The 57,671-nt window shown below is 56.9% G+C and carries 49 protein-coding genes and 1 pseudogene (1 of these 50 running past the window's edge); 21 read left to right on the top strand and 29 right to left on the bottom strand.

The window, feature by feature from the left end; translation table 11 throughout:
- The 6 genes from OZ410_RS12905 to OZ410_RS12880 all read left to right on the top strand — a co-directional run.
- A protein-coding gene (locus tag OZ410_RS12905; protein WP_277708427.1) for an aspartate aminotransferase family protein crosses the window boundary here: on the top strand, positions 1-473 show its end. It extends 721 nt beyond the left edge of the window; 473 of the gene's 1,194 nt are visible here — the last part of the coding sequence; its start codon lies off the left edge, out of view; the stop codon is at positions 471-473.
- Positions 474-558: 85 nt separating this feature from the next.
- Positions 559-1,959, top strand: coding sequence for a tetratricopeptide repeat protein (locus tag OZ410_RS12900; protein ID WP_277708426.1), 1,401 nt, complete (start codon positions 559-561; stop codon positions 1,957-1,959).
- Between the two features lie 27 nt (positions 1,960-1,986).
- Entirely contained in the window at positions 1,987-2,916 is a 930-nt protein-coding gene (locus tag OZ410_RS12895) for a DUF368 domain-containing protein (RefSeq protein ID WP_277708425.1), read from the top strand.
- Entirely contained in the window at positions 2,916-3,935 is a 1,020-nt protein-coding gene (locus OZ410_RS12890; RefSeq protein ID WP_277708424.1) for a DUF368 domain-containing protein, read from the top strand. Before OZ410_RS12895 ends, OZ410_RS12890 begins: the two co-directional genes overlap by 1 nt.
- Entirely contained in the window at positions 3,928-4,659 is a 732-nt protein-coding gene (locus tag OZ410_RS12885; protein ID WP_277708423.1) for a shikimate dehydrogenase family protein, read from the top strand. The genes OZ410_RS12890 and OZ410_RS12885 overlap by 8 nt, the downstream gene beginning before the upstream one ends.
- 107 nt (positions 4,660-4,766) lie before the next feature.
- A complete protein-coding gene (locus tag OZ410_RS12880) occupies positions 4,767-6,818 on the top strand; it encodes a DUF349 domain-containing protein (RefSeq protein WP_277708422.1) in 2,052 nt (683 codons plus the stop codon).
- Here the strand turns inward: OZ410_RS12880 and rimO are convergent, their stop codons facing one another.
- The 12 genes from rimO to recR all read right to left on the bottom strand — a co-directional run bounded on the left by rimO (position 6,819) and on the right by recR (position 16,813).
- Complete coding sequence (rimO, locus tag OZ410_RS12875; RefSeq protein WP_277708421.1) at positions 6,819-8,120, bottom strand: 30S ribosomal protein S12 methylthiotransferase RimO; 1,302 nt, start codon at positions 8,118-8,120, stop codon at positions 6,819-6,821. It abuts the gene before it with no gap.
- A gap of 106 nt (positions 8,121-8,226) precedes the next feature.
- Positions 8,227-9,927 (bottom strand): amidase family protein, encoded by a 1,701-nt coding sequence (locus tag OZ410_RS12870; RefSeq protein ID WP_277708420.1) that lies wholly within the window; start codon positions 9,925-9,927, stop codon positions 8,227-8,229.
- A 57-nt stretch (positions 9,928-9,984) separates the two neighbouring features.
- A complete protein-coding gene (ftsY, locus tag OZ410_RS12865; RefSeq protein ID WP_277708419.1) occupies positions 9,985-10,947 on the bottom strand; it encodes a signal recognition particle-docking protein FtsY in 963 nt (320 codons plus the stop codon).
- 137 nt (positions 10,948-11,084) lie between these two features.
- Entirely contained in the window at positions 11,085-11,237 is a 153-nt protein-coding gene (locus tag OZ410_RS12860; protein ID WP_277708418.1) for a DUF4295 domain-containing protein, read from the bottom strand.
- A 9-nt stretch (positions 11,238-11,246) separates the two neighbouring features.
- A complete protein-coding gene (gene rpmG, locus OZ410_RS12855; protein WP_277708417.1) occupies positions 11,247-11,429 on the bottom strand; it encodes a 50S ribosomal protein L33 in 183 nt (60 codons plus the stop codon).
- Positions 11,430-11,456: 27 nt separating this feature from the next.
- On the bottom strand, positions 11,457-11,690 hold the full coding sequence (gene rpmB / locus OZ410_RS12850; protein ID WP_277708416.1) for a 50S ribosomal protein L28: 234 nt from the start codon (positions 11,688-11,690) through the stop codon (positions 11,457-11,459).
- Between the two features lie 71 nt (positions 11,691-11,761).
- The gene (locus tag OZ410_RS12845; RefSeq protein ID WP_277708415.1) at positions 11,762-13,009 is read right to left on the bottom strand and encodes a competence/damage-inducible protein A; all 1,248 of its coding nucleotides are present in this window, start codon (positions 13,007-13,009) and stop codon (positions 11,762-11,764) included.
- A complete protein-coding gene (locus tag OZ410_RS12840) occupies positions 13,009-13,347 on the bottom strand; it encodes an Hpt domain-containing protein (protein WP_277708414.1) in 339 nt (112 codons plus the stop codon). The genes OZ410_RS12845 and OZ410_RS12840 overlap by 1 nt, the downstream gene beginning before the upstream one ends.
- Positions 13,344-13,958, bottom strand: coding sequence for a fumarylacetoacetate hydrolase family protein (locus OZ410_RS12835; protein WP_277708413.1), 615 nt, complete (start codon positions 13,956-13,958; stop codon positions 13,344-13,346). Before OZ410_RS12835 ends, OZ410_RS12840 begins: the two co-directional genes overlap by 4 nt.
- 21 nt (positions 13,959-13,979) lie before the next feature.
- Positions 13,980-14,747 carry a 3'-5' exonuclease gene (locus OZ410_RS12830; protein WP_277708412.1) on the bottom strand — a complete coding sequence of 256 codons (768 nt, stop codon included), beginning with the start codon at positions 14,745-14,747 and terminating at the stop codon, positions 13,980-13,982.
- 9 nt (positions 14,748-14,756) lie between these two features.
- The gene (locus OZ410_RS12825) at positions 14,757-16,109 is read right to left on the bottom strand and encodes a dihydrolipoamide acetyltransferase family protein (RefSeq protein ID WP_277708411.1); all 1,353 of its coding nucleotides are present in this window, start codon (positions 16,107-16,109) and stop codon (positions 14,757-14,759) included.
- 77 nt (positions 16,110-16,186) lie between these two features.
- Positions 16,187-16,813 carry a recombination mediator RecR gene (gene recR, locus OZ410_RS12820; protein ID WP_277708410.1) on the bottom strand — a complete coding sequence of 209 codons (627 nt, stop codon included), beginning with the start codon at positions 16,811-16,813 and terminating at the stop codon, positions 16,187-16,189.
- A 249-nt stretch (positions 16,814-17,062) separates the two neighbouring features.
- Between recR and OZ410_RS12815 the strand changes: the two genes are divergently transcribed.
- Complete coding sequence (locus OZ410_RS12815) at positions 17,063-18,523, top strand: sodium:solute symporter (RefSeq protein WP_277708409.1); 1,461 nt, start codon at positions 17,063-17,065, stop codon at positions 18,521-18,523.
- A 2-nt stretch (positions 18,524-18,525) separates the two neighbouring features.
- Here OZ410_RS12815 and OZ410_RS12810 read toward each other — a convergent pair whose 3' ends face one another.
- On the bottom strand, positions 18,526-18,924 hold the full coding sequence (locus OZ410_RS12810) for a CoA-binding protein (RefSeq protein ID WP_277708408.1): 399 nt from the start codon (positions 18,922-18,924) through the stop codon (positions 18,526-18,528).
- A gap of 277 nt (positions 18,925-19,201) precedes the next feature.
- Here OZ410_RS12810 and OZ410_RS12805 point away from each other — a divergent pair, with 277 nt between their 5' ends.
- On the top strand, positions 19,202-21,658 hold the full coding sequence (locus tag OZ410_RS12805; protein ID WP_277708407.1) for a TonB-dependent receptor: 2,457 nt from the start codon (positions 19,202-19,204) through the stop codon (positions 21,656-21,658).
- A gap of 117 nt (positions 21,659-21,775) precedes the next feature.
- On the opposite strand, the gene OZ410_RS12800 is transcribed toward OZ410_RS12805, so the two are convergent.
- Complete coding sequence (locus OZ410_RS12800; protein WP_277708406.1) at positions 21,776-22,783, bottom strand: 3-oxoacyl-ACP synthase III family protein; 1,008 nt, start codon at positions 22,781-22,783, stop codon at positions 21,776-21,778.
- Between the two features lie 199 nt (positions 22,784-22,982).
- On the opposite strand from OZ410_RS12800, the gene OZ410_RS12795 reads away from it, so the two are divergent.
- A complete protein-coding gene (locus OZ410_RS12795; protein ID WP_277708405.1) occupies positions 22,983-25,430 on the top strand; it encodes a S9 family peptidase in 2,448 nt (815 codons plus the stop codon).
- Here OZ410_RS12795 and OZ410_RS12790 read toward each other — a convergent pair.
- The gene (locus OZ410_RS12790) at positions 25,409-26,728 is read right to left on the bottom strand and encodes an ABC1 kinase family protein (RefSeq protein WP_277708404.1); all 1,320 of its coding nucleotides are present in this window, start codon (positions 26,726-26,728) and stop codon (positions 25,409-25,411) included. The genes OZ410_RS12795 and OZ410_RS12790 overlap by 22 nt on opposite strands.
- Positions 26,725-27,405, bottom strand: coding sequence for a TetR/AcrR family transcriptional regulator (locus tag OZ410_RS12785; RefSeq protein WP_277708403.1), 681 nt, complete (start codon positions 27,403-27,405; stop codon positions 26,725-26,727). The genes OZ410_RS12790 and OZ410_RS12785 overlap by 4 nt, the downstream gene beginning before the upstream one ends.
- A gap of 351 nt (positions 27,406-27,756) precedes the next feature.
- Here OZ410_RS12785 and htpG point away from each other — a divergent pair, with 351 nt between their 5' ends.
- The gene (gene htpG, locus OZ410_RS12780; protein WP_277708402.1) at positions 27,757-29,643 is read left to right on the top strand and encodes a molecular chaperone HtpG; all 1,887 of its coding nucleotides are present in this window, start codon (positions 27,757-27,759) and stop codon (positions 29,641-29,643) included.
- Between the two features lie 48 nt (positions 29,644-29,691).
- Here the strand turns inward: htpG and OZ410_RS12775 are convergent, their stop codons facing one another.
- Positions 29,692-31,431, bottom strand: coding sequence for a glycoside hydrolase family 13 protein (locus OZ410_RS12775; protein WP_277708401.1), 1,740 nt, complete (start codon positions 31,429-31,431; stop codon positions 29,692-29,694).
- An 83-nt stretch (positions 31,432-31,514) separates the two neighbouring features.
- Here OZ410_RS12775 and OZ410_RS12770 point away from each other — a divergent pair, with 83 nt between their 5' ends.
- On the top strand, positions 31,515-31,868 hold the full coding sequence (locus OZ410_RS12770) for a DoxX family protein (protein ID WP_277708400.1): 354 nt from the start codon (positions 31,515-31,517) through the stop codon (positions 31,866-31,868).
- Here OZ410_RS12770 and OZ410_RS12765 read toward each other — a convergent pair.
- Positions 31,859-32,248, bottom strand: coding sequence for a hypothetical protein (locus tag OZ410_RS12765; RefSeq protein ID WP_277708399.1), 390 nt, complete (start codon positions 32,246-32,248; stop codon positions 31,859-31,861). The two genes, OZ410_RS12770 and OZ410_RS12765, sit on opposite strands and share 10 nt — an antisense overlap.
- Before the next feature lies 1 nt (position 32,249).
- Entirely contained in the window at positions 32,250-32,831 is a 582-nt protein-coding gene (locus OZ410_RS12760; RefSeq protein ID WP_277708398.1) for an RNA polymerase sigma factor, read from the bottom strand.
- Between the two features lie 126 nt (positions 32,832-32,957).
- Here OZ410_RS12760 and OZ410_RS12755 point away from each other — a divergent pair, with 126 nt between their 5' ends.
- The 3 genes and pseudogenes from OZ410_RS12755 (at position 32,958) to OZ410_RS12745 (ending at position 34,601) form a co-directional block, all read left to right on the top strand.
- The gene (locus tag OZ410_RS12755; protein ID WP_277708397.1) at positions 32,958-33,308 is read left to right on the top strand and encodes a DUF6249 domain-containing protein; all 351 of its coding nucleotides are present in this window, start codon (positions 32,958-32,960) and stop codon (positions 33,306-33,308) included.
- A 160-nt stretch (positions 33,309-33,468) separates the two neighbouring features.
- Positions 33,469-33,963: pseudogene (locus tag OZ410_RS12750) on the top strand (DUF3291 domain-containing protein).
- Positions 33,960-34,601, top strand: coding sequence for an MOSC domain-containing protein (locus OZ410_RS12745; protein WP_277708396.1), 642 nt, complete (start codon positions 33,960-33,962; stop codon positions 34,599-34,601). Before OZ410_RS12750 ends, OZ410_RS12745 begins: the two are co-directional and overlap by 4 nt.
- Before the next feature lie 54 nt (positions 34,602-34,655).
- Here OZ410_RS12745 and OZ410_RS12740 read toward each other — a convergent pair whose 3' ends face one another.
- Positions 34,656-35,021, bottom strand: a complete 366-nt coding sequence (locus tag OZ410_RS12740) for a hypothetical protein (RefSeq protein ID WP_277708395.1) — start codon at positions 35,019-35,021, stop codon at positions 34,656-34,658.
- Between the two features lie 205 nt (positions 35,022-35,226).
- Here OZ410_RS12740 and OZ410_RS12735 point away from each other — a divergent pair, with 205 nt between their 5' ends.
- From OZ410_RS12735 to OZ410_RS12725, 3 genes are read left to right on the top strand one after another with little or no spacing between them, the layout of a single operon-like run.
- Positions 35,227-36,099, top strand: coding sequence for an AraC family transcriptional regulator (locus OZ410_RS12735; protein WP_277708394.1), 873 nt, complete (start codon positions 35,227-35,229; stop codon positions 36,097-36,099).
- Positions 36,096-36,689: an alpha-ketoglutarate-dependent dioxygenase AlkB family protein gene (locus OZ410_RS12730; protein WP_277708393.1), complete on the top strand. Its 594-nt coding sequence runs from the start codon at positions 36,096-36,098 to the stop codon at positions 36,687-36,689. Before OZ410_RS12735 ends, OZ410_RS12730 begins: the two co-directional genes overlap by 4 nt.
- A gap of 24 nt (positions 36,690-36,713) precedes the next feature.
- Positions 36,714-37,001, top strand: a complete 288-nt coding sequence (locus OZ410_RS12725; protein ID WP_277708392.1) for a TIGR03643 family protein — start codon at positions 36,714-36,716, stop codon at positions 36,999-37,001.
- Positions 37,002-37,004: 3 nt separating this feature from the next.
- Here OZ410_RS12725 and OZ410_RS12720 read toward each other — a convergent pair whose 3' ends face one another.
- Positions 37,005-37,778 (bottom strand): S1/P1 nuclease, encoded by a 774-nt coding sequence (locus OZ410_RS12720; protein ID WP_277708391.1) that lies wholly within the window; start codon positions 37,776-37,778, stop codon positions 37,005-37,007.
- A 95-nt stretch (positions 37,779-37,873) separates the two neighbouring features.
- Between OZ410_RS12720 and OZ410_RS12715 the strand changes: the two genes are divergently transcribed.
- The 4 genes from OZ410_RS12715 (at position 37,874) to OZ410_RS12700 (ending at position 44,537) form a co-directional block, all read left to right on the top strand.
- Positions 37,874-40,129, top strand: coding sequence for a transglycosylase domain-containing protein (locus OZ410_RS12715; RefSeq protein WP_277708390.1), 2,256 nt, complete (start codon positions 37,874-37,876; stop codon positions 40,127-40,129).
- A 118-nt stretch (positions 40,130-40,247) separates the two neighbouring features.
- Complete coding sequence (locus tag OZ410_RS12710) at positions 40,248-42,452, top strand: DUF5916 domain-containing protein (RefSeq protein WP_277708389.1); 2,205 nt, start codon at positions 40,248-40,250, stop codon at positions 42,450-42,452.
- Between the two features lie 56 nt (positions 42,453-42,508).
- Entirely contained in the window at positions 42,509-43,789 is a 1,281-nt protein-coding gene (locus OZ410_RS12705) for a DUF819 family protein (protein ID WP_277708388.1), read from the top strand.
- 43 nt (positions 43,790-43,832) lie between these two features.
- On the top strand, positions 43,833-44,537 hold the full coding sequence (locus OZ410_RS12700; RefSeq protein ID WP_277708387.1) for a DUF4369 domain-containing protein: 705 nt from the start codon (positions 43,833-43,835) through the stop codon (positions 44,535-44,537).
- Here the strand turns inward: OZ410_RS12700 and OZ410_RS12695 are convergent.
- The 8 genes from OZ410_RS12695 to OZ410_RS12660 form a co-directional block, all read right to left on the bottom strand.
- On the bottom strand, positions 44,534-44,803 hold the full coding sequence (locus tag OZ410_RS12695; RefSeq protein WP_277708386.1) for a hypothetical protein: 270 nt from the start codon (positions 44,801-44,803) through the stop codon (positions 44,534-44,536). The genes OZ410_RS12700 and OZ410_RS12695 overlap by 4 nt on opposite strands.
- A 56-nt stretch (positions 44,804-44,859) precedes the next feature.
- Positions 44,860-45,828, bottom strand: a complete 969-nt coding sequence (locus tag OZ410_RS12690) for a type I phosphomannose isomerase catalytic subunit (RefSeq protein ID WP_277708385.1) — start codon at positions 45,826-45,828, stop codon at positions 44,860-44,862.
- Position 45,829: 1 nt separating this feature from the next.
- On the bottom strand, positions 45,830-46,285 hold the full coding sequence (locus OZ410_RS12685; protein WP_277708384.1) for a peroxiredoxin: 456 nt from the start codon (positions 46,283-46,285) through the stop codon (positions 45,830-45,832).
- A gap of 2 nt (positions 46,286-46,287) precedes the next feature.
- The gene (locus OZ410_RS12680) at positions 46,288-46,695 is read right to left on the bottom strand and encodes a 6-pyruvoyl trahydropterin synthase family protein (RefSeq protein WP_277708383.1); all 408 of its coding nucleotides are present in this window, start codon (positions 46,693-46,695) and stop codon (positions 46,288-46,290) included.
- Positions 46,685-47,224: an isopentenyl-diphosphate Delta-isomerase gene (idi, locus tag OZ410_RS12675; protein WP_277708382.1), complete on the bottom strand. Its 540-nt coding sequence runs from the start codon at positions 47,222-47,224 to the stop codon at positions 46,685-46,687. The genes OZ410_RS12680 and idi overlap by 11 nt, the downstream gene beginning before the upstream one ends.
- Positions 47,225-47,283: 59 nt before the next feature.
- Positions 47,284-48,198, bottom strand: coding sequence for a PorP/SprF family type IX secretion system membrane protein (locus OZ410_RS12670; RefSeq protein ID WP_277708728.1), 915 nt, complete (start codon positions 48,196-48,198; stop codon positions 47,284-47,286).
- A gap of 52 nt (positions 48,199-48,250) precedes the next feature.
- On the bottom strand, positions 48,251-50,203 hold the full coding sequence (locus OZ410_RS12665) for a T9SS type B sorting domain-containing protein (protein WP_277708727.1): 1,953 nt from the start codon (positions 50,201-50,203) through the stop codon (positions 48,251-48,253).
- An 82-nt stretch (positions 50,204-50,285) separates the two neighbouring features.
- Positions 50,286-57,671, bottom strand: a 7,386-nt coding sequence (locus tag OZ410_RS12660; protein ID WP_277708381.1) for a beta strand repeat-containing protein, incomplete at its 5' end; no start/stop codon positions are given.

Genomic DNA, 57,671 nt, shown 5'->3' with positions numbered 1-57,671 from the left:
TGGTGATGGGCAAGGGCATGGCCTCCGGCCTGCCCGTCGGGGCTTTTACTGCCTCCCGGGAACACATGAAAACCCTTTCCGAATCCCCCCAACTGGGGCATATTACCACCTTTGGCGGAAACCCGGTGGTGGCCGCCGCCGCCCTGGCCACCCTTCGGGAACTCCGGGCCGGCTGGCTTATGGAACAGGCCCTGGCCAAGGAACAAACCTTCCGGGCCATGCTGGCACACCCCCTGATTTCCGAGGTCCGGGGGCGCGGACTCATGCTGGCCCTGATCATGGAGGATGCCCAGGTGGCCAATTATCTGGTTACGGAAAGCCTGAAACGGGGACTGCTGCTCTTCTGGTTGCTTTTTGAACCCCGGGCGGTGCGCATTAGCCCGCCCCTGACCCTTTCCGAAGCCGAAATACAGGAGGGCTGCACCCTGATCCTGGAACTGCTGGAAGCCTACCCGGGCACGGGTGTTAACTAATTTGTTGATAAGATGACCCCATTATCCCCCTATTGGACGGTTCAAAAAAATATTTTTAAGTCCATACACAACCAAACCGGCATGTATGGCGATTGAACCGAACGAAACTCCCAATCCTTCCATCCTCAAGTTTGAATCCATGCTGAAGACCGACGCGGTCTACTTTTTTGACGCGGAGGACTTTGAGGAGATCATCCACCATTACCTGAACCAGGGCAAGATATCCCTGGCCAAGAAGGCGATCCGCATGGGCATGGGCCAGCACCCGGATGCCCTGCCCCTCCAACTGCTGCACGTGGAAGTACTGGTGTTTGAAAACGAGCTGGAGAAGGCGGAATACCTGCTGGACCAGCTGCAGGAGCTGGACGGGCAGAACGAGGAAATTTACATACAGCGCGCCAACATCCAGTCCAAAAAAGACAACCACCGGGAGGCCATCGCTTTGCTGGAGGCGGCCCTGGAACTGGTGGAGGACGACTTCGACATTTATTCCCTGATGGGGATGGAATACCTTTTCCTGGACGAGTACGAGCAGGCCCGGACCTGTTTCCTGCGCTGCCTGGAGTTCGATCCTGAAGATTACGCCTCCCTGTATAATGCCGTTTACTGCTACGAATTCCTGGAGGATTACGAGGGCGCTATTCGCTTTTTAAACCTCTACCTGGACCGCAACCCCTACTGCCAGGTGGCCTGGCACCAACTGGGCAAGCAATTCCAAACCCTGGAAATGTACCCGGAGGCTCTCTCGGCATTCGATTTTGCGATTATCGCTGACGAGAGTTTTATCGGGGCTTACTTTGAAAAAGGCAAAGTGCTGGAAGCCCTGGACCGCTTCCGGGAAGCCATAGAAAACTACCAGATTACCATTGGCCTGGACGACCCCACCTCCCATGCCTACCTGCGCATAGGGCATTGTTTTGAACGCCTGGGCGACGACCGGCAGGCCCGCCACTACTACTACCTGACCGTGCACGAAGATCCCCTGCTGGACAAGGGATGGCTGGCCATCACGGATTTCTACTTGCGAAAACGCCGGTACGAAAAGGCCCGGGAATATATTGACAAGGCCATCAACATAGACGGGGAGAACCCAGATTACTGGAAGCGCTGCGGGCTGATTCACCAGGCCCTGGGCGAGCTGGATGCCGCGGACTACGCCTACAAACGGGCTGTGGAACTGGGCAATGCAGAACTGGAGGTGTGGATGCAGTGGGCAGCTGTATTGCGGGACAACGGGGAATTCGGCGCCGCCGCAGAAGTGCTGCAGCAGGGTGCGGAACGCTACCCTGACGCTGTGGAAATCAGCTACCAGCTGGCCGGGATCTGCCGCAAGCTCGGGAAGGAATCCCAGGCCGTGGAACACCTGCGGTCTGCCCTGAAACGGGCCCCTTCCAAACTGAAGGTTTTCAAGAAGAATTACCCTGAATTTTACGGGGCTTCCTGGGTGCAGGGAATCCTCCGCGACCTGCGGAATGCTTCGGAATAAAAGCGCTATTTTTGCTTTTTATCCGGCATGAAACCAGGAAATCGCCTACAATTTATCTTCACAGTCCTTAAAGGGATGGCCATGGGTGCCGCAGACGTGGTTCCTGGCGTTTCGGGGGGGACCATCGCCTTTATTTCCGGGATTTACGAAGAACTGATCACCTCCATCAACAACATTCGCCCGGCCTTGCTGGGCATCTGGCGCCGCCAGGGCTTCAGGGCTTTCTGGCAGGCCCTGAACGGGAATTTCCTGCTGGCCCTGGTTCTGGGCATAGCCACCAGCGTGCTCTCCCTGGCTAAAGGCATCAGCTGGTTACTCACCGAAGAGCCGGTGCTGATCTGGTCCTTCTTTTTTGGCCTGGTGGTGGCCAGCATCCTGTATGTGGCCCGCGCTATCGGTCGCTGGACGCCCGGGGGCATCCTGGCCCTGCTGGTGGGGGCAGCCCTGGCCTACCTGGTGGTTTCCCTCCCGGTTTCCGAAGACACCGGCGGAATGGGTTACCTGTTCCTTTCCGGGGCCCTGGCCATTTGCGCAATGATCCTCCCGGGGATCTCGGGGGCCTTTATCCTGGTACTGCTCGGGTCTTATAAAACCGTACTGGATGCGGTACACGAGCGGGATTTGCAAATTATAGTGGTGGTAGGCCTGGGGGCCGTTTTCGGGCTCCTGAGTTTTGCCCGCCTGCTAAAATGGATGTTTGCGCGATACCGCGACCTGACCCTGGCGCTGCTTACCGGGTTTATTGCCGGTTCCCTGCGAAAAATCTGGCCCTGGAAAGAAGTCCTGGAAACCCAGGTATTCGATGGCAAGGTGGTCCCCGTACGCGAAGCCGGGGTCTGGCCCTGGGATTACCCGGGCGAACCCCGCCTGGGCCTGGCTATAGCCCTGGCCATTGCCGGGTTTGCGCTCATCTTCCTGCTGGAAGGCCTGGCCCGCCAAAAAAAGCCTGCACCGTGATGTTCCACAAGCGTTCGATAACGGATAAGGCCCTGCTCTTCATCAAGGGCCTGGCCATGGGGGCCGCCAACAAAGTACCCGGGGTTTCCGGGGGCATTGTAGCCTTTGTGGTGGGCTTTTACGAAGAATTTATCTATTCCCTGCAGAAGATTAACCTGAAGGCCTTTAAACTCCTGTTCAACGGCCGCTTCAGAAGCTTTTACCGGTACGTGAACGGGCCCTTCCTCTCCATTCTGGTGCTGGGGATGCTCTTCAGCTATTTCAGCGTTTCCCAGGTACTTGATTATTTTCTGGAACGAAAGGAACTCTATGTGTGGTCCGGGTTTTTTGGAATGATTATCGGTTCCATCTATTTTATTTCCAAGGACTTTCACCACTGGAACCGCACCACCATCCCGGCCGGGATCCTGGGCCTGATCCTGGGCGTATCCATCAGTTTTCTGTCTCCGGCGCGGGAAAACGACAACCTGCTGTTTATTTTCCTCTGCGGGATGATCAGCGTTTCCGGCATGACCCTGCCCGGGCTGTCGGGCTCCTTTATCCTGATCCTGCTTGGGAATTACGTGCTGCTGTTGGTAGACTCCGTAAACGGCCTGTACGATACGCTGGCAGAAGTATTCCAGGGCGATTTCAGCTTTGTGCGCAACAGTGCCCGCCTGGAAATCCTGAAGATCCTGGCGGTCTTTACCGCGGGGTCGGCCGCCGGGCTGGTTACCCTCTCCCACCTGCTGGGTTATGTGCTGAAACACTACCGTTACCTGACCACGGCCGTGATCATCGGTTTTATTACGGGTTCCCTGGGGGTGGTCTGGCCCTGGAAACGGACCCTGTTTGCCCAGGGCCCGGACGGGGGTTTACTCCTGGATTCCAACGGCGATCCCGTGATCCAGAACTATGAACGTTACCTCCCGGACCTCTCTTTTGCCGAAAACCAGTGGGCCCTCTTTTATATCGGGGTGGGCCTGGCCATCCTGATCGCCCTGGAATGGTACGGACAAAACCAGAAATCGGATGCGTAGGTTCGGGCTGGTCGGCAGGAATATCGGATACTCCTTTTCCCGGGGGTATTTTGCCCGGAAATTCGAGGCGATGGGCCTGACGGACTGCCAGTATGAAAACTTCGACCTGCAGGACCTCTCCGGGTTTGCAGCCCTGCTGGCCAACACCCCTGACCTGTGCGGGCTGAACGTGACCATTCCGTACAAGCAGGAGGTGATCCCCTTCCTGGACGCGCTTGACCCGGTGGCCGAAGCCATAGGTGCCGTAAACACCATCCGGTTCAAGGATGGGCAGGCCATTGGGCACAATACGGATGCTGCAGGATTCCGGGAGTCATTAAAGCCACTGCTAAGACCAGAGGACCGCAAAGCCCTGGTGCTGGGAACGGGCGGGGCTTCCCGGGCAGTCAGCTACGTCCTGGCAGAACTGGGCCTGGAAGCCACCCTGGTTTCCAGGAACCCGGAAACAGGGCAATTGGGCTACGCAGAACTGGATGCCCGGGCGCTGGAATCCTTTCAGGTCCTGGTCAATTGCACCCCCCTGGGCACCCACCCTGCAACGGACCGCTGCCCGCCCCTGCCCTACGATGCCCTGGGGCCTTCCCACCTGTTGTACGACCTGATCTACAACCCGCCCCTGACCACCTTCCTGCGCCACGGGCAGCAGGCCGGATGCCGTTTCAAGAACGGACTGGAAATGCTCGAAATACAGGCCGAACGGGCCTGGGACCTCTGGAACACCTGAGTCGGAATATACGCACACGCCTTAAAGGTTCGGCCTCCCGCCTTTGTTTACAGCACATTTGTTACTATCTTAGGTAGGTGATTGCCGATCACCGTAAACCCAGCGTGATGTCGGAAGAAGAAAACAAAGAACTACAGGAAGCTGTAGGGGGGGAAGCCAATAGCGAAGCAGCAAACGAACCCGCCGGTTCGGGCCAGGTGCCCGCCGGCCAGGAAGCCGAAGAAGCCACAACCGAACCTACAAGTTCTGCCCCCGAAGCCGGGGAACCCGAAGCCGCAGAGGCCTCTGAGGAGGAACCTGCCGGGGAGGCCGATATGGAAAATGAAATTGACGCCTCCAATGCAGAGGACGCCGAGGATTCGGAGAACGAACGCCGCCATCACATCCCGTTTCTGGATTACCACGCCCTTTCCATGGAAAACCTGGTGGGGGAATTGCAACGGCTGTTGCGCACCGAAAAAGTGCAGGCCATCCGCCGCCATGCAGAAGCCATTAAGACGGAATTCGACCTGAAGTTTCAGGACTTTCTGGAACATAAAAAAGAGGAATTCATAGACCGGGGGGGCAACGAGGCCGACTTCCGCTACAATTCCGTGACCAAGCGGCAATTCAACGAACTGTATGCGGAATACCGCGAAAAGCGGAACCAGTACTACCGCAGCCTGGACCAGCAGCTCAAGGAAAACCTGGAGAACCGCCTGGCCATTATCGAGCAGCTCAAGAGCCTGGTGAATGTGGAGGAAGACATGAACTCCACCTACAAGACCTTCAAGGACCTGCAGGAGGCCTGGCGCAACGCGGGTCCCATTCCCAGAACGCGCTACAACGACGTTTGGCGCACCTACCACCACCATGTGGAGATTTTCTACGACTTCCTCCACCTGAACCGCGAACTGCGGGACCTGGATTTTAAACACAACCTGGAGGAAAAGGAAAAGCTGGTCGCCCGGGCCGAAGCCCTGGCGAATGAACCGGATCTGAACAAGGCATTCCGGGAGTTGCAAACCCTGCACAAGGTTTGGAAGGAAGAACTCGGGCCGGTGGCCAAAGAAGAACGGCAGGCCATTTGGGACCGCTTCAGCGCAGCCACCAAGGCCATGCACCAGCGCCGGCAGGATTACCACAAGGTACAGGAAGAACGGTATGAGGCCAATCTGGCGGCCAAGCAGGAGATCATTTCGAAAATAGAAGCAGAAGCCGGCCAGGTAGCGGACAACCACCGTGGGATACAGGCCCAGATCAAGACTGTGGAAGCCCTTCGCGAGGCATTCTTCCAGGCCGGGAAGGTACCCCAAAAGGACAACGAGCCTACCTGGGCTGCCTTTAAGGAAGCGGTACGCCGGTTTAACCGGACCAAAAATGCGTTCTATAAGAATCTGAAGAAAGAGCAGCAGCTTCACCTGGACCAGAAACGGGCCCTGCTACAGCGCGCCCAGGAGTTAAAAGACAGCGAAGACTGGGATACCGCCACCCCGGAGATGAAGCGTATCCAGCAGGAATGGAAGCAGATCGGCCACGTGCCCCGCAAGTATTCGGACAAGATCTGGAAACAGTTCAAAGAGGCGTGCAACCACTACTTTGACCGCCTCCATGCCCGGCGCGATTCGGCCCATGCCGGAGAACGCGAGAACCTGAAGGCGAAAACCGACATTCTGGACCAGCTTAAGGCGTTTCAGTTAAGCGGCAAGAAGGAAGAAGACCTGGAGGCCGTGCGCGGGTTTCTGGCTGCCTGGAAAGGGCAGGGACGCATCCCCAACAACAAGAAACACCTGAACGCCAAGTTCTACAAAATTGTGGAAGCCCTTTTGCGGAAGATGGGCATAGACCGTGCGGAAGCCGAAATCATCAAATACGGCGACAAAATCAAGCAACTGGCCCAGGCGGACGACCTGGGTGCCGTGGAGGACGAACGGCAGTTTATCCGCAAAAAGATCGAGGAATACAAAAACGACATCCGCCAGCTGGAAAACAACCTGGAATTCTTTTCCGGGAGCACGGAGGGCAACCCTTTGGTGCAGGAAGTGGTCAACAACATCGCCCGGAAGAAGGAAGCCCTGCAATCCTGGAAAGCCAAGCTGAAAAAGCTCAACATCCTGCGCCACCACCTGGAGCGCGGGCCGGAAGAGGCGGAGTCCGCGGAGGAACCCGAAGAAGAATAATCAGGCAGGCTCCCCGAACAAATCGTAGTCCGAGGCTTCCGTGATCCGGATATCGGCAAAATCCCCCACCCGCAGGTAGGTCTCAACGGCTGGGATTCGCACCTCGTTGTCCACATCCGGAGAATCGAACTGGGTTCGCCCCACAAAATGGTCCCCGTCTTTCCGGTCAATAAGCACCTTTAACGTCTGCCCCACCTTCGCCTGGTTGAGTTCCCAGGAAATACGCGCCTGCACCTCCATTACCGCATTGGCCCGCTCCTGCTTCACGGCAGCGGGTACATCGTCTTCAAGGCCGTAGGCATGGGTATTCTCCTCGTGGCTGTAGGTAAAACAGCCCAGGCGGTCAAAGCGGGTGCGCTCCACCCATTCCAGCAAGGTCTGGAAATCGGCTTCAGTTTCCCCCGGGTACCCCACAATCAGGGTGGTGCGGATGGCCATTTCGGGCACTTCCCTGCGGAAGTCCTCCAGCAGGCGTTCGGTACGGGCCTGGGTGGTACCCCGGCGCATACTTTTCAGGATGGGATCGGAAATATGCTGCAAGGGGATGTCGATGTAGTTGCAGATCTTGGGCTCTTCCCGCATCACCTCCAACACATCCATGGGGAAGCCCGCGGGGAAGGCGTAATGCAGGCGGATCCATTCGATGCCTTCCACAGCTGCCAACTTTCGCAACAAGGGCGCCAGGGTGCGTTCCCGGTACAGGTCCAGGCCATAGTAAGTCAGGTCCTGGGCAATCAGGATCAGCTCCTTAACGCCTTGGGCAGCCAGGTTTTTCGCTTCCTGTACCAGCTCCTCCATGGGTTTGCTCCGGTGTTTGCCGCGCATCAGGGGGATGGCACAAAAGGAACAGGGGCGGTCACAGCCCTCGGCAATTTTCAGGTAGGCGTAATGGGAGGGCGTGGTGGTCAGCCGCTCGCCTACCAGCTCGTGTTTGTAATCGGCCCCCAGGGCTTTGAGCAGACGGGGCAGGTCCCGCGTCCCGAAATAGGCATCTACGTTGGGGATTTCCTTTTCGAGATCCGGCTTGTAGCGTTCGCTCAGGCAGCCGGTAACAAAAACCTGGTCTACCTCCCCGGCCTCCTTGCGCTGCACAAAGTCCAGGATGGTGTTTACGCTCTCTTCCTTGGCGTTGTCAATAAAGCCACAGGTATTGATCACCACAATATTGCCTTCTCCTTCGTGCACCACATCCTTCTTGCCTGCCCGGAGCTGCCCCATGAGCACTTCGGAATCGTACAGGTTTTTGGAGCACCCCAGGGTGACCACGTTAATCCGGTTCTTTTTCGTAGACTTGGTCCGCATAGCCTTGGCAATAAGGCCGCAAAGGTACGAAGTTCAGGCCAGAGTATGCACAGACACCACCCTTGCTTTCCACAGGGTACAGCAGGCCGGTATCCTGGCGCTATCCTTAATCCTGGTAGGCCTCCGGCATTTGCCGGGCCTGGCTAACGGCCTCAAAACCTGCCCCGAATTGCAGCAGCTCCGGTTCCTGGTAGCGCTTGGCAATAAAAGTGAGGTTGGCCGGCTCTCCGTTATCCCGATACCCCATGGGCACGCCCAGGGCCGGATAGAGGGCTACCGCGGCATAACCCGCATGGTAGTTGTTTACACTGAGAATGGCATCCAGGTTATGGGCCTGGAAAGCCTCGTCAAAATACTGCCGGCCGGCCTGCTGCATCCGGGCCTTGATCTGTTGCAGCCCTGCGGCATCTGTGGAATCGGCCAGAATACCCTCCAGGCGGCCCTGCCCGTAAGGCGCGCGTACCAGGGTGTCCTGCAGGTTAAAGGCTACTACGTCCGCCACCGAACGCACCTGCACGGCCTGGGTATCCACTACCCGGGTTTCCAGGTAGTGGGGCAAATCTACCCGCATATCACCGTTCAGCAATGGCAGGAACCCTTCCAGGTCCACTTCCGGGGGCTCAAAAGCAATGACCTCGGCCCCCGCGGCCTCCAGCTGGCCCACGGCCTGGCGGTAGAGGGAATCGGACTCCAGCAGGCCCTTGAAGGCCCCGAAACGGCGGCCTTTCAGGGAAACGGAATCCGGGAGGTACCACGTTCCTTCCCATTGAGCGTTCACGGATTTGGGATCCTCCTCGTCAAACCCCATCATCGCACTGAGCAGGATGCCGTTGTCTACCACGGAACGGGTCATTGGGCCAGGGGTATCCAGGGTGCTGGAAATGGGGACGATCCCGCTGCGGCTCAACACCCCAACAGTGGGTTTCAGGCCTACCACAGAATTCTGGCCCGAGGGGCTAAGGATGGAGCCGGAGGTTTCGGTGCCCACCGCTGCCACGGCATAGGCAGCGGCCATGGAAGTCCCGCTGCCGGAACTGGAACCGCCGGTTTCGAATTGCCGCGGGCCGTAGGGGTTCAGGGTTTGGCCCCCGATAGCACTGTAACCCACGGGGCAACCGGAACAGAAGTAATAGGCCCACTCGCTCAGGTTTACCTTCCCCAGGATGATGGCTCCTTTGGCCTTGAGTTGCTTTACGATAAAGGCATCCTGCGGGCGGTGGTCCTGCAGGGCCACAGCGCCGGCCGTAGTGGGCATGCCTTCGGTGTCTATGTTGTCTTTCAGCAGTACCGGCATCCCGAATATGGGGTGCCTTGGGGTATCCGGGCTGGCCTTCAGGAGGCTGTCTGCCCGGCGGGCGGCCTGCACCGCCTCTGTATTCAGGGCCAGAATCGTGTTCAGGTAGGTTTCCCGGTCCAGTTCGTACCGGTAAATCCGGTACAGGAAAAAGCGGGTCAGCTCTTCGTAGGTGAATTCCCCCTGGCCGATTCGGGCCTGCAATTCGGGAATACTGTGCCCCAGGATCAGGCCCCGTAGGGCCTCATACCGGCTTTCGCCCAGGGCCATAGCCGTCTCGGCCATGGGGGCAAAGATGTCGTTCTTATCCGTAACCTGAGACTGGATAAGTTTGTAGCGCATCCGGCGATTCTCGTGCTCCGCATTGGCCTGGAGTTCGGCCGTTTCGTCAAAAGGGGTCCAGAGGGGGGCCTTTTCTGCTTCTGCAACAGGGGTTTCCCTGCACCCGGTAGTCATCAGGGCCAGCAGGCCGGCTAAAAAGATTGTCGCTCTAAAAGTTTGTACCGTTTTCATCGCTGCAAATGGGTTTGTATGTCGTGGGTTGATGATCAGCGTAGTCCAGGGATCCGGTTAGGAACGGGCCTTAAAAAAGGAATCCACAAATTCGTATTTATTGAAGACCTGTAGGTCTTCTATCCCCTCCCCTACACCAATATATTTGACGGGGATGCGGAACTGGTCTGAAATGCCGATGACTACCCCGCCCTTGGCGGTGCCGTCCAGCTTGGTCACCGCAAGGGCCGTGACCTCGGTGGCCTGGGTAAACTGCCGGGCCTGTTCAAAGGCGTTCTGCCCGGTAGAACCGTCCAGCACCAGCAGCACCTCGTGGGGGGCATCCGGCAGGACCTTTTGCATCACCCGTTTTACCTTGGTGAGCTCGTTCATCAGGTTTACCTTGTTGTGCAGGCGCCCGGCCGTATCTACCAGCACCACGTCCGCCCCCTGGGAAACGGCAGACTGCAGGGTATCGTAGGCTACCGAAGCCGGGTCGCTGCCCATTTTCTGCTTTACGATGGGCACCCCCGTGCGCTGGGCCCAGATTTCCAGTTGTTCAATGGCGGCGGCACGAAAGGTATCCGCAGCCCCCAGGATCACCTTTTTTCCCTGCTGGCGGAATTGGTGCGCAAGTTTCCCGATGGTAGTGGTCTTGCCTACCCCGTTTACTCCCACCACCATGATCACATAGGGACCTTCCACCTCGGGCAGCTGCAGTTCGGAAGCTTCACCGGTATGCGTCTCGGAAAGCAGGCCGGCAATTTCCTCCCGCAGCAGGCGGTCCAGTTCTTCGGTCCCCACGTATTTATCGCGGGCCACGCGGGCCTCAATGCGCTCTATGATCTTCAGGGTGGTGTCCACCCCCACGTCGGAACGGACCAGGACTTCTTCCAGTTCGTCCAGCACCTCGTCGTCCACGCGGGATTTACCGACAACGGCTTTGCTGAGTTTGCTGAAAAACGAGGTACTGGTCTTCTCTAGCCCCTTATCCAGGGTTTCCTTTTTCTCGGACGAAAAGATTTTCTTGAATAGACTCATGGGGTTAACTGGCTGGTATGCAAAGATAGCATTTTAGCCCGCTTTGCCGGAAGGGGGGTAACGGGAAAGATCGCCCGGGTACGGGCATAAAAAAAGCCCTCCGGTTGGAAGGCTTGATCTATGTTTTCTTGCGGTCCTTAGTTCTGGGACAGCCAGTCGTTTACCATCTCCGGAGGCATTACCGCTTCCACAAAGGTATAGGCCCCGGATTTAGGGGATTTTACCATCTTGATGGCCTTGGTCAGTCGCTTGGAAGAGGACTGCAGCGTTGCAACGGTTTTCTTAGCCATGTTTCAGAATTATTTAATTTCTTTATGTACGGTCATTCGCTTGAGGATCGGGTTGAATTTCTTCAACTCCAAGCGATCGGGGGTGTTCTTCTTGTTCTTGGTGCTGATGTACCGGGAAGTTCCGGGCATGCCGGACTCCTTATGCTCGGTACACTCGAGGATTACCTGTACTCTGTTGCCTTTCTTTGCCATGGTCGGTACGCTTTATTGAAGGGTGTACTAGAGGATTCCTTTTTGCTTGGCTTCCTTCAGCACAGCGGAAATCCCTTTTTTGTTAATCGCTTTCAAAGCCTTGGCGGATACCCGCAGGGTAACCCAACGGTCCTCCTCGGGGATGTAGAACCGCTTCTTGGAGAGGTTTACGTCGAAACGCCTCTTGGTCTTGTTGATGGAAAAGGATACGTTGTTCCCGAATTGGGCCTTTTTCCCGGTAAGTTCGCAGACTTTGGACATAGCGCTACTTTTCTTGGTTCAAAACAGGCTGCAAATTTACGGCATTTTTACCGTACCCCCAAACTTCTTTTTCAGAATTTTAGAATTTCCTGAAGCAGCAGCTCAAAGCCCTTGTGTACGGACTTCTGCACGATCCGCTCCCGGTGGTTCCCCATGGTATAGGAGGCGCTGTAGACGCCTTTGGGGCCGGCAATGGCCAGGTATACCGTGCCTATTGGAGCATCGGAATCGCCTTTGGTAGGTCCGGCGTTACCCGTGGTGGCCAGGGCAAAATCCGTACCCAGCAACTGGCGCACCCCCTGGGCCATGGCTTCGGCCACCGGGCCGCTTACCACGGAATGCTCCCGGATCAGGGCCTCGGGCACACCCAGAACGGAGGCCTTTACCGAAGTGGCATAACTCACCACACTGCCCTTAAAATAGGCTGAGGCTCCGGGTACGGAGGTGAGCTGGGCTGCGAGTTTACCACCGGTAAAGCTTTCCGCCGTGGCCAGGGTGGCCCCCTTTTCGGTAAAGCGTTTTTGCAGGACGCTTTCCAGGAGCTCCCCATCCTCTTCAGACACCAGGATATCTGCGATCAGGGATCGGAGTTCGCCCAGGCGTTCCTCCATTTCGGTTTGCAGCCCCGCGAGATCGGTCCCTTTGGCCGAAAGGCGCAGCCGAACCTTCCCCAGGTTGGGGAGGTAAGCGAGTTTCATATGAGGGGGCAGGGCATCTTCCCAGGCCGCTATGCGTTCGGCTATGGCGCTCTCGCCCAGGCCGTAGGTAATCAGGGTACGGTGCAAGAGTACCGGGCGGGTAAAACTTCTCGCGATGCGGGGGAGCACTTCCCGCCCCAGGAGCTCCTTCATTTCAAAGGGCACCCCCGGCAGGGAGACCAGCACTGCCTTGCGCCCCTGCATCCAGAGGCCCGGGGCCGTGCCGTGGGCGTTGTGTAACACCTGCGCCCGGGAAGGGACCAGGGCCTGCTTCCGGTTCAGGTCCGAAATGGGGGTGCTAATGTAGGTCCGGAATAATTCCTCTACATGGGCCAGCACCCGGGCGTCCTGCACCAGGGTGTCTTCCAGGTATTCGCAAAGGGTATGCTTGGTGATGTCGTCTTTGGTAGGGCCCAGCCCGCCGGTAAGCAGCACCAGGTCCGCACGGGATTCCGCTTCCTCAAGGGCTTTGAGGATATGCTCCCGCTGGTCCTGTACCGAGGTGATCTGGTAAACAGACACTCCGATCTTGTGGAGTTCGGTGGCTATAAAGGCAGAATTGGTATCGACGATCTGACCAATGAGGATCTCGTCGCCAATGGTCACGATCTCGGCGTACATCAGAGGTCGAAATCGTTTTTCAGTTCTCCCACTACCTGCTGCACGTCGCGTTTCAGCATGGGAAACCGCTGCCGGATCTCCTCCAGGCTGCCTTCAGTCTTGCCCAGGGTTTCAATTTCCAGGGCCAGAGCACGGGTTTGCTCCATCCCCAGCAGGTCTACATTGGGCTTGATTTTATGGGCCATTTTATAGACCTGTTCGTAATGGGCCGCAGCCACGGCCTGCTCCAGGGCCTCCAGGTCTTCGGGTACCTCTTCCAGGAATACGGAAATTACGGACTCGACAAAGTCCTGGTCCCCGTCCGCCATTTCATTGATTTTATCCAAATTGTAAATCATCCGCTCACATTTAGGGTGAAGACCGTAGTCCCCTCCAGGCTGCCCACAAGGTAATCATTTGCCGCCACCCGGCCAACCCCCTCCGGGGTCCCGGTAAAGATGATATCTCCCTTTTTCAGGGTGAAAAAGGTGGACATATAGGCAATAAGTTCATGCAGTTCCCAGAGCATCAGGCCGGTGTCTCCCCGCTGCACCACTTCTCCGTTTTTTTCCAGGGTAAAGGTCAGGCGGTCCCGGCCTTCAAAGGCGCTTTTGGGGATCCATTCCCCGATTACGGCAGCCCCGTCGAAGCCCTTGGCCTTTTCCCAGGGCAGGCCTTTGGCCTTCAGGCGGGCCTGCAGGTCGCGGGCGGTAAAGTCGATGCCCACGGAAAAAGCGTCGTAATAGGTATGCGCAAAACGGGGCGCGATGTGCTTGCCCACCTTGCAGATGCGCACCAGCAATTCCGCCTCATAATGCACGTCCTGAGAAAACTCGGGAATATAAAAATCCTGTTCCCGGGGCAGGATGGCGGAATCCGGTTTGATAAAGAGCAAGGGCTCATCCGGACGCTCGTTCTGAAGTTCTTCGATATGCGCCGCATAATTGCGGCCAACACAGACCAGTTTCATAAGGTTGGGGGGTTCTGGCGCCTATCCGGAAAAGGTGCCCAATTTAATTTGGGTGAGAATTTTCTTGGTATACAGGGGAAAGTCCGCATTGAGGATCCATCCGAAATACCCGGGCTCTTCCTGCAATACTTCGGTGACCAGGCGCCCTTTGTGCTTTCCAAAAGAGAAAACAGGCACCCCATGTTCGTCCCGCTGAATAAACCCGGCAAAGTCTACCGTATCCTTGTGGGAGGAAAACTCGGAAAGGGCCTTGATGTCGTTTTCCAGCTCCGGGTAACGCTCCAGCTGCGACAGCAACACTTCGTACGTGGCCTCGGTGTCCGCCACGGCACTGTGGGCGTCCCGCAACTCCTTGCCGCAATAAAACTGGTAGGCCGCCTCCAGGGTGCGCTTTTCCATTTTGTGGAAGATGGTTTGCACGTCTACCGCCACGGCGTTCTTCATGTCGAAGTTCACCCCCGCCCGCAGCAGTTCTTCGGCCAGCAACGGAATATCGAAGCGGTTGGAATTAAACCCGGCCAGGTCGCAGCCCCGGATCATCTGGTGGATGTCGTTGGCCAGGGCCTTGAAAGTAGGCTCCCCGGCCACCTTTTCGTCCGTGATCCCATGGATGGCACTGGCCTCGGCCGGAATGGGCACCCCGGGATTGACCAGCCAGCTCCGGCTCTCCTTATTCCCGTTGGGATGTACCTTCAGGATGGCGATTTCCACAATGCGGTCCGTGGCAATATTGGTCCCGGTGGTTTCCAGGTCAAAAAAACAAATCGGTTTGGTCAGTTTGAGCTCCATAGCAGGGGGTTAAATTTCCCGGTCGGTATCCCAGGCCTCCAGGTAGTCTGCCACGGCCTTGACAAACATCCCGCCCAGGGCCCCGTTCACCACGCGGTGATCGTAACTGTGGGAGAGGAACATCTTGGAACGGATCCCGATAAAGTCGCCGGCAGGGGTCTCGATCACCGATGGCATTTTCCGGATAGCCCCAAGGGCCAGGATACCCACCTGGGGTTGGTTAATGATGGGGGTGCCAAAAACGCTGCCAAAGGTACCCACGTTGGTTACGGTATAGGTACCATCCTTAATCTCATCTGGTTTCAGGGCGTTGTTGCGCGCCCGTTGCGCCAGGTCGTTTACCGCCCGGGCCATCCCCACCAGGTTCAGCTGGTCTGCGTTTTTGATCACCGGAACAATCAGGTTGCCGTCCGGCAGGGCGGCGGCCATCCCCAGGTTGATGTGCTTGCGCTTGATCACGCGGTCCCCGTCCAGGGAGATGTTCATCATGGGGTATTTTTTCAGGGCCATGGCTATGGCCTCCATAAAAATGGGGGTAAAAGTGAGCTTCTCCCCTTCCCGTTTAAAGAAGGCGTCCTTCACCTTGTCCCGCCAGGCCACCACATTGGTAACATCCACTTCCACAAAGCTCTGGACATGGGCAGAGGTGGACACGCTTTCCACCATGTGTTTGGCAATGAGTTTCCCCATACGCGTCAGGGGGATGATCTCGTCTGCTTCCCCAACCTGCAGGGCGGGTTTGGGCGTTTCCGGGGCAGGACGGGATTCCGTCATAGGGGCCGGGGCTTCAGCTGCGGGAGCAGGGGTCGCCGCTGCAGGGGCCGCAGGCGCTTTCCCGCGGGTTTCAATATAGGACAGCATGTCCGCCTTTGTCACGCGGCCATCCTTTCCGCTACCCGGAATGCGATCGAGTTCGTCCGGCTGGATCCCCTCTTCCCGGGCCATGTTCCGCACCAGGGGGGAATAGAAACGGCCGGATTCGGACTGGGCAGCAACCGCCGGTACAGCCACTTCCTCACGGGCCTGGGCCACCTGCTGCTCTACAACCGCAGCGGTCTCGGGCTCGGGATCGGGCTCCGGTTCGGTCCGGGCTTCGGGTGACGGGGTCCCGGCTCCTTCCCCGCTCACCTCGATCACGGCCACCACCTGGCCCACCTGGATAACGTCGTCTACCGAAAAACACTTTTCGACCAGGACGCCTTCCACTTCGCTGGGCACTTCGGAATCTACCTTATCCGTGGCAATTTCAAAGACCGGTTCATCCGCCTCGATGGCATCCCCCACCTCTTTGAGCCAGGCGGTAAGGGTGGCTTCGGCCACGCTTTCGCCCATCTGCGGCAGTTTCAATTCAAACTTTGACATATCCTTAGTTTCAGACCCGTTGCAGGTTTATTTTTTGCAAAAATAACAAAAATACCCGCTTTTTATTGTAATATTTTTTACTGCCCCGATTGCTTCAGGGAGCCTTCAAAGGGGACGCGTTGCAGGATGGAGCGCCCCAGGGTAACCTCATCTGCATATTCCAGCTCATCGCCCACGGGTATACCGCGTGCAATGGTTGAAAGCCGTACCTGGTGCCCCTCCAGCTGCCGGAAAATGTAAAAATTGGTGGTATCGCCTTCCATGGTGGCACTCAGGGCAAAGATCACCTCCTTCACCTCCCCCTTGCGGACCTTTTCGATCAGGGAGCTGATGTGCAGGTCTTGGGGACCCACCCCTTCCATAGGCGAAATCTTCCCGCCCAGCACGTGGTAGAGCCCCCGAAACTGCCCCGTACTTTCAATGGCCATTACATCCCGGATGTCCTCCACCACACAGAGGGTTTCCCGGTCCCGCTTGGGGCTGCTGCAGATCTCGCAGATGTCCTGGTCCGAGATGTTGTGGCATTCGCTGCAGTGGCGGATCTGCTCCCGGAGTTCCTGCAGGGCTTCGGCCAGACGGCGGGTCTGCCCCTCGGGCTGGCGAAGCAGGTGCAACATGAGCCGCAAGGCGGTGCGCTTCCCGATTCCCGGCAGCAAGGCCACCTCTTCCACGGCGCGCTGAAGCAATTTGGAGGCAATTTCCATACCCGCAAAATTACAAAGCCGGGCGGAGTTTTCGGTACTCCGCCGGGAATTTAAAATTTTGGGCCTGCATCCCGGTCCTTTTGATCCGTAAACGTGGGTATGGACTCCCAAAAGGTTTACTTACAGGTATAAAACGCGATCGGCCGTTCCATCCCGCTAAATCCGTACGGGTTGGGGATATCTGTGGTAAGTTTTGTACTTTCGGCTACAAAATAAAGGGGGCCGGGCTGGCCCCTGTTTACCACTCCCATGACGGCATTCCACATACTCCTGCTCATTGGCGGATACTTTGCCCTGCTGCTTCTGATCTCCTATTTTACAGGGCGTAACGATTCCAACGAGGACTTTTTCCAGGCGGGCCGGAAATCGCCCTGGTACCTGGTGGCCTTCGGGATGATCGGGGCCTCCCTGTCCGGGGTCACCTTTATCTCGGTGCCGGGTTGGGTGGAAAGTTCGCAGTTCAGCTATATGCAGGTAGTCTTTGGCTATCTGGCCGGTTACCTGGTCATTGCCTGGGTACTGTTGCCCCTCTACTACCGGCTGGGGGTGACCTCCATCTACGAATACCTGGACCAGCGTTTTGGCAACACCAGTTACAAGGTGGGGGCCATTTCCTTTTTCGTTTCCCGGGTGCTGGGGGCGGCCTTCCGCCTCTTTTTGGTGGCCATTGTGCTGCAGCAGTTTGTCTTTGAGGCCTGGGGCGTCCCCTTCGAGGTTACGGTGGTGCTGTCCGTAGGCCTGATCTGGGTATACACCTACAAGGGCGGAATCAAGACCATTGTCTGGACCGACACATTGCAAACCCTTTTTATGCTGCTGGCCGTTGGGCTCTCCATCTATTTTATCAACCAAAGCCTGGGATGGAGTCTGGGGGAATTCCTGGCGTCCGAAGAACTCACCCGCTACAGCAAGGTTTGGTTTACCGAATCCTTTTCTGAAAAGAACCACCTGGTTAAATCCTTTCTGGGCGGCATGTTCATCACCATATGCATGACCGGCCTGGACCAGGATATGATGCAGAAAAACCTCACCTGCCGCAATCTCAGGGATGCCCAGAAAAACATGGTTTCCTTTAGCGTGGTGCTGGTTGGGGTCAAGTTTTTCTTCCTGCTGCTGGGAGCCCTGTTGTTTATCTATGCCGACCGTTTCGGGATTGCCACCCCCCTGATGGACGGGGCCCCGAAATCCGACCTTTTATTCCCCGAAATTGCCCTGAACAGCGGGCTGGAACCCATTGTGGGCATCACCTTTATGCTGGGGCTTATTGCGGCGGCTTACAGCAGCGCAGACAGTGCCCTGACCTCCCTGACTACCTCGTTCTGTGTGGACTTCCTCCACATCCGCAAGCGGCCCGAGGCCAGCCAGAAGGCCCTCCGTAAACGGGTACACCTGTGGATGAGCGCGCTTTTGGTTATAGTGGTCGTGCTTTTTAAATACGTACTGGACCGCAATGTAATCGATGGCCTGCTCACGGTGGCCACCTACACCTATGGCCCCTTGCTGGGCCTGTTTGCCTTTGGCATCCTGACCCGGTATACCCTGAAGGACCGTTGGGTGGGCGTGGTGGCCCTGATGGTGATCGGACTGGTCGTCTTGCTGGCCAACCTGCCGTCATCCATGCTGGGCGGGTATCAGTTTGGTTACGAATTGCTCCCCCTGAACGGGTTGCTGACCTTCCTGGCCCTGCTGCTGATCCGCGAGCGGAAATAAGGTTAATAGGTTCCTGTGGCAAGCATCACCAAGGTACAGGCCTCCAATACCTCAGCCCCGGCGCTTTCCCAGGCCGCGTAGCTTTCCTGAAATTCAGCCCCGGGGTTAAAAATCACCCGCCGGGGCTTAAGGGCCAGGAGCTGTGGCAGGAATTCCCGCTGGTGTTTGGCCCGCATATACATAGTAATGGTATCCACATCTTGCACAGCTTCGAGATTTGACGTAATTTGGATGGTGTGGGCCGTTCCCTCTACCCGCCCGAACCCGATAACCCCGAATCCCGCCTGAGAAAGGCGCTTCATGGCCATGTTGCTGTACCGGCCCGGTTTCAGGGACGCCCCGAATACCAGTGTCCTGCTAACTGGAAGATTTTGCCCTGTTTTGTGATTGTCCTGTAACACTATGGTTTATGCGTCGTCTGTTTCTATACCTTTGCAAAGATACAATCATTGGTAACGCTGTATTTTTTTTGTAGTTAATGGTTAGTGTTTAGTATAGCTTATCAATGAATGAGACCCCGCCCCTGGCGGGGTCTCGCCTTTCTAAAGAGCTGGCAGATGGCCACTTGGAACCCGGCCCGGCCTTTTCCCCTGTTAAATATCCGGCTCCCTGTAACATTTGCAGGCACAGGTCGTCTTGTAGACAACATCATCAATCAATCTATCAAAACGAACAGTCATGAAAACCTGCATCCGCGGGGTGGCCCTTGTATTGACCGCCCTGATCACCCTCTCCGCCTCACTTCCCGATCCCGAACCCGACCTTAAGGTAGGCAGCGTATCCGGTACCGTCCTGGACCCTGCAGACCAGCAACCCGTGGCCTACGCGGCCATCGTGATCCGCAGCGCCGCAGATTCCACCCTGGTTACCGGGGGGATCACGGAAGACAATGGCCATTTCAGCATCGAAAAACTACCGGAAGGCACCTTCGTGCTGGAAGTGCAGTTTATCGGTTACAAGACCTACCACAAGGAATTCACCATTACCCGCAGCCAGCGGAAAGTGGAAATCGGCACCATCACCCTGGAAGCCGAAGCCACCGCCCTGGAAGGGGTGGAAGTGGTTGCCGAACGCACCACTATTGAACAAAAGGTAGACCGCAAGGTCATCAATGTGGGGAAAGACCTCACCACCGCCGGGGCTACTGCCTCGGACATCATGAACAACATCCCCTCGGTGAACCTGGACCAGCAGAGCGGGGAAATCACCATGCGCGGCAATGCCAACGTCCGGGTCATGGTGGATGGAAAACTCTCCAACGTGCCGGTGGCGCAACTGCTGCGGCAGATCCCTTCCACCTCCATCAAGTCCATTGAACTGATCACCAACCCCTCGGCCAAGTACAACCCGGAGGGCATGAGCGGCATCATCAACATTGTGCTGCACAAAAATGCCAACATCGGCTTTAACGGCAACCTGAACCTGGGGCTTACCAAGGGGCTGGAAGCCAAATTCAACAATTCCCTGGACCTGAACTACCGCTACGGGAAGTTCAACCTCTACGGGAACGCGGGCACCAACATTGGCAATTATGTGAACGACGGCCGGCTGGACCGGACCGCAGAACAGTCCCGCCAGCTGATCGATGTGTTCAACAACAACAAATCCTACCTATACAAACTGGGCGTGGATTTCTACCTGAACGACAAAAACACCATCTCCTTCTTTACGAACCAGAATTACTTTGACGGGCAGTTTACGGTAGACACCCAAGTGGATTACCTGAACAACCCCCAGCAAAACCTGGCCCAGTTCCTCCTGAGCGACAGCGACAACCACTCCCAGCAATACAATTTCGATTACAAACTGCTCTTTGGACGCGAAGGCCAGAGCCTGGAACTGGAAGTAGACCACAACCTGTTTGAAAGCGAGGAAGCGGCCAACTTTGACCTGAGCGGGGCCTACCCCTACCCGGACTACCAGGATTTTGTAGACACGGAACGCACCCAGACCACCGTAAACCTGGATTATGTGGCGCCTATCGATTCCCTTTCCCGGGTGGAACTGGGCGTGCAGGCACGGCTTTTTGAGACGGATACGGATTACCGCTCCACCGGGCAGACCTACAACGCCCAGGGGCAACTGGCGGCAACCCCGTCTACCGCCTTCCTGTACGATATGGACATTTATTCTGCCTACGCCACGTATAGCCGAACTGCCGGGCCCTGGTCCTACCAGCTGGGGGTACGCGTAGAGCAGGTGGAGGTACAGGCGGACACCAACCAGACCCGCGCCTTTACCGACCGCTATACGGAAATATACCCTTCCGGGTTCCTCACTTACAGCCCCGGGGAAAAGAACCAGTTCCAACTGAGTGTGAGCCGGCGCGTAGACCGCCCGGGCCTTTCGCAGGTAAACCCGATCCGGGAATTTTCAACCCCCCTGATCTCCTCCTTCGGAAACCCCTCCCTGCTGCCGCAGTTTACCTACTCCTACGAGCTGAACTACACCCGCCGCTTTGGGTTGGGCAGCCTTACCGCCGGGGTCTTTTACCGGACCATCACGGACGAGATCAACCGGGCCCTGTTCCTGGACCGGCTTGACCTGAACCGCATTGTGCTCACCTTCGACAACTTTGACGATACCAGCGCCTACGGGGTGGAGCTGTCCTCTAACCTGAAACCGGCTGCCTGGTGGAACATTAATGCCAGCTTTGACCTGTACAACCAGACCCAGCGCGGCTTTAGCGAAAGCCTGCCCACGGACATACAGGACCCCGGGGTGGACGACATACAGACAGCTGCCATTTCCGTAGACAACACCGCCTGGAACCTGAGAATGAATAACAGTTTTAAGGCTACCAAAGCCCTAACCTTTCAACTCTTTGGCTTCTACCGCGGCCGCAACCGTTCCCTGCAGTTCGAGCAGGAGCCCATGTATTTCATCAACACCGGGGCCCGCTACAGCTTTGCACAGGGCAAAGGGACCCTGAGCCTGAACGTGAACGACGTGTTTAACTGGATGCAGGCGCAAATCACCGCCGGGCAGCCCATCCCCCAGCAGGGCCGTTTTACCTGGGAGAGCCGTACCCTGTATATGGGCCTGGCCTACCGCTTTGGCAGCGGCAAGAACCGCGCCCTCTCGCGCAAGCGCCGCGACAGCAACACCAAACAGGGCGGAGGCGGCCTCTTTTAAGATGCATTGCGGACGGGCCGGAAGGGAATGGGTTGGTTGACTTTTCCGCGCATCGTCCAAAAAGGAACCCCGGCATTTTTGCCGGGGTTCTTTATTTTGAAGCGTGACGCACCGGGGCTACCAGCGTATGATTACACTACCCCAGGTAAAGCCACTGCCGAAGGCGGCCAGCACTACCAGGTCTCCCTCCTTGATCTTGCCTTCCTCCCAGGCCTCGGTCAGGGCAATGGGAATGCTGGCCGCGGTGGTGTTCCCGTAGCGCATGATGTTGTTGTATACCTGGTCGTCCGAGAGGCCGAATTTCTTCTGGATAAACTGGGAAATCCGCAGGTTGGCCTGATGGGGGATCAGCATGTCGATGTCGTCCTTGCCCAGCCCGTTGGCCGCCAGCCCTTCCAGGATTACCTCGCTGAAACGCACCACGGCATTTTTAAATACAAACTGCCCGTTCATATAGGGATAATAGGACGTATCCTCCGGGTCATTGTCCGAAAGGATATCGGTTACCCAGCGCTTGCCCATCCCGGGAGCAATCAGGGATAGCTCCTCGGCGTGCTGCCCCTCGCTGTGCAGGTGGCTGGAAAGGATTCCTTTCTTCGGGTCTTCTTCCCGGCTCAGGACCACCGCCCCTGCCCCGTCGCCGAAAATAACGGAAACCCCGCGCCCGCGGGTGGTCATATCCAGGCCACGGGAATGCAGTTCGGACCCGATCACCAGCACGTGCTTATACATCCCGGTTTTGATGTACTGGTCCGCCAGGGAAATCCCGTAGACAAACCCGGAACACTGGTTGCGGATATCTACAGCCCCCACGGTGGGCAGGCCCAGATCCCGTTGTACCAGCACCCCCGGACCCGGGAAATAGTAATCCGGGCTCAGGGTAGCAAAGACGATAAATTCGATTTCGTCCTTGTCGATGCCCGCCCGTTCTATGGCCTGGCGGGCGGCTTTGACCCCCATACTGGTGGTGGTTTCCTGGTCGGTGTCCACATGGCGCCGCTCCTGTATGCCGGTGCGTTCCTGTATCCACTCATCATTGGTATCCATGACCTTGGAGAGGTCGTCGTTGGTCACGACTTTCTCGGGCACGAAGAACCCCATGCCGCTAATCCTAGAATTGTACATATGCTTGCCGTTTGGTTAAATGCTAAACCCCGCAAGGGTTTAACCCGTCTAAAATACCGATAAATGCCCTTACCACCTAGGAATGAAACCCAAAAATGACAGGGGATATCGCCCGGCCGGGCCGGCGAATCTGCCAAAAGTTTGGTATCTTGTATAGCCCTTTTACCAAGGGAAAACATCTCACCAAAAACTGGAATATATGAAACTACGGTTGTTGTTTTTACTGGCCCTGAGTACCGCCGCCGCCCTGGGGCAGAGCCAACTGGGCTATCAGACCCCGCCCCCCTCTATTATGGAACTTGCAGATGCCCCCCTGCCTCCTGCGGTGTGGACCACAGACCATGGGGACCTGATCCTGCGTTCCCGCAACGCCTACAAAAGCATTGCCGAGCTCTCCCAGCCCGAGTTGCGCCTGGCCGGGCTCCGTATTAATCCCAAAACCAACATCGGAAGCCGGACCACCTTCTACAACAACCTGCAGGTCAAGACCCGTGGGGAGCGGGAGGCCCGGCAGGTAGCCGGCCTGCCCGATACCCCCCTACTGGCCAACTTCAGCCTTTCCCCGGACCAGCGGTTGCTGGCCATGACCCACACAACGGGGCAATCCGTGGAATTATGGGTGGTCGATTTGGAGGCTGCCCAGGCCCGCCGGATTTCCGCAGGCCCCCTGAACGCCAATATGGGAATGCCCTATACCTGGTTTAAGGACGGGCAGGCCCTGCTGGTCAAAATGCTGCCCGAAGACCGGCTGCCGCTTATAGACCGGGCGGAAACCGTACCCGAGGGCCCTACCGTGTCTGCCAACGATGGGAAAAAAGCCCAGAACCGCACCTATCAGGACCTGATCAAAAACCCGGACGACGCCTTTAATTTTGAACAACTGGCCCGCAGTACCCTGTATCGGGTTTCCCTGGAGGGGACCAAAAGCCTGTGGAAAGCGGCTGCTATGTACCGCAGCCTGCGTTTTTCGCCGGACGGGCAGTACCTGCTGGCCGTAACCGTGGAAAAGCCCTTTTCCTACCTGGTACCCTATTATCGCTTTCCCTCCAAAACCGAGGTTTACACCCGCAGCGGCGACCTGGTGAACACTGTTTTGGAAGTCCCCCTAATTGAGGACCTGCCCCAGGGCTTTATGGCCGTGCGCCAAGGGATGCGGGACCTGGACTGGCGCAACGACCGCCCGGCCACCCTGGTCTATGCCGAAGCGCTGGACGGGGGCGACCCTGCCGCCGAAGTGGAATATCACGACGCCGTGTACCAGCTGGAATTGCCCTTTAAGGGCAAGGGCAGGCTGCTGCTTAAACTCAAAAACCGGTTCGACGGGATTGCCTGGGGTAACGACCAGATTGCTGTGGCTACCGACAGCTGGTTCAGCACCCGCAACACCCGCACCTACCTCTTTAATCCCTCGGACCCCGGAGCAGCGCCCCGCCTGCTGGACGACCGCAATTACCAGGACCGTTACAGCGACCCGGGCAACTGGGCCATGAAACGCAACGCCTTTGGGGAATATGTAATGGCCCTGGATCGCAGGGGCCATGCCTATCTGCTGGGCGACGGCTACACCCCTCAGGGGCAGTTTCCCTTTGTGGATCGCCTGGACCTGGGAAGCCTGGAAAAGCAGCGCATGTATACCTCCCGCCTACAGGGGCAGAAAGAAACACTGCTGGAATACGACCCGGGGGAAGACCGCCTGCTGGTGCGCATTGAATCCCCTTCCGAGTACCCAAACTATTATGAAAAAAGCGTGGTGCGCCGGCGTGGGCCCCAGCAGCTGACCTACTTTGACAACCCCTACAAGGCCCTGGCCGGGGTGCACAAGGAGGTTATCACCTATCCACGGGAAGACGGCCTGGAACTGAGCGGCACCCTTTACCTGCCCGAAGGGTATGACCGGGATTCCGGAGAAAAGCTTCCCATGATTTTATGGGCCTATCCCCGGGAGTATAAAGACAAGAGCAGTGCTTCCCAGAATACCAGCAACCCCAACGCCTTTACCTATCCCTCCTGGGCCTCTCCGGTCTTCTGGGTAACCCGGGGGTATGCCGTACTGGACGGGGCTGCTTTCCCCATTATCGGGGAAGGGGAAAATGAGCCCAACGACACCTTCCGCTCCCAGCTGGTGGCGAATGCCAAAGCCGCCATCGATGCTGTGGATGCCATGGGTGTAATTGACCGCAACCGCGTGGCCGTGGGCGGACACAGCTATGGGGCCTTTATGGTAGCCAACCTGCTGTCGCATTCGGACCTCTTTGCCGCGGGTATTGCCCGCAGCGGCGCCTACAATCGCACCCTCACGCCCTTTGGCTTCCAACGGGAAGAGCGCAGTTACTGGGAAGCCCCGGAAATCTATTACGGGATGTCGCCTTTTATGCATGCGGATAAGATGAAAACGCCCCTGTTGCTGATCCACGGGGAGGCTGACAACAACTCCGGCACCTACCCCATGCAAAGCGAGCGCTACTTCAATGCGCTCAAAGGCCTGGGCGCTACGGTTCGCCTGGTGATGCTCCCCAAGGAGAGCCATGGCTACCGCGCACGGGAAAGTATCCTCCACATGCTGTGGGAACAGGACCAATGGCTGGAAACCCACCTGAGGCCCTCTGTGCCCCAGGGGGAACTGACTCAGCCCCTGGAAGACAGGTAGTCCCGAAACGCATTTACCTTCACCCGGGCCTTCAGGTCGTGTAAAAGGTTGTACAGGCCAAAGAAGGTCCGGTTGATGTAGATAAAATGGCGGGAGCCCCGGCTGGCATCCATTTTCCGGATCTGCGTATCTGAAGCAAACCGCTGGCTCAGGGACGCGATCCGGCCCCAGAATTCCGGGTCCGAAAAATCGAATTCCTCGGTCTGGAAGGGTTCGGTAAACAGCTCGAGCATTTCGCGGAACAGGACGGTAAAGAAGCGTACTTCTTCCGGGCTGTCGCTCGGGTTCAGGATTTCCAGGGCGCGCAACTTTTCCTCCAGCACCTCCGGGTTGCCGATATTTTCGGCCTGTGCCAATTCGAAGTAAGGGATATAAAAGGATTCAGGCACCTCCTTGATGCAGCCAAAATCGATGGCGATGAGCTCTCCCTCCGGGCTTACCAGGAAATTGCCGGGGTGCGGGTCTGCATGCACCTGCCGTAAGCCGTGGATCTGGAACATATAGAAATCCCATAGGGTCTGCCCCAGTCGGTCGCCCGTTTCCCGGGAGAACTCCGTCTGGGTAAACTCCCCTAAATGCTGCCCTTCCATCCAGTCCATGGTGAGGATGCGCCGGGCGGACCATTCGGGATAGTATTCGGGGAAACGGATGCCTGGAAGATGGCTGCAGGCGGCCGTAAGAGCCTGGCTGCGTTCCAGTTCCAGCAGGTAATCCGTTTCTTCCATAAGTTTTTCTTCTACCTCCCGGAAATACTTGTCCGTGTCCTGCCCCTGCATATTGAACATGCGCAGGGCAACGGGCTTTACCAGGGCCAGGTCCGTACGTATACTGTCCGAAACTCCGGGATACTGAATTTTGACCGCCAGGGGCCGGTCGTCCTTCCAGGCGCGGTGCACCTGTCCGATGCTGGCTGCATTCACGGAATCCGGCTCAAAACGATCGAATAAGTCCTCGGGGTACTGCCCAAAATAAGAGCGAAAAGTTTTCCGGACCAGGGGGGCAGACAAAGGGGGAACGGAAAACTGGGCCAGGGAGAAACGCTCCACATAGGCCTGCGGTAGCAGGTTTTTCTCCATGCTGAGCATCTGGGCCACCTTCAGGGCACTGCCTTTCAGGCGTTTGAGCCCGTCGTAGACGTCCCGGGCATTTTTTTCATCCAGTTCGGAACGGTCCCGTTCAGGGTCCAGGAGTTTTTGTCCGTAATACTTCAGGTAATTCCCGCCTACCTTTACACCGGTTTGTACCAGTTTCCCGGCCCGTTCAAATTTGGTTACCGGGATGTTGTCCAGGGTTTTCATAGGCTGCCTGCGGGTTTGCCGAAATGTTCCCGCAACAGGAATTTGCCAAAGTCCAGCAATCGCTCAACCGGAGCGGTATCTACCAGGTCGAAGGCGGTCTGCACGGATTTCTCGATGGCCATATCCGTTTTCTGGAACCCGGGAGACTCATCCCGCATCCAAAAACGCAACAACATAAGGGTTTGAACCCAAATACCTTCAGACACCAATTGGATCCGGCGTTTGCGCAATTTCACCGGGCCGTCACCAGGGGCTTCGGCTTCCAGGGTTTCCAGAGCGTAGTCCCGCACCAGAGCCCGCAGGCCTGCCAGTTGCTCCAGTTGCTCCAGGGGTTTTCCGGAAGTACCTAAAGTAAAGGTTACATAGGAACGGTTGAGTGTCAGCAGTTCAAAAAAGGTGTAATAGAAACTCAGCCACTTTTCTCGGGCACTGTAGTCCTCAAAAGCCTTATCGGTTTCTATCCGCGTACGTGTCTGATCAAAAAAGGCCTGCCACACCCCTTTGCGCACCGCATCCAGGGAGCCGAAGTGCTGGTAGAATTCCGCTTCCTCGATCCCGAGGGACTTGGAAAATTTATAGACGGAGGCCGGGGCCTGACCCTCCTCCAGACATTGCGTCATGTAGGCAGATACGATCTCTGCTGCCGTGTTTTGCTTCTTTTTGGTCTGCGTTGCCATTGTGCAATTTTTGTTTATACAATATTACTATATATTAAACATTTAAGATGTTAACAATCTGAAAAATTCCCATAAAAAAACGTGCCCCCAAAGATGGGGGCACGCCTTTCAAACAACCTAACCAATTAATAAACAAACTGATTACAAATTTCAAAACGCTATCTCGCAGCCATCTTGAACTCGAATCATGACAAATATATATACGTTTAGCTTTACTTTCTAATTATTAAACGTTTTTTTGTGTTAAACATTTCCCAAAGTACATGAAACCCCCTAATGGTGTCAGTTTGTCACCTCATCAGGGCTTGGTATTTTTTTTGTTCTGGGGAAGGCAAATCAAACGAATTACATATGGCCACAGGTAAGATTAACGTATCGGTAGACAACATTTTTCCGCTGATCAAAAAGTTTCTGTACAGCGACCATGAGATCTTTCTTCGGGAACTCATCTCCAATGCCACAGATGCCACTTTAAAATTAAAACACCTCGTTTCCATCGGGGAAGCCCAGGTAGAGCTTGGTGAGCCCCGAATTGAGGTAAAGGTGGATACGGAAGGGAAGAAACTCCATATTGTGGACCAGGGGATCGGAATGACCGAAGAGGAGGTCCGCAAATACATTAACGAAGTGGCGTTCTCCGGGGCCGAGGAATTCCTGGACAAATACAAGGACGCCGGCAAGGATGCAGGCATCATTGGCCATTTTGGGCTGGGCTTCTACTCTGCCTTTATGGTAGCCCACAAGGTGGAAATCATTTCGAAGAGTTACCAGGATGCCCCGGCTGTGCATTGGGTGTGTGAGGGGAATCCGGAATTCACCACCTCAGAGGCAGACAAAGCCGACCGCGGAACGGAAATCATCCTGCACATTGCGGAGGACTCCGAAGAATTCCTTGAAGAAGGCCGCATCCGCGAACTGCTGATGAAATACAACAAGTTTATGCCGGTGCCCATCAAGTTTGGCACCCGGACCGAAACCCTGCCGAAACCCGAGGGCGCCAAAGAGGAAGACCCTGCACCCACCCGGGAGGTAGACGATATCATCAACAACCCCAGCCCGGCCTGGACGCGCAAGCCCACCGACCTGGAAGATGAAGATTACCGCACGTTCTACCGGGAGCTATACCCCATGCAATTCGAGGAGCCCCTGTTCCACATCCACCTGAATGTGGACTACCCCTTTAACCTGACCGGGATCCTGTATTTCCCCAAACTAACCGGAGACCTGAACCTGCAGAAGGACCGCATCCAGCTCTACCAGAACCAGGTCTTTGTAACGGATAATGTAGAGGGGATTGTCCCGGAGTTTCTGACTATGCTGCGCGGGGTGATCGACTCCCCGGATATCCCGCTGAACGTTTCCCGTTCCTACCTGCAGGCAGACGGGGCCGTAAAGAAGATTTCCAGCTACATCACCCGCAAGGTGGCAGACAAACTCACCTCCCTCTTCAAGGAAGACCGGGAAGGTTTTGAGCAAAAGTGGAACGATATCAAAATCGTGATTGAATACGGGATGCTCTCGGAGGAGAAATTCTTCGAAAAAGCCGAAACCTTTGCCCTCTACCCCACGGTGGACGGGGCGTATTACACCTTTGAGGAACTCCAGGAGAAAGTCAAGGCGCAGCAAACCGATAAAGACGACCGCCTGGTACTGCTCTACGCTTCGGATCAGGAAGCCCAGCACTCCTATATTGAAGCGGCACGCGCCAAGGGATACGAAGTCCTGCTGCTGGACAGCCCCATTGTGTCTCACCTGATGCAAAAACTGGAAACCAGCAAGGAAAAAATTGCCTTTGCCCGGGTCGATGCCGATCACCTGGATAAGCTCATCCCCAAGGACGAGCCCCAGGTATCCAAACTTTCCGAAAGTGAGCAGGAAACCTTGAAAACCCAGATGGAGCAAGTGTTGGGCGATAAAAGTGCCTACACCGTACAACTGGAAGCCATGGACAGCGAGGCAGCACCCTTTGTGATCACCGAACCCGAATTTATGCGGCGCATGAAGGAAATGCAGCAAACCGGGGGCGGGATGTTCGGTATCGGCAACATGCCGGAGGTCTACAACCTGGTGGTGAACACCAACCATCCGTTGGTGAGCGAGATCCTGAACACCAAAACAGATAAGAAGCGCAGCCGGCTGATTAACCAGTCGCTGGACCTGGCACGCCTTTCCAAGGGCTTGCTCAAAGGGGAAGATCTGACCCGCTTTATCCGCAGAAGCTACGAGATGGTGAAATAACCCACCACCCGAAACCTGAAAAGCCGTCCGCTAAGGGCGGCTTTTTTTTTACGGCAACCGGGCCACTACGGCCTGCCAGGGCAGCAGGGTGTCCGGGAGCATACCCACAGGTACCGGGCTTACATTGGTTATCAGTACTTCGCCCTGGTCCATACCGGACGGGAGCGTAAAATCAGCCACTTCAGCACTGAAATTCAGGAGGACCAAAATGCGCTCATCCCCCAGGGTACGCGTATAGGCGTAAATCTTAGGATGCCCGGCATCCAGCAAGGCGTAATCCCCATAAATCAGTGCAGGGTTTTCGCGCCGCAGGCGGGTGAGCCGCTTGAAATGGTTCAGGACGGATTCCGGATCGTTCTCCTGCATGGCCACATTGATCCGGTCTTTGTTAGCATTGACCGGCAGCCAGGGTTGCCCTTCGGTAAAGCCGGCCTGCGGCCCGGATGTCCACTGCATGGGGGTACGCCCGTTGTCGCGGGAACTGAAATTCAGCTGCTGCATAAAGGCTTCCATATCCGCCCCTTCGGACAACGCTTTCTGGTAGCCGTTCAGGGCGGCAATATCCTGGTAATCCGAAATGCTGTCAAAGTCGATGTTGGTCATGCCCAGTTCATCCCCATAATAACAATACGGGGTGCCGCGCATGGTCAGGATAAAGGTATTCAGGAGGCTGGCCGAGGCCCGTCGGAATTCCGGGCTGTCATTGCCCCAGCGGCTCACCATCCGGGCCTGGTCGTGGTTGGACAGGAAGATGGACAGCCATCCCTTCTCTGCAAACTGGGCATCCCAACGTCCAAAGACAGACTTCATGGTATCCAGTTCGTACCCCCCGTATTTTGGGATATCCACTCCGTCGAAGGCATAGGCCATATCGAGTTCCTCCCGGTCCGCATCGACCAACATATGGGCATCCTCAAAATTGCGGCCCGCCCCTTCGGAAACGCTCATGACCTGATAGGGGGCCAGCACTTCCCGGTTCATTTCCTTCAGGTATTCGTGCAGCCCGTCCTGCATGGCGTAGTATTGGATAAAGTCCTTTTCAAAGCCTTCCGGGAATTCGGGGTAGGTGGTATCCTTGGCGGCAAACTGGAAAGCGTCCAGGCGAAACCCGTCCACCCCCTTTTCGGCCCAAAAGCGCATGATGTCATATACCTCCTGACGCACCTTGGGGTTTTCCCATTTCAGGTCCGGTTGCTGGGACGAAAAATAATGGAGGTAATAGGCATCGGTCAGGGAATCGTATTTCCAGGCATCCCCGGCCGCATCGAAGAGGCTGTAGCGGTAGGGCGGCTTGCCCTTTTCCGCCGGCCACCAATGGTAATAATCCCGGTAGGGGTTGTCCCGGGAGCTGCGGGAAGCCACAAACCAGGGGTGCTCCTCGCTGCTGTGGTTCACCACAATATCCATGATCAGGCGGATGCCCCGCTGATGCATCCCCTCCAGCATGCGGTCAAAATCCTCCATGGTCCCAAACTCGGACATGATGGCCCGGTAATCACTTACGTCGTACCCGTTGTCTGCATTGGGCGAGGCGTAAATAGGGTTAAGCCAGACGGCGGTTATCCCCAGTTCCTGCAGGTAATCCAATTCCTGGATAATACCCTTCAGGTCTCCCACTCCGTCTCCATCGGTATCCTTAAAACTTCTCGGGTATAACTGGTAGATAATCGCTTCTTTCCACCATTCCCGGTCCGGCTGGGCCGGAGCCTGGGGTTCTGGGGTTTCTGAACAGGCCAGGACCAATAGCAGGATGAGAACAATACCTGGGGTTTTCAGGGGACGTCGCATATGGGATGTCTTTCGGGTTTTGCCTAAGGTACATATTTGGCGGGAATCATATCCAGCCGGGGCAGATTACGTACCTTGGGGGTATGGCTCATCCCTGGCATTACATACTGATGGCGGTAATTTACCTGGCTGCAGGCCTGGCCCATTGGTTTTTTCCGAAAGTCTACCTGGTTATCCTCCCCCCCTGGATGCCCTGGAAACGGGCTGTGGTCTGGGCCAGCGGCCTGGCCGAAGTCCTGCTTGGGGCAGCCCTGTTTATACCCGGACTGGCTACCTTGGCGTTATATGGCATCATGCTTATGCTGGTGGCCTTCCTGCCTGTGCATGCCTACATGCTGCGGGCCTACCAGAAGTTCCGTAAAATACCGCTCTGGGCCCTATGGCTGCGTATCCCCCTACAGGGTGCCCTGATCTACTGGGCGTATACCTACCTCTGAACCACATCCTGCCCCCATAGAAATCGCCTCAGCCACCAGAAGTGCATCAGGGCAAAAACCAAAAGCGCCAGGCCACACCAGGCTACTGTATCCGGCAAAGCCGGAAGTTGAAAGGAGGGCGCCTGCAGGCGTTGTAGCCCCTCAAAGGCCATTTTCCAGGCCGGATGCGGGCTCGCCCCGCCCTGACTCAGGAGTACCCCGCCTGCCAGCAGCCCCCCGGCCCAGGCCAGGATCCAGGCCCAGGCCCGTTTTGGGATGAGGGTACTGGTAGCCGGCGTCCCGGCCATTTCAATTTGTGCCATCACCCGGTCCGTGAACCCCTCAGGGGCCCTTTCGGCAGCTTCCTCCAGCCAGGATTTCCAGGGGTCTTTATCTTGCATTTCAGGTACCATAATCCCTAACCATTTGATGTTGTAAATCTTCTCCTACCAGCGCTTTGAGACGCTTGCGGGCGCGGTGCAGACGCACCTTCACCGTGTCGGGCCTCAGGCCCATTACCTCACCTACCTCCTTCAGCGATAGTTCCTGCAGGTAATGCAGGGTCAACACGGCCCGGTCTTCCGGATCGAGCCTGGCCAGCAGCTCCCGTACCATTACCCCCCGGTCCTGCGCCAGCAGCGTATTCCAGGTGGTGTTTTCCCCGGCCCCCGGAAGGGATTCCAGGGGGGCGGCCCCGGCCAGGCGGTTTCGCTTTTCCCGGTCCAGCACATCCAGGCTGCGGTGGTAAGCAATCCGGTACAGCCAGGTAGAAAACTTGGCCTGCCCTTTAAAGGTCCCCAGGGACTCGAACGCCTTTATAAAGACATCCTGGGCCGTTTCCTCCGCCAGGGCCTCCCGGCCCAAAACGCGAACCGCAAGCGTAAAGACCATGTGCTGGTAGCGTTCTACCAATACCGCATAGGCCCGCGTTTCTCCCCGGAGAACGCGGCCAATCAGGGCCTTGTCGGTTGGTTGCTGGCTCATATGCCCATAAGACGGGGACTGCTGCCCTTTGGTTACAGAAAAATACGGCTTTTGTGTAACCTGTGGTTTCTCCCGGCCGTCCTATGGGCAAAACAAAACGTCATCAATCTTTAAAACACACCTATTATGGGAGCAGAAGTTATCGTATTTATCACCATGTTTTCCGTCATCTTCGGAATTGCCTACCTCTACTATTCCACCCGGAACAAAGAGCGGCTGGCCCTGATCGAAAAAGGGGCGGATGCCACCATTTTTGCCAAAGGGCGCCCGCATGCCCAACCCATCTGGAAGGTGCTGATCCTGAATCTGGCCCTCCTGCTGATGGGCATTGGCGCCGGGGTTATGCTTGGAGGCTTACTCTCAGACGGTGCCGGCGTGGACGAAGACATTGCCATGCCCGGCTCCATTTTCCTGATGGCCGGTACGGGCTTGCTGGTCGGATTCTTCATGACCCGGAAGATGGATCGGGAGGCCTAGAAAGGACTTCGGATTGGAAAAGCCGCCTTCGGGCGGTTTTTTTGTGCCTGCAAGGGGGTTGCAGGCTTGTGAAGTACATTGAAGCCGGGTGGGCGGGTGGGCCCCTATAGCTCCATCCCCCACCCCCTTTTCCTTTCCCTGAGTTTTATACCTTTATCTCATGCCGTCTCCCCTACATACACCCGTGTTCCACCTGGCCCAGGTGAATACGGCCCGCATCCGGGGCAGGGACCTGCAGGATCCGGTTATGGAGGGCTTCACCTCCCAACTGGATGCCATTAACGCCCTGGCCCGCAGCAACCCGGGGTTTATCTGGCAATGGGATGAGGCAGGCCCGGAGGCCATCCCTGAACCCTGGAAGGACCCGCGGGTGGTGACTAACCTCTCCGTATGGGAAACCCTGGAAGCCCTGCAGGCTTTTACCTATGCCGGCACGCATGCAGGCATGGTCCGCCGCCGGCGGGAATAGTTTGAACCTGCCAGGGAGGCACATATGGCCTTGTGGTGGATCCCGGCTGGCCACACCCCGGGGCCGGAAGAAGCCTGGATGCGTCTGGTACACCTGCAAGCCCACGGACCATCGCAAACGGCTTTTACTTTTAAAAACCCTTTTCCATCCCCGGCAGGATCGATCCGGGCGAACCCGAACATATGAAAATCCTCAGCACCAACATCGCCACCCCGGTTACCCTGTCCTGGAAAGGGCGGGAAGAACTTACCGGAATTTATAAAAAGCCACAACCCGACGGGGTATTCCTGACCCCGGAAGGGGTACGGGGAGACACCATTGGCAACCCCCGGGTGCACGGCGACCGGCACAAAGCCTGTTACCTTTTTGACACGGACGATTACCCCTATTGGCAGGAATGGTATCCGGCCCTGGAGTGGGGCTATGGGATGTTCGGGGAAAACCTGAGCCTTTCGGGTTTACGGGAAGAACGCCTGCAAATCGGGGCGGTGTATAGCGTAGGCGAGGCCCGCATCCGCATCACCATCCCCAGAGAGCCCTGCTTTAAACTGGGGTTGCGCTTTGGCGACCAGGGCATCATAGACCGGTTTATCGCCCATGGCAAACCGGGCAGTTATGCCGAAGTCCTGCAGCCCGGGAAGGTAACCCCAGGAGATACCCTGGTACTGGAGTCCGAACCGCAGAGTAGCCTGAGCATCCTGGAGTTTTACCGGTTGCTGTATGCCCGGGAAAAAGATCCTACCCTGCTGCAGCGGGCGCTGGCCTTACCCGACCTGCCGGCCTCCAAACAGGAAAAATTCAGGAAATGGGCCGCTGCCGGATAAAAAAAGAGGGAGCCGCAGCCCCCTCTTCCCCGAATTAAACAAACTAAACATCCACTACCTGACAACTTTCAGGCTTTCGGATATGGTCCGGTTTCCGTCGGAAACCAATACCTCTACCTTGTAAACCCCTTTTACGGCCCGGCCAAAGTTGATGGCTTTTTCCACCACGGGGGCGCTGCTGAACCGTTCGTAGTACAGGACGCGGTTTTCCTCGTCCATAACCTTAACGACTACTGAGCTGCCCTCCAGGTTCAGGTAGTTCACAAAGACACGTTCTCCCTCCTTGCGCAGGTATGGGGTTACCGTGTTGTCCGTTTTCTCCGCTACCACGGGGTTAGCGGAAGCAGGGGCCGCGTTGGCCGCTGCGCTTCCCGCCATCAGTACGAGGGCGGCTGCAATGTTGATCCAATTTTTTTTCATGACGAATTGTTTTTTGAATTACACAAGGCAAATCTAGGGCCGCACCCTGGGGTACACTACCACCGGATTATCCATTTTCTGTGTTATTTTACCGTCATTATCTGTTAAATAATTGTGAATTGTTAATATTACACATAAATGGGATAATTTTGCATCACCATCCACCCCAAAAGGGCTCGTAATTTTGGAAGAGAAAAGGGAAGTCATGCAAAAAACCAAACCGGCATTTGAGGCCATTGCCCCGGATTTCGGCCATTCCTTTACCTACCAGAAGTTCAATGCCAACCGGCCCAATACGAACCTGGTCTGGCATTACCACCCGGAAATTGAACTGGTGTATGTAAACGGGGGCAACGGGAAGCGGCAGATCGGGAGCCATGTGTCCTATTACCGGGACGGGGATCTGATCCTTATCGGGTCCAACCTGCCCCATTGCGGTTTTACCGATGCCTGTACCGGGAACCGCAGCGAATCCGTGCTGCAGATGAAAGCAGATTTCCTGGGGCGTGAATTCCTGAACATCCCTGAAATGGCCCATGTGCGCAACCTTTTTGAAAAAGCCAAAGGGGGCATCGCCTTTACCGGGGGCGCCAAAAAGAAAATTGGCGAGAAAATCGAAATCCTGGAATACAAATCCGAGTTCCAGCGGCTGCTGGCCATCCTGAACATCCTCAATGAACTGGGCAGCACAACGGAATACCAGATCCTGAATGCGGACCATCTTTCTATGGAAACCCAATCCAAGGAAAACGACCGCATCAACGCCATCTTTAACTATGTAAAAGAGCACTACCAGGAACCCATTGCCCTGGAAACCATGGCGGAACTCACCCATATGACCGTGCCTTCCTTTTGTCGGTACTTTAAAAAGGTGACCCGCAAGACCTTTGTGCAGTTTGTCAATGAATACCGGGTGGTTCACGCCTCCAACCTGCTGTCCGAAAGCCAGATGTCCATTACGGACGTCTGCTTTGCCAGCGGGTTCAACAACTTTTCCCATTTCAACAAGTCCTTCAAGGCCTTTACCGGCATGAGCCCGTCCGGCTATCGGAACCAGCTTAAATCCGTGGTGCGGTGACCATCCTGAAAGCCCCATTTCCGGACCTGCCCGATGCGCACCTGCGCTACCTTCCAGGGTTTCTGAAGCCACGGGAGACCCAGGTCCTGATGGACCGATTGGAACAGGAGGTACCCTGGCAGCAGGACCCCATCCGCGTATTCGGCAAAACCTACCCCCAGCCGCGCCTGACCGCCCTTTACGGGGAAGCCGGAAGCAGTTATGGGTATTCCGGGATCCGGATGCAGCCCCTGCCCTTCACCCCCGCTTTATCGGAATTGAAAGACATGGTGGAAGCCGAGGCCGGCTGCACCTTCAATATCTGCCTGCTGAACCTGTACCGGGACGGGCAGGACAGCAATGGCTGGCATGCCGACAATGAAAAGGAATTGGGCACCAACCCGGCCATTGCCTCCCTCTCCCTGGGCGCCTCCAGGTGGTTCCATCTCAAACACCGCCGGGAGGCGGCACACCGGTATAAGGTTCTACTGGAAAACGGCAGCCTCCTGCTGATGCAGGGAGCCATGCAGCACCACTGGCTGCACCAGCTGCCCAAGACCCAAAAACCCCTGGAAGCGCGTATTAACCTGACGTTCCGCAAGGTGGTCTAGCCGGCGGTTTTGTATTTTTGCACTATGGAATTCGAAACGCTCAGCCCGGAAACCCGGGACCGGATTGTGGAAATGGCCTGGGAGGACCGCACCCCTTTTGATGCGATTGAGTTGCAATTTGGCCTGGATGAAGCTGCGGTAATCCGCCTGATGCGCAGGGAATTAAAGCCGGGGAGTTTTCGCCGGTGGCGCGCCCGCGTCCAGGGGCGGCCCACCAAACACCTTAAAAAACGCACAGAAGGGATCACACGATTTAAAAGTACGCGCCAGAAGGCCATTAGCGGCAACCGGGCCTCCAAGCCCAGAGGCTAACCCCTAGCCGTATATTTCGTTGAGTACGGCGGCCAGGCGCACCCCTCCCAGCAGCAGCTGCTCTTCCAGGGTATCCCACCACGTATAGCGGTAGGCATAATAGATCTTCTCCCCGGTGTTCACGGAGCCGTAAACCCCGCGGGTCACCTCCTGGATTTCCTCTACCCAGTCTAACACGTCACCCTGCTGGGCCGCTTTGATTTGCGCTTTGCTCCAGCGCGGCAAGGATTGGGCGAGTTCGGTATAGCTCATGCCGTAGTCGTCAATCAGGTTGGAGTCCCAGAGGCGGTGCAGGTTGGTTCCCCGGTCAAAATACTGCAACTGTATGTCGTTCCCGCCCCGGTCTTCGGCACGCCCCACGTGCAGGGGCTGGTGCATATCCCCCACCAGGTGGACCAGCATCTTCAGGTAAAAAACCTGCTGATCCCGGGATGCATCGGGGTCTTTCAGGACTTCGGTGCATTTGCGGATTCCTGTCACCACATCCCCATAGGGACTGGGATCTACCTCGGTATACGCTTTATCCAGGGGGAAATTCACGTAATGCCAGGGGCTGTACCCCCGGTAGGTGGTATCGGACTTGATGTCGTCCGCAAAATTCGAAACCTCGGCCAGGGTTTCGCCTCCCAGTAGGCGGGCAACGGCCTTGCGCGCCTTGCGGCTCAGGTGCTCCTGGGCCACCTCCCCGACCACCCGATGCCCGGTGCGGGACCATACCGGAGGATTAGACCAGCAAAGAGAGGGCAGCAGCAACAGAAGCAGGAAATAAATGCGCATGGCAATGGGTTTTAGGCCCTCAAAAGTAGGGATTCAATCCTAAAAGTATTGTTAAGGGGGCCGCCTATTTTGGCGTAAAATCCGAACTTCCCGCCGTGCGCGGGAAACAGAAAAAAACCAGAGGATGGCTCGCACGGGTAGGTTGGCGCCTGCTCGCTGCCGCACTCTGCATTCCGGTCCTCTTCGTTGCCTCGGTCTACCTGGGCCTGTGGGGCAGCCTGCCTACAGCATCGGAACTGCGCGATATCCGGCTGGATCAGGCCACAGAGGTATTTTCCGCAGACAGTGTCCTGATTGGGAAGTTTTTCCTGGCCGACCGCCAACCCGTGCCCTTTGCTGCACTTCCCGAGCACATTGCGGAGGCCCTTGTGGCCGTGGAGGATGCCCGCTTCTATACCCACAACGGGGTAGATTACCAAAGCCTGGGACGCGTCTTTTTCAAAACCCTGCTCCTGCAGGACGATGCAGCCGGGGGCGGGAGCACCCTGAGCCAGCAACTGATCAAAAACCTGTACCCGAGGCGTAAAGGCGGCAGCCTGCGCCTGGCTGCGGACAAAATCCGGGAAATGATTGCCGCACGCCGCCTGGAAGCCCAGTACTCCAAAGACAGTATCCTGTCCCTTTACCTGAACACGGTATCTTTTGGGGGCAACCGCTATGGGATCGAGGCGGCTGCCCGCACCTTTTTCAATACCCCGGCCGCGCGTTTGCGCCCCGAACAGGCTGCCACCCTGGTAGGCATGCTGAAGGCCACCAGTGCCTACAACCCGAAAAATTTCCCGGCCCGCAGCCTGGCCCGCAGGAACCTGGTGCTCAGGCGGATGGCTGAACAGGGGTACCTGGAGCCCGAAGTAGCAGACAGCCTGCAAGCCCTGCCCCTTGAGCTGGACTACCGCCCGTTCCGCCACGATGCCGGCCTTGCCCCCTATTTCCGGGAAGCCGTGCGCAGGGAAGCCAGCCGGGTACTGGAAAGCCTGGGGCCCGACGCCCCTGGGAGCCTCTATACTTCAGGCCTGAAGGTTTATACCACCTTGAATGCCGGGCTGCAACGGGAAGCCGAACGGGCCATGCGTACCCATATGGCGGCCCTGCAACGGGAATTTGAACAGGCTTATGGCAGCCAGGCCCCCTGGAAGGCCAGCCACCCTACAGCCCGGGCCATCCTGCAAGCCTCTGAGCCTTACCGCCGCCTGCTGGCAACGGGGCTATCTTCGGCAGCGACACAGGATTCCCTGAGCCGGCCTCGCGAAATGGACCTCTGGGACTGGTCCGGGGAAAAGCGCCGCAAGGCTTCGGTAGCCGACAGCATTCTGCACTATGCCAAATTGCTGCAGGCCGGGTCCCTGGCCCTGGACCCCGCAGACGGGGCCGTGCGCGTCTGGATCGGGGGCATAGACTTTGCCCATTTTAAATACGACCATGTTTCCCAAAGCCGCAGGCAGGTGGGCTCTACTTTCAAACCCATTGTCTATGCAGCGGCCCTGGAGGCCGGGGCAGACCCCTGCCGCTATTACGAAGCCCGGGAAGTACAATATGAAAACTTTGAAGGGTGGACCCCTTCCAATAGCGGGGAAGCGGAAGAGGCCTATATGAATTACTCCATGGAGGAAGCCCTGCGCCACTCGGTAAATACCGTGGCGGTAAAGGTGCTGGAGGAAACCGGCATCCCCCGTGTGGTTGAAATGGCAAAGGCCCTGGGGATTGAAAGCGAGATTCCCGAAAAACCCTCCATTGCCCTGGGCAGCGCCTCCATCCGGATGACGGAAATGGCCGGGGCCTATGCCAGTTTCCTGAACCAGGGCCGGCCGGTAACCCCTTACCTGATTACAAGCATTACGGACCGGGAAGGGGCCGCACTGTTCCGCGCCTCCCCGGGTGAAGCACAGCCAGCCGCGTTTAGCCCGCGTACGCGCTCCCTGATGCTGGAGATGCTGCAGGCGGTAACCGAGGACGGCACCGCCGCCCGACTGCGGTCCCAATACGGGCTCAAAGGGGCGATTGCCGGAAAAACCGGCACCACCCAACAAAACAAAGACGCCTGGTTTGTGGCCCTAACCCCCCGCCTGGTCCATGTTAGCTGGGTAGGGCTCAACAGCCACCGCCTGGGGTTCCCCAATACCCGGATCGGCCAGGGGGCGCATGCCGCCCTCCCCCTCTTTGCCCGCTGGTACAGGGCCCTTGGGAAAGACCCGGAATTACGGGCCTTAACCCGGGGGGAATTTCCTCCGGCGGAACCGGGAACGGAAGCCTTGCTGGACTGCCCGCCTGTTAAAAGGGACGGCTTTTTCAAACGCCTGTTTACCAATCCGAATAAAACCAAAACCCGAAAATTCCGAAACCAGGATGTGTAACCCTTTACAGCAGGGCCAGCCCCAAGCTGGTTGTCTATACCCGTATGGAATAAATCAATCCGGGAATATAGCCCATTCGGCTGGTTTCGTGTATTTTTGACACCCGTAAATAAGCCCTATGAAATTCGCTTTCCGTTTGCTTCCTGCCTTTTGCCTCCTGGCCCAGTTTGGGATGGCCCAGCGCATCCCGGAAAAGTCCGTGACGGTCCGGTTTACCGACCAGCCCATTGTGCTGGACGGGGTGCTGGACGATGCCGCCTGGGAGGCCGCGGACAGCGCCCGGGAATTCTGGCAATACTTCCCGGCAGACAGCGTGCAGGCGCAACAGCAATCGGAAATCAAGATGCTCTTTGACGACCAAAACCTGTACATCGGCATCCGGGTGTACGCTGCGGGTCGTAACTACGCCATCGAATCCCTGAAACGGGATTTCCGGGCCGGGAATTCCGATAACATCACCCTGCTTTTCGACACCTTTAATGATGGCAATAACGCCTTCCTGTTCGGGACCAACCCCTATGGCGTGCGTCGGGAAGGGCTGGTTTCCGGGGGCGGGCTGGACCTGAGGGGATTTACCATTTCCTGGGATGTGAAGTGGCGGGGCGAATCTCAGATCCTGGACGATGGCTACACTTCGGAACTGGTAATTCCGCTAACCTCCTTTAAATTTCGGGAAGGGGAAACCCGCTGGCGGTTTAACAGCTACCGTTTTGACACCCAGTCCAACGAAAGCACCACCTGGGTAAACATCCCGCAAAACCAAAACATCTACGGGCTTACCTTCATGGGGGAAATGGTCTTTGAACGCCCTCTGGGCCGCTCCCGCACCCCCATGGCCGTTATCCCGTACATCAATACCAGCTGGGCCGAAGACCGGGAAGCCCCCCTGGAAGAAACCAACTTTAAAGTGGGGGGCGATGCCAAGCTCTCTATTGGCAACAGCATGAACCTGGATATCACGGTAAACCCGGATTTTTCCCAGGTGGAAGTGGACGACCAGGTAACCAACCTGACGCGGTTTGAGGTTTCCCTGCCGGAAAAACGACAATTCTTTATAGACAACAACGACCTGTTTGCCAGTTTCGGGGATGCCCGGGACGCCAATCCCTTCTTTTCCAGACGGATCGGGATTGCTTCGGATACAGCCGGCAAAACCATAGAAAACCGGATTACTGCCGGGGTGCGCCTGAGCGGCAAGGTGAACAACCGCCTGCGGCTTGGCTTTTTCAATATTCAGACGGAAAAGGATGCCGCCAACCAGATTGCCGCCAACAACAACAGTATGCTGGCCCTGCAGCAACTGGTCTTTTCCCGTTCCAACATAGGCTTCTTCCTGCTCAACCGCCAGTCGTTGGGAGACGATTCCTTTATTGCGCCGGAGGACCGGTACAATCGCGTGGCCGGGATTGATTACAACCTGATTTCCGCCAACAACGTATGGAGCGGGCAGGCCTACCTGCACAAATCCTTCCGCCCGGGGGTAGAAGACAAGGACTGGTCTTCCGGGGCCAACCTGCGTTTCAATTCCCGGAACTGGAACGGCTTTGTAAAAGGGGTTTACATCGGGGAAAACTTTGAATCCGACCTGGGGTTTGTGCGCCGGAAAGACATCTTCAAAGGGTTGTTTAACGTTTCCCGGGTTTTCTGGCCGGAACGCGGGATCTTCAACAACCACAGCTTTGGGGTAACCCCTGTATTTACCTGGCGCCCCAGCAATGCCCTACAGCGCACGGACTACAACATCCGCACCCGGTGGGAAGGCCGCACCCGCCGCCAGCAACAACTGCGCCTGCAGTGGAACAACGAGTACACCTACCTTTTTGATGCTTTCGACCCCACGGGTTCGGACGAGGGGCAGGAATTGCAGGGCGACACGGAATACTACTACAACAGCCTGGAGATGGAGTATCAGTCGGACCGGCGGCGCATCTTCTCTTATAGCGTGCAATCTACCCTGGGTGATTTCTTTAACGGAGAGCGTTTTTCCCTGGAAAGCCGTATGAACCTGCGTATTCAACCCAAGGCCGTCCTGGGCCTGCAGCTCAATTACGACCGAATATCCCTGCCGGACCCCTACCCGAGCGCAGATATCTGGCTGGTGGTGCCCCGGTTTGATTTCACCTTTTCCAAATCCCTGTTCTGGTCTACCCTGGTGCAGTACAGCAACCAACGAAACAGCCTGGGGATCAACTCCCGCCTGCAATGGCGCTTTGCCCCCCTCTCGGACCTGTTCCTGGTCTACACGGACAATTACTACGTAAACCAGTTTAGCCCGCGATTCCGGTCGGTAAACCTGAAGCTGACTTACTGGCTGAATATCTGAGGGGCGCGCTTCTTAAAAAAGCGATATCTTTTGGGCCAAATTCGCAAACTGAGCCCATGGAAACACCCCTGATCACCAACGACACCATTACCTTTGGACTACTGGCCGCCTGCCTGGGGCTGGTCTTTATTACCTCCGGGATCAAAACCGGCTTCTGGGCCCGCTTCTACAATTGGGTGCCAGCCATCCTGCTCTGTTATATGCTGCCGGCCGTACTGGCCAGTTTTGGCCTGATTTCCGACGAGACCTCGCGCCTGTATTTTGTAGCCAGTCGTTACCTGCTGCCAGCCGCCCTGGTACTGATGACCCTGAGTATAGACCTGAAAGCCATCAGCAACCTGGGGTCCAAAGCCCTGATCATGTTCCTGACCGGGACGATCGGGATTATCCTGGGCGGGCCGCTGGCCGTACTGGTCGTTTCCTTCTTTTCCCCTGAAACCGTAGGGGGCGTGGGGCCGGATGCCGTGTGGCGGGGGCTTTCCACCATAGCGGGCAGCTGGATTGGCGGGGGAGCCAACCAGGCCGCCATGCTGGAAATCTTCCAGTTTAACCCCAAGCGTTTCGGGGAGATGGTTCTGGTGGATATAGTAGCGGCCAACATCTGGATGGCCATCCTCCTGCTGGGGGTAGGCAAGACCCGCCGTATTGACCGGTGGCTGAAGGCCGATGCCAGTTCCATTGAAACCCTGAAACAAAAGGTAACGGCTTTTGCCGAGCGCATAACCCGGGTGCCCACCCTGCACGACTATATGGTGATGCTTTTCCTGGCCTTTACGGCTGTGGGCCTGGCGCATTTCCTGGGCGAGGTGTTCAGCACCACCCTTACCGAGCAGTTTACCTGGGTAAGCGACCCCAAAAGCTTCGGCTCCTTCCTGGGGGGCGAATTCTTCTGGATGGTGGTCATCGCCACAGCACTGGGTATTGGTCTGTCCTTTACGCGGGCCAAACAATACGAGGGCGCCGGGGCCAGCAAACTGGGTGGGGTGTTTATCTATATTTTGGTGGCCACCATCGGGATGAAAATGGATTTGAGTCGCCTGTTGGATAACCCCGGCCTCATTGCCCTGGGGCTGATCTGGATCGCCTTCCACGCCGGGCTGCTGATCCTCGTGGCCAAATGGATCCGGGCCCCGTTTTTCTTCCTGGCCGTAGGCAGCCAGGCCAATGTGGGCGGTGCAGCCACGGCCCCGGTGGTCGCGGCGGAATTCCACCCATCCCTGAGCTCTGTGGGCGTTTTGCTGGCGGTCCTGGGTTATGTGGTGGGTACCGGGGGTGCCCTGGTATGTGCCTGGTTTCTGGAAATCGCTGCCCAGGTGGGGGGTGCGGCCGGGGTTTGACGCCTTCAAAAAAAAACAGATATTTGCCGCTCAGAAATTATCCATGAAGAAGGTATTTATTGCATGTCTGGCAGCGGTGGGAATCGCGGCCTGTTCCGGGGGCGCGGACGCCTCCGTTTTGGAAGTCCACGGGGAAGTAAAAGGGTTAAAGAAGGGAAAATTGCTGTTGCAAACCGTACAGGATTCCTCCCTGGTCACCCTGGATTCCATGGTGGTGGAAGGCAACGGGGCATTTACCCTGAGCAGCCCGGTGGAAGGCGCAGACCTCTATTACCTTTACCTGGATAAGGCGGACAACAATACCCTTAACGATCGGATTATTTTCTTTTCCGGCCCCGGGCAGGTAGAAATACGCACCAAATGGGATGCCTTTGAGCCGGCCGCCGAGATTTCAGGTTCCCCCGAGCAGGCACTCTTTGCGGAATACCGGAAGACACAATCCCGTTTCCACGTGGGCCAGCTGGAACTGAACCAGGCTGCCCTGGGCCTCAGCATGCCGGAAGATTCGGCAGCCATCGATTCCATCGGCCGCCGTTCGGATATGCTGGTGCGCCGCTCCTACCTCTATGCCCTGAACTTCGCCATTACCCACAAAGATTCCTACCTGGCGCCGTTTATTGCCTACAGCGAGGTGGGGGATGCCAATCCGGTATACCTGGATTCGGTTTACCGGGTGTTACCGGACAGTGTGGCCGGTTCCAAATACGGGAAAAAGCTGGCGGAATTGCTGGAGGCCAGCCGGGATTAAGCCATCTTGTTGATGCGCTCCACCAGGGCGGTAGCTTCGGCCTCCAGGTCTTTGCGCACCTGTTTGAAGTGGGCCTTACGGTTCTCCACGTCTTTGCGGTGGATGTCGGCTATCAGCTGATCGAAGGTCTCAATAGCCTTGTCGATGATCTCGGAGCCTTCCTTGGACCCTTCCTTACCCTGGGTTTGTTCTACGATGTAAACGGCTTCGATTACGTCGCCCAGTACGTTGTTGATGTCCTTTTTGAGGTTGCGGATGCTCGCCATAGTTGCAGTCTTTTGGACAAAAGTACAATTTCCCCGCGGATGCACCGCTATGCGGCCTAAACCGTAACTTCCAGCAGTTCGCACCCATGGGTGCGGATTGCCGCCCAGGGGGCTGCCGCCGGTATCAGCAGGGTCTGCCCGCGCCGGAGGCACGCTGCCCCGTCTGCCGTAGCAATTTCGGCTTCCCCGCTTACGCAGAGGAAAATGGTAAAGGCATCGCGGGAAGCCAGGTCCCGGTGCAGGGGCTGGTCCAGTTTCAGGAATTCGGTGGTAAAGTACGGGGTGGCTGCCAGGGTTTGGGGTTGGTTGGCCTTTGGGCTATACTCCAGGCGAAAATCGTCCTTCTGCTGATAATCCATGGCATCCAGGGCCTGCTCCGTATGCAATTCGCGCAGGTTGCCCTCGGCATCGCGCCGGTCAAAATCGTATACGCGGTAGGTCACGTCGGAACTCTGTTGGATCTCTGCCAGCAGGATTCCGGCCCCAATAGCGTGGATCTTGCCGGCATTGATAAAATAGCCGTCCCCGGGCTCCACCGCCTGGTAATGGAGTAAATCGGTTAGTTTCCCCGCGTCCAGGGCCTGCTGGTATTCCTCCCGGGTTACGTCCCGGTTAAACCCCACAATGAGTTCGGCCCCCGGGTCGGCATCCATGACATACCACATCTCGGTTTTTCCGAAGGAATTGTGGCGTTGGCGGGCCAGGGCATCGTCCGGGTGCAGCTGTATGGAAAGGTCCTGGCGCGCATCGATATATTTGATCAGGATGGGGAATTCCCGCCCGAACCGGTCCAGGACCGCCTGCCCCAGCAGTTGGGCCCCAAAGGTGTCCACCAGGTCCTGCAGGTCCCTCCCGGCATACGGGCCTTCGGCGACCACAGAAACATCTCCAGGCACCCCGGAAACTTCCCAGCTTTCGCCAATCCGGTCTCCTTTGCAGTCCTTGCCCAGCACCGTGCGCAATTTCTCGCCTCCCCAGAGGCGTTCCTTATAAAGCGGCGTAAACCGCAGCGGATAACAATCCATGCTACTTCAGTTTTTTGAGGGCGTTTAATGCCTGGTCCATATGCCCCTTAAAATGGAGGGAACGGAAGGCCAGGGCTATGGTACCGCCCCGGTCAATCACAAAGGTCTCCCTTCCGGGCAACAAGCCAAACATCCGGGCCTCCACACCAAAGGCGCGGCGGGCCTTCCCCTGCGGATCGCTCAGCAGCCGGAAGGGAACCCGGTAACGCGAGGCGAATTTATGGTGAGATTCTTCCGTATCTGCGCTAATACCGATTACCAGCGCCCCGGCGTCGGTGAACGCCTCATAACTGTCGCGAAACGAACACACCTCGGCCGTACATCCCGGGGTAAAATCCTTGGGGTAGAAGAAGACCACCACAGGCTGGGTACCCAGATGTTCCGAAAGACGGAAGGTTTGGCCGTCCTGGTCCTGCAGGGTAAATTCAGGGGCTTTGGATCCAATGCTTAAGCCCATACCTACCCTGAATAGGTTACAAAGTTGCGGGGAGTCTCGAAAAGCTGAACCTCCAGGTCGCTGCCCTGGTCTATATGGGGTCGCAACCGGTTCCAAATCACCACCGCAATATTTTCGGCCGTGGGGTTCAGGTCTTTGAATTCAGGCACTTCCTGGTTCAGGTTCTTGTGATCCAGGGCATCTTCCACATGGGTGCGGATCAGGTCTTTCAACACCTTCATGTCCATCACAAAACCGGTGCGGGGGTCAATGGGGCCGGTTACGCTTACAATCAGTTCATAATTGTGCCCGTGGTACAGGGGGTTGCTGCACTTGCCGAATACCTCCTTGTTGGCAGCATCGTCCCAGTCTGCCCGAAACAGGCGGTGGGCGGCATTAAAATGGGCCTTGCGGCTAACTTTAACCTTCATGGTTTCCGGATTGGGATTGAATGTAATCATAGAATCTGCGGAAGACGATGCGGAACCAGGCTGTGTAGTGGCCGGGACGGGCTTCCAGGTCTTGTGCCACTGCATCCAGGGGCATCCACTTCCAGGCTTCCACCTCCTCCGGGTTAATCCGGGGCGCATCCTCAAAATACCCCAGCAAAACGTGGTCCAGCTCGTGCTCGGTCAGGCCGTTGTCGAATGGGGCCTTATAGATAAAGGAAAACAATTCCTGCAGCTCAGTCTCAAAACCCATCTCTTCCTGCAGGCGCCGTTTCCCGGCTTGCACATTGGACTCCCCCAGGCGCTGGTGGCTGCAACAAGTGTTGGTCCACAACAGGGGGGAATGGTACTTATCCGCTGCGCGCTGCTGCAGCATAAGTTCCCCTTTTTGATTCAGTACAAATACAGAGAATGCGCGGTGCAGGACCGCTTTTTCGTGTGCCTCCATTTTGGGCATGGTCCCCAGGACCTCGTCCTCGGGGCTCACCAAAATCACCTTTTCTTCCATCACTCCCCAAAAATACGGCCTTTGCCGCAGACCCCCGTTAAGGGGTTCTTAAAATTGGGTGATCAGAAGAAACGCGGGCTCTTGATATTGCCCACCGTACGGATAAAATCGTAGCGCATGATCACCTCGAAGGAACCGTTGTTGAACGCGGCGCTCCCCAGCTCGGTAATCTCCCGGTCATAGGCCAGCCCGATCAGGAAGGAACGGGAAATATTAAAGCCGATCATCCCGCTGAAGGCAGCATCCCAGCGGTAAGCTGCCCCGAAAATAAACTTCTCGTCATACATGAAGTTGGCGGATAAATCTGCTTGCAAGGGCGCCCCGGAGGTGGCCTTGGCCAGGATGGTTGGCTTGAATTTCCAGAGGTCGTTCAGGTCCCACACATAGCCGGTAATGAAATAGAAGTTCATCTGCTCATTTGCCGTAGACAGGGAAGATTCATCAAAATGCCGTGTTTCCAGGAAGCGGGGGATGGAAAGCCCGGCATAGAAGTGTTCGGTATGGTAATAGACCCCGGCCCCCACATTGGGTGAAAGGCGGTTCTGTATATCGGCCTGCAACTGGGCATCCGGGTAATTGGGGTCCTGGTTCAGTTCCGAGAAGCGGATATCCAGCAGGTGCACGCTCCCTTTCACCCCAAAACTCAGGCGCTGCTCCGGCCCCACCTGTATGGTATAGGAGATGTCCCCGTCAAAATAGGTCTCGGAGGTAGGCCCGATCTGGTCGTTCACAATGGAAACCCCCATTCCCAGCCCGCGATAGCCCACGGGAGAGTGCAAGTTCAGGGTTTGGGTTTTGGGCGCCCCGTCCAGGCCCACCCACTGGGCCCGGTACAGGGCCGCAATACTCATGTTGCCGCGGGAACCGGCATAGCCCGGGTTCACACTTACGGTGTTGTACATATACTGGGTGTACTGGGCATCCTGTTGTGCCTGCAGCCCGGCGCCCCAAAGGCAGCCTGCCGCCAGCAGGGCCATCCCGGCCCGGCGAATACTCAAAATCCCAAAGTTGTTAATGCCCTTCATGCCCTTATCGGTTTAAGTAGAGATAGCCCGTGCGCGATTGCATCTGCCCGGCGCGGTCCTCGTAATCCAGGATATAGAAATAGGTACCTACCGGCAACTTATTCTCCTGTTGTATGGTTACCCGGCCCTGGGAAGTGCCATCAAACACATTTCCTGCCGTATCGTAAGCCCTGGTGGTGAAGACCAGCACGCCCCATCGGTTGTAGATCCGGATGGTGTTGTTCGGGAAATCTTCCAGGCCTTCGATTTTCAGATAATCGTGTGCGCCATCCCCATTGGGAGTCAATACGTTATAGATCTCAATGGGATCTTCTCCGGGGTTGGGTTCCAGATAGTCCGGGGTGCCGTCCTGGTCCACGTCGTCATTATACAGCATACCATCGCCGTTGGCATCTTCATCAATAGTCAGCAGGCGGTCCCCGTCGTCGTCGGTATCCCGGTAATCGGATTCCCCGTCGCTGTCGGTATCCGGCAGGTCGCCCACCGGGTTGTCGATCTCGTCATTGATATCATCGTCTATGGAGGTAGATCCTTCAAAGCCGTCGTCCAGGCCGTCGTTGTCCTTGTCGGAACCGACCAACACCACATCCGCAACCCCGTCTTGATCCCAGTCGTGGGCCTCAATTACGTCCGGGACACCATCATTGTCGCTGTCAGAATCCACATAATCCGGGATGCCGTCCCCGTCAGTATCTTCGGGGATTACCCCCAGGCCGCCGCCGTTTTCATAGGCATCGTCCAGGCCGTTGGCATTCATATCCTCCCCGCTGGGGGCCAGGTAACCCGTCGTGCTCTGGGCCTCCACGTTATCCGGGATCCCATCGTTATCGGAATCGATATCCAGGTAATCCGGTACGCCGTCCCCGTCGGTATCGGTAGGGTTGGTGGAAGGATCGCCGTCCCCGTCCAGATCCAGGTCCTCAAAGGTGTCCACAATCCCGTCGTTATCGCTGTCCAGGTCTACCCCGGGCGGGTTTACGATGATGGTCACCGTGGCCGTATCGCAACGTCCGAGGTCATCACATATGGTATACGTAAAAGAGTCCGTACCAATAAACCCGGGGTCGGGGGTATAAGTGAGCATATCGTCGGACGGGTCGTTCGGCGTGCCGTTATCGTCCATGGTTACGGTACCGTTGGCCGGGTCGTTGATCGTACAGGCCCCGGCAGAAGGCACATCGTTGTCGTTGGTCAGCACATTGATGTCAATGGGAACGCTTACAAAGGTTGCCGCCACATCGTCCACCGCATCCACAATGGGGTTCACCGTTACGTTAACCACGGCGGTGCTGCAATATCCGGAAGCAGTACACACGGTGTATTCAAAGGAATCTGTGCCGTTGAAATCCGGATCCGGCGTATAGGTCACAATATCGTCTGAAGGGTCGTTGGGCGTCCCGTTGTCGTCAATAGTGGCCGTTCCGTTCGGGGGGTTGGTCACGGTCAGAATCCCGTCGTCCGGAATCCCGGTGTCGTTCAGGTACAGGGGCACCACCACATCCACATCCTCGTTCACGGTTACAAAGTCGTCTACCAGGGTAGCCGCCTGTTGCATACAGACAATGGTAAACGACGGCAGGGCGCTGGCCACTCCGGCCTTGATTACCGATGCCGTATATGTGGTAACGGCCTGGGTGGAAATCACCATAGGCCGCAGCGGGTCCCCACTTACCGCCGGCGACCAGCTTACGGTGGCACTGGCATTCACATTGGCCGAAATATCCAGGGTTACCTCGTTGTCCGGGCTGCTGCAATCCGTCAGGATAAAATATCCAGTGGCATTGGAGCCACAGGCCGTACCGTCGTAGGTGGCAAAATAAATACCCGGGGTGGTCGCTTCGTAAAAGAAGTCTGTTCCAAGTACGGTGGCCGGGTCGGAGGCCTCGTACCAGCGGAAATTGTTCTCATCCCCGGAGTTGGGCGCCTGCAGCAGGAACTGCCCCTGCACCTGGTACATGCCCAGGAGCAGGAAAAGCAGGCCGCTTAGTTTGGTGATATGTGGTAGGTTCGTTTTCAAGGTCTGGGTGGCGTCAGGGTTCTTACTTTACAACAAAGACAACGTTAATCAGGGAGTTGTAATCCGCAGGTTGTCCGATGATGTCGTAGGTAAGTACACCATTGGCATCAATACTCATGTTAGCAAAAACCGCCGGGTCCGCATAGGTCACATAGTAGTAGAGCTCCGTAGCGCCGTATGTGGGCAGGGCTGCAGGGGCACCTGAACTGGCAACTGCCGGGGTGCCGAATTGGGCCACGTACTGGGCATAGAGGTCTACCGTGTATCCGCTGCCATTGGTAGAAGCATCAATCGCAATGGACGGCGGATAAAAGATCCGGGCTGCCTTGGAGGTGATCGGCGCAATGGCATTGATCACTTCCTGCACATTGGTCTCCGCAGTCGGGGAGGCTTCCCCGCCTTCGTCCACATCGATGGGCGTGCGCAGCGGCACCTCGTCGTCATACTGGTCGTCGGTGCTGCCAGCGGCAACCTCATCAATAGCCGCCTGTACATCCGTGGCGGTAAGCCCGGAAGTGGCATTACTGTAGGTTACCTCGGCTGCAGTCTGGTCGTCCGTGTTATCCAGGTAACCGCTCAGGTCTACCGGGGTGGCGTCGCCGGAGAGGGCCAGGCTGTTGCCGGTCAGGCTCAGGTCCTGGATCTCATTGGTGGCATCCGCATCCGCATCGTCCACATTCAGGGTAATGGTATTGCCTCCGGACACGCTGATGTTGCCAGCCGTTCCGTCTGTAGACAGGGTCTGGGCATCGGTGTTGTCCAGGTAGCCGCTCAGGTCTACGCTGTTGCCGCTCTCAATGGCCAGGGTGTTCCCGGTCAGGGAGATGGTTTGGTCATCGGTGCTGCCAGCGGCCAGTTCGGCCAGGGCACCTTCCACGTCGGTAGCCGTGAAATTGGCAGCCGCATCGGCAATGCTTACTTCAGCTGCAGTCTGGTCATCCGTCCCTACCAGGCTGGACAGATCGACAGTCTCGCTGGTTCCATTCTCGATACCAATGGTCAAGTCTGTTCCCACCAGGGCAGAGCCGCTGATGTTCTGGTCGTCGGTGCTGCCTGCGGCCAGTTCGGCCAGGGCACCTTCCACATCGGTAGCCGTGAAATTGGCTGCCGCATCGGCTATGCTTACCTCGGCTGCAGTCTGGTCATCCGTCCCTACCAGGCTGGACAGATCGACAGTCTCGCTGGTACCATTCTCGATACCAATGGTCAAGTCTGTTCCCACCAGGGCAGAGCCGCTGATGTTCTGGTCGTCGGTACTGCCAGCGGCAACCTCATCAATAGCCGCCTGTACATCCGTGGCGGTAAGCCCGGAGGTGGCGTTGCTATAGGTTACTTCAGCCGCAGTCTGATCATCGGTAGAAACCCCGCTGATATCCACACTCTGGTTCCCGCCTGCATCGGTTACGGTCAGGTTGGTGCCGTCAAAGCTGATGCCGGTGTTGTATTCGTTGGTCGGATCGGCATCCGCATCGTTCACCAGGGAAGACAGGTCTACGGTTTCGGAAGTCCCGTTCTCAATCCCGATGGTCAGGGTGGTACCGGCCAAACCGGAACCGCTGATGTTTTGGTCGTCGGTGCTGCCTGCGGCCAGTTCGGCCAGGGCTCCTTCTACGTCGGTAGCTGTGAAATTGGCTGCCGCATCGGCGATGCTAACTTCAGCAGCCGTCTGGTCATCGGTGTTGTCCAGGTAACCGCTCAGGTCTACCGGGGTGGCGTCGCCGGAGAGGGCCAGGCTGTTGCCGGTCAGGCTCAGGTCCTGGATCTCATTGGTGGCATCCGCATCCGCATCGTCCACATTCAGGGTAATGGTATTGCCTCCGGACACGCTGATGTTGCCAGCCGTTCCGTCTGTAGACAGGGTCTGGGCATCGGTGTTGTCCAGGTAGCCGCTCAGGTCTACGCTGTTGCCGCTCTCAATGGCCAGGGTGTTCCCGGTCAGGGAGATGGTTTGGTCATCGGTGCTGCCAGCGGCAACCTCGTCAATAGCGGCTTGTACATCCGTAGCGGTAAGCCCGGAAGTGGCGTTGCTGTAGGTTACTTCGGCTGCAGTCTGGTCGTCCGTGTTGTCCAAATAGCCGCTCAGGTCTATACTGTTACCGCTCTCAATGGCCAGGGTGTTCCCGGTCAGGGAGATGGTTTGATCGTCGGTGTTGTCCAGGTAGCCGCTCAGGTCTACGCTGTTGCCGCTCTCGATGGCCAGGGTGTTCCCGGTCAGGGAGATGGTTTGGTCATCGGTGCTGCCAGCGGCCAGTTCGGCCAGGGCACCTTCTACGTCGGTAGCCGTAAAGTTGGCAGCCGCATCGGCAATGCTTACCTCAGCTGCAGTCTGGTCATCCGTCCCTACCAGGCTGGACAGATCGACAGTCTCGCTGGTACCATTCTCGATACCAATGGTCAAGTCTGTTCCCACCAGGGCAGAGCCGCTGATGTTCTGGTCGTCGGTACTGCCAGCGGCAACCTCATCAATAGCCGCCTGTACATCCGTGGCGGTAAGCCCGGAGGTGGCGTTGCTATAGGTTACTTCAGCCGCAGTCTGATCATCGGTAGAAACCCCGCTGATATCCACACTCTGGTTCCCGCCTGCATCGGTCACGGTCAGGGTGGTGCCGTCAAAGCTGATGCCGGTATTGTATTCGTTGGTCGGGTCTGCATCCGCATCGTTCACCAGGGAAGACAGGTCTACCGTTTCTCCGGTTCCGTTTTCAATTCCTATGGTCAGGGTGGTGCCGGCCAAACCGGAACCGCTGATGTTCTGATCGTCGGTGCTGCCTGCGGCAACCTCGTCAATAGCGGCTTGTACATCCGTAGCGGTAAGCCCGGAAGTGGCGTTGCTGTAGGTTACTTCGGCTGCAGTCTGATCGTCAGTACCTACCAGGCTGGACAGATCTATGGTCTCGCTGGTTCCATTCTCAATTCCAATAGTCAGGTCAGTTCCGACCAGGGCAGAGCCGCTGATGTTCTGGTCGTCGGTGCTGCCAGCGGCCAGTTCGGCCAGGGCACCTTCTACGTCGGTAGCCGTAAAGTTGGCTGCCGCATCGGCGATGCTTACCTCGGCTGCCGTCTGGTCATCGGTAGAAACCCCGCTGATATCCACACTCTGGTTCCCGCCTGCATCGGTCACGGTCAGGGTGGTGCCGTCAAAGCTGATGCCGGTGTTATATTCGTTGGTCGGGTCTGCATCCGCATCGTTCACCAGGGAAGACAGGTCTACGGTCTCGCCGGTGCCGTTTTCGATCCCGATGGTCAGGGTGGTGCCGGCCAAGCCGGAACCGCTGATGTTCTGATCGTCGGTGCTGCCAGCGGCAACCTCGTCAATAGCGGCTTGTACATCCGTAGCGGTAAGCCCGGAGGTGGCGTTGCTGTAGGTTACTTCGGCTGCAGTCTGGTCGTCCGTGTTGTCCAAATAGCCGCTCAGGTCTATACTGTTACCGCTCTCAATGGCCAGGGTGTTCCCGGTCAGGGAGATGTTTTGGTCGTCGGTGCTTACCCCGCTGATATCGACAGTCTGGTTGCCGCCTGCATCGGTTACGGTCAGGGTGGTGCCGTCAAAGCTGATGCCGGTGTTGTATTCGTTGGTCGGATCGGCGTCCGCGTCGTTCACCAGGGAAGACAGGTCTACGGTTTCGGAAGTCCCGTTCTCAATCCCGATGGTCAGGGTGGTACCGGCCAAACCGGAACCGCTGATGTTCTGATCGTCGGTGCTGCCTGCAGCAACCTCGTCAATAGCGGCTTGTACATCCGTAGCGGTAAGCCCGGAGGTGGCGTTGCTGTAGGTTACTTCGGCTGCAGTCTGGTCGTCCGTGTTGTCCAAATAGCCGCTCAGGTCTATACTGTTACCGCTCTCAATGGCCAGGGTATTCCCGGTCAGGGAGATGGTTTGGTCATCGGTGCTGCCAGCGGCCAGTTCGGCCAGGGCACCTTCCACGTCGGTAGCCGTAAAGTTGGCAGCCGCATCGGCGATGCTAACTTCAGCAGCCGTCTGGTCGTCAGTGCTTACGCCGCTAATATCCACACTCTGGTTGCCACCTGCATCGGTAACGGTCAGGTTGGTACCGTCAAAGCTGATGCCGGTGTTGTATTCGTTGGTCGGATCGGCGTCCGCGTCGTTCACCAGGGAAGACAGGTCTACGGTTTCAGAAGTCCCGTTCTCGATCCCGATGGTCAGGGTGGTGCCGGCCAGACCGGAACCGCTGATATTCTGATCATCGGTAGAAACCCCGCTGATATCCACGCTCTGGTTCCCACCTGCATCGGTAACGGTCAGGTTGGTGCCGTCAAAGCTGATGCCGGTGTTGTATTCGTTGGTCGGATCTGCATCCGCATCATTTACCAGGGAAGACAGGTCAACGGTCTCACCCGTGCCGTTTTCGATCCCGATGGTCAGGGTGGTGCCGGACAAACCGGAACCGCTGATGTTCTGGTCGTCGGTGCTGCCCGCAGCAACCTCATCGATAGCCGCCTGTACGTCCATGGCGGTAAGCCCGGAAGTGGCGTTGCTGTAGGTCACCTCGGCCGCAGTCTGATCGTCAGTACCCACCAGGCTGGACAGATCTATGGTCTCGCTGGTTCCATTCTCAATGCCAATGGTCAGGTCTGTTCCCACCAGGGCAGAGCCGCTGATGTTCTGATCGTCGGTAGAAACCCCGCTGATGTCAACACTCTGGTTTCCGCCTGCATCGGTAACGGTCAGGTTGGTGCCGTCAAAGCTAATGCCGGTGTTGTATTCGTTGGTCGGGTCTGCATCCGCATCGTTAACCAGGGAAGACAGGTCTACGGTTTCAGAAGTCCCGTTCTCGATCCCGATGGTCAGGGTGGTGCCGGCCAGGCCGGAACCGCTAATGTTCTGGTCGTCAGTGCTTACTCCGCTGATGTCCACACTCTGGTTGCCTCCTGCATCAGTTACGGTCAGGTTGGTGCCGTCAAAGCTGATACCGGTGTTGTATTCGTTGGTCGGGTCTGCATCCGCGTCGTTCACCAGGGAAGACAGGTCTACGGTTTCGGAAGTCCCATTCTCAATGCCAATGGTCAGAGTGGTACCGGCCAAACCGGAACCGCTGATGTTCTGATCGTCGGTGCTGCCTGCGGCCAGTTCGGCCAGGGCACCTTCCACATCGGTAGCCGTGAAATTGGCTGCCGCATCGGCTATGCTTACCTCGGCTGCCGTCTGGTCGTCCGTGTTGTCCAAATAGCCGCTCAGGTCTACGCTGTTACCGCTCTCAATGGCCAGGGTGTTCCCGGTCAGGGAGATGGTTTGGTCGTCGGTGTTGTCCAGGTAGCCGCTCAGGTCTACGCTGTTGCCGCTCTCGATGGCCAGGGTGTTCCCGGTCAGGGAGATGGTTTGATCATCGGTGCTGCCAGCGGCCAGTTCGGCCAGGGCACCTTCTACGTCGGTAGCCGTAAAGTTGGCTGCCGCATCGGCTATGCTCACCTCGGCTGCCGTCTGGTCGTCAGTATTATCAAGGTAACCGCTCAGGTCTATGCTGTTGCCGCTCTCGATGGCCAGGGTGTTCCCGGTCAGGGAGATGGTTTGGTCATCGGTGCTGCCCGCAGCAACCTCATCGATAGCCGCCTGCACATCGGTGGCAGTCAGCCCGGAAGTGGTGTTACTGTAGGTCACCTCGGCCGCAGTCTGGTCGTCAGTGCTTACGCCGCTAATATCCACAGTCTGGTTCCCGCCTGCATCGGTTACGGTCAGGTTGGTGCCGTCAAAGCTGATGCCGGTGTTGTATTCGTTGGTCGGGTCTGCATCCGCATCGTTTACCAGGGAAGACAGGTCTACGGTCTCGCCCGTGCCATTCTCAATCCCGATGGTCAGGGTGGTGCCGGCCAAACCGGAACCGCTGATGTTTTGGTCGTCGGTGCTGCCTGTGGCAACCTCATCGATAGCCGCCTGTACATCCGTGGCGGTTAGGCCACTGGTGGAATTATCGTACGGGTTAGAAGCCGCGCGGGTATCCAGGATCACATCGGATCCGTCATTGTTGGTAAAGGTATACGTACCATCGCCATTGGCAGTGATATCGCTTTTGGCCACCGTCTGGCTAGCCCCGCTTTCATTCACATAAGTGAAGGTACCGTCTCCGTTATCGGAAAGGTTAGTCACGGTTTCGGCAATGGTAACGGAAGCCACATTCAGGTAAAGGGCACCGTCCGTGCCTACGGCAATATCGTTATTGGCATCGGTACTCACCAGGTTAGCAGACTGGGTACCTCCCCCATCGGTAACTTCCAGTGCCCCGCCGTTCATAGCTACGCCGGTGTTGTATTCGTTGGTCGGGTCGGCGTCCGCGTCATCCACATTAAGGGTGATGGTGTTGCCGCTCTCGATGGAGAGGTTTCCGGCCGTACCATCCGTAGAAATGGTTTGGTCGTCAGTGCTGCCCGCGGCCAGTTCGGCCAGGGCTCCTTCCACGTCAGTAGCCGTGAAATTGGCTGCTGCATCGGCTATGCTTACTTCAGCTGCAGTCTGATCGTCAGTACCCACCAGGCTGGACAGGTCAATGGTCTCGCTGGTACCATTCTCGATGCCAATAGTCAGGTCGGTTCCCACCAGGGCAGAGCCGCTGATGTTCTGATCGTCAGTAGAAACCCCGCTGATATCCACGCTTTGGTTCCCGCCTGCATCGGTAACGGTCAGGTTAGTGCCGTCAAAGCTGATGCCAGTGTTGTATTCGTTGGTCGGATCGGCGTCCGCGTCGTTCACCAGGGAAGACAGGTCTACGGTTTCGGAAGTCCCGTTCTCAATCCCGATGGTCAGGGTGGTCCCGGCCAGGCCGGAGCCGCTGATGTTCTGGTCGTCGGTGCTTACACCGCTGATATCCACGCTCTGATTCCCGCCTGCATCGGTAACTGTCAGGTTGGTGCCGTCAAAGCTAATGCCGGTGTTGTATTCGTTGGTCGGGTCTGCATCCGCATCGTTCACCAGGGAAGACAGGTCTACCGTTTCTCCGGTTCCGTTTTCAATCCCGATGGTCAGGGTGGTTCCAGCCAGACCGGAACCGCTAATGTTCTGGTCGTCAGTACTGCCTGCAGCAACCTCGTCGATGGCTGCCTGTACGTCCGTGGCGGTAAGCCCGGAAGTGGCATTGCTGTAGGTTACTTCGGCCGCCGTTTGGTCGTCAGTGCTTACGCCGCTGATATCCACGCTCTGGTTGCCACCTGCATCGGTCACGGTCAGGTTGGTGCCGTCAAAGCTGATGCCGGTGTTGTATTCGTTGGTCGGGTCTGCATCCGCATCGTTTACCAGGGAAGACAGGTCTACGGTCTCGCCCGTGCCATTCTCAATCCCGATGGTCAGGGTGGTGCCGGCCAAACCGGAACCGCTGATGTTTTGGTCGTCGGTGCTGCCTGCGGCCAGTTCGGCCAGGGCACCTTCTACGTCGGTAGCTGTGAAATTGGCTGCCGCATC

It is taken from the genome of Robiginitalea aestuariiviva, from assembly GCF_029537735.1.
Lineage (GTDB): Bacteria > Bacteroidota > Bacteroidia > Flavobacteriales > Flavobacteriaceae > Robiginitalea > Robiginitalea aestuariiviva.
The sequence above is the reverse complement of the archived record's forward strand: the minus strand, read 5'-3'. Positions and strand labels throughout refer to the sequence as shown.

Coding starts and splice junctions, on each gene's coding strand:
- OZ410_RS12900 (WP_277708426.1), top strand. CDS start 559: ATGGCGATTGAACCGAACGAAACTCCCAATCCTTCCATCCTCAAGTTT.
- OZ410_RS12895 (WP_277708425.1), top strand. CDS start 1,987: ATGAAACCAGGAAATCGCCTACAATTTATCTTCACAGTCCTTAAAGGG.
- OZ410_RS12890 (WP_277708424.1), top strand. CDS start 2,916: ATGTTCCACAAGCGTTCGATAACGGATAAGGCCCTGCTCTTCATCAAG.
- OZ410_RS12885 (WP_277708423.1), top strand. CDS start 3,928: ATGCGTAGGTTCGGGCTGGTCGGCAGGAATATCGGATACTCCTTTTCC.
- OZ410_RS12880 (WP_277708422.1), top strand. CDS start 4,767: ATGTCGGAAGAAGAAAACAAAGAACTACAGGAAGCTGTAGGGGGGGAA.
- rimO (WP_277708421.1), bottom strand. CDS start 8,120: ATGCGGACCAAGTCTACGAAAAAGAACCGGATTAACGTGGTCACCCTG.
- OZ410_RS12870 (WP_277708420.1), bottom strand. CDS start 9,927: ATGAAAACGGTACAAACTTTTAGAGCGACAATCTTTTTAGCCGGCCTG.
- ftsY (WP_277708419.1), bottom strand. CDS start 10,947: ATGAGTCTATTCAAGAAAATCTTTTCGTCCGAGAAAAAGGAAACCCTG.
- OZ410_RS12860 (WP_277708418.1), bottom strand. CDS start 11,237: ATGGCTAAGAAAACCGTTGCAACGCTGCAGTCCTCTTCCAAGCGACTG.
- rpmG (WP_277708417.1), bottom strand. CDS start 11,429: ATGGCAAAGAAAGGCAACAGAGTACAGGTAATCCTCGAGTGTACCGAG.
- rpmB (WP_277708416.1), bottom strand. CDS start 11,690: ATGTCCAAAGTCTGCGAACTTACCGGGAAAAAGGCCCAATTCGGGAAC.
- OZ410_RS12845 (WP_277708415.1), bottom strand. CDS start 13,009: ATGTACGCCGAGATCGTGACCATTGGCGACGAGATCCTCATTGGTCAG.
- OZ410_RS12840 (WP_277708414.1), bottom strand. CDS start 13,347: ATGATTTACAATTTGGATAAAATCAATGAAATGGCGGACGGGGACCAG.
- OZ410_RS12835 (WP_277708413.1), bottom strand. CDS start 13,958: ATGAAACTGGTCTGTGTTGGCCGCAATTATGCGGCGCATATCGAAGAA.
- OZ410_RS12830 (WP_277708412.1), bottom strand. CDS start 14,747: ATGGAGCTCAAACTGACCAAACCGATTTGTTTTTTTGACCTGGAAACC.
- OZ410_RS12825 (WP_277708411.1), bottom strand. CDS start 16,109: ATGTCAAAGTTTGAATTGAAACTGCCGCAGATGGGCGAAAGCGTGGCC.
- recR (WP_277708410.1), bottom strand. CDS start 16,813: ATGGAAATTGCCTCCAAATTGCTTCAGCGCGCCGTGGAAGAGGTGGCC.
- OZ410_RS12815 (WP_277708409.1), top strand. CDS start 17,063: ATGACGGCATTCCACATACTCCTGCTCATTGGCGGATACTTTGCCCTG.
- OZ410_RS12805 (WP_277708407.1), top strand. CDS start 19,202: ATGAAAACCTGCATCCGCGGGGTGGCCCTTGTATTGACCGCCCTGATC.
- OZ410_RS12800 (WP_277708406.1), bottom strand. CDS start 22,783: ATGTACAATTCTAGGATTAGCGGCATGGGGTTCTTCGTGCCCGAGAAA.
- OZ410_RS12795 (WP_277708405.1), top strand. CDS start 22,983: ATGAAACTACGGTTGTTGTTTTTACTGGCCCTGAGTACCGCCGCCGCC.
- OZ410_RS12790 (WP_277708404.1), bottom strand. CDS start 26,728: ATGAAAACCCTGGACAACATCCCGGTAACCAAATTTGAACGGGCCGGG.
- OZ410_RS12785 (WP_277708403.1), bottom strand. CDS start 27,405: ATGGCAACGCAGACCAAAAAGAAGCAAAACACGGCAGCAGAGATCGTA.
- htpG (WP_277708402.1), top strand. CDS start 27,757: ATGGCCACAGGTAAGATTAACGTATCGGTAGACAACATTTTTCCGCTG.
- OZ410_RS12775 (WP_277708401.1), bottom strand. CDS start 31,431: ATGCGACGTCCCCTGAAAACCCCAGGTATTGTTCTCATCCTGCTATTG.
- OZ410_RS12770 (WP_277708400.1), top strand. CDS start 31,515: ATGGCTCATCCCTGGCATTACATACTGATGGCGGTAATTTACCTGGCT.
- OZ410_RS12765 (WP_277708399.1), bottom strand. CDS start 32,248: ATGCAAGATAAAGACCCCTGGAAATCCTGGCTGGAGGAAGCTGCCGAA.
- OZ410_RS12760 (WP_277708398.1), bottom strand. CDS start 32,831: ATGAGCCAGCAACCAACCGACAAGGCCCTGATTGGCCGCGTTCTCCGG.
- OZ410_RS12755 (WP_277708397.1), top strand. CDS start 32,958: ATGGGAGCAGAAGTTATCGTATTTATCACCATGTTTTCCGTCATCTTC.
- OZ410_RS12745 (WP_277708396.1), top strand. CDS start 33,960: ATGAAAATCCTCAGCACCAACATCGCCACCCCGGTTACCCTGTCCTGG.
- OZ410_RS12740 (WP_277708395.1), bottom strand. CDS start 35,021: ATGAAAAAAAATTGGATCAACATTGCAGCCGCCCTCGTACTGATGGCG.
- OZ410_RS12735 (WP_277708394.1), top strand. CDS start 35,227: ATGCAAAAAACCAAACCGGCATTTGAGGCCATTGCCCCGGATTTCGGC.
- OZ410_RS12725 (WP_277708392.1), top strand. CDS start 36,714: ATGGAATTCGAAACGCTCAGCCCGGAAACCCGGGACCGGATTGTGGAA.
- OZ410_RS12720 (WP_277708391.1), bottom strand. CDS start 37,778: ATGCGCATTTATTTCCTGCTTCTGTTGCTGCTGCCCTCTCTTTGCTGG.
- OZ410_RS12710 (WP_277708389.1), top strand. CDS start 40,248: ATGAAATTCGCTTTCCGTTTGCTTCCTGCCTTTTGCCTCCTGGCCCAG.
- OZ410_RS12705 (WP_277708388.1), top strand. CDS start 42,509: ATGGAAACACCCCTGATCACCAACGACACCATTACCTTTGGACTACTG.
- OZ410_RS12700 (WP_277708387.1), top strand. CDS start 43,833: ATGAAGAAGGTATTTATTGCATGTCTGGCAGCGGTGGGAATCGCGGCC.
- OZ410_RS12695 (WP_277708386.1), bottom strand. CDS start 44,803: ATGGCGAGCATCCGCAACCTCAAAAAGGACATCAACAACGTACTGGGC.
- OZ410_RS12690 (WP_277708385.1), bottom strand. CDS start 45,828: ATGGATTGTTATCCGCTGCGGTTTACGCCGCTTTATAAGGAACGCCTC.
- OZ410_RS12685 (WP_277708384.1), bottom strand. CDS start 46,285: ATGGGCTTAAGCATTGGATCCAAAGCCCCTGAATTTACCCTGCAGGAC.
- OZ410_RS12680 (WP_277708383.1), bottom strand. CDS start 46,695: ATGAAGGTTAAAGTTAGCCGCAAGGCCCATTTTAATGCCGCCCACCGC.
- OZ410_RS12670 (WP_277708728.1), bottom strand. CDS start 48,198: ATGGCCCTGCTGGCGGCAGGCTGCCTTTGGGGCGCCGGGCTGCAGGCA.
- OZ410_RS12665 (WP_277708727.1), bottom strand. CDS start 50,203: ATGTACCAGGTGCAGGGGCAGTTCCTGCTGCAGGCGCCCAACTCCGGG.